This is a genomic window from Burkholderia sp. AU30198 (genome assembly GCF_020419825.1).
GTDB lineage: Bacteria > Pseudomonadota > Gammaproteobacteria > Burkholderiales > Burkholderiaceae > Burkholderia.
The window spans coordinates 223,900-281,383 of sequence record NZ_JAIZSA010000003.1 but is presented as its reverse complement, the minus strand read 5'-3'; the positions used below and the strand labels follow the sequence as shown (position 1 = coordinate 281,383).

48 protein-coding genes and 1 pseudogene (1 of these 49 cut by a window edge) are annotated in these 57,484 nt (G+C 68.8%); 31 read left to right on the top strand and 18 right to left on the bottom strand.

The window, feature by feature from the left end; all coding sequences use genetic code 11:
* Positions 1-169: 169 nt before the first annotated feature.
* A complete protein-coding gene (locus LGN19_RS10160) occupies positions 170-748 on the bottom strand; it encodes a hypothetical protein (RefSeq protein ID WP_122948986.1) in 579 nt (192 codons plus the stop codon).
* A 49-nt stretch (positions 749-797) separates the two neighbouring features.
* Entirely contained in the window at positions 798-1,262 is a 465-nt protein-coding gene (locus LGN19_RS10155; protein WP_175219453.1) for a GNAT family N-acetyltransferase, read from the bottom strand.
* A gap of 151 nt (positions 1,263-1,413) precedes the next feature.
* On the opposite strand from LGN19_RS10155, the gene LGN19_RS10150 reads away from it, so the two are divergent.
* From LGN19_RS10150 to LGN19_RS10130, 5 genes are all read left to right on the top strand, one after another.
* Complete coding sequence (locus LGN19_RS10150; RefSeq protein ID WP_122949719.1) at positions 1,414-2,052, top strand: LysE family translocator; 639 nt, start codon at positions 1,414-1,416, stop codon at positions 2,050-2,052.
* 711 nt (positions 2,053-2,763) lie between these two features.
* Positions 2,764-3,558 carry a DUF3348 domain-containing protein gene (locus LGN19_RS10145; RefSeq protein ID WP_226214385.1) on the top strand — a complete coding sequence of 265 codons (795 nt, stop codon included), beginning with the start codon at positions 2,764-2,766 and terminating at the stop codon, positions 3,556-3,558.
* A 10-nt stretch (positions 3,559-3,568) separates the two neighbouring features.
* Positions 3,569-6,616 (top strand): DUF802 domain-containing protein, encoded by a 3,048-nt coding sequence (locus tag LGN19_RS10140; protein WP_226214383.1) that lies wholly within the window; start codon positions 3,569-3,571, stop codon positions 6,614-6,616.
* A gap of 3 nt (positions 6,617-6,619) precedes the next feature.
* On the top strand, positions 6,620-7,264 hold the full coding sequence (locus tag LGN19_RS10135) for an OmpA family protein (protein WP_122948990.1): 645 nt from the start codon (positions 6,620-6,622) through the stop codon (positions 7,262-7,264).
* On the top strand, positions 7,261-7,875 hold the full coding sequence (locus LGN19_RS10130; protein WP_226214381.1) for a DUF2894 domain-containing protein: 615 nt from the start codon (positions 7,261-7,263) through the stop codon (positions 7,873-7,875). Before LGN19_RS10135 ends, LGN19_RS10130 begins: the two co-directional genes overlap by 4 nt.
* Positions 7,876-7,907: 32 nt before the next feature.
* Here the strand turns inward: LGN19_RS10130 and LGN19_RS10125 are convergent, their stop codons facing one another.
* Positions 7,908-8,480: an NADPH-dependent FMN reductase gene (locus LGN19_RS10125; RefSeq protein WP_226214379.1), complete on the bottom strand. Its 573-nt coding sequence runs from the start codon at positions 8,478-8,480 to the stop codon at positions 7,908-7,910.
* A 286-nt stretch (positions 8,481-8,766) separates the two neighbouring features.
* Here LGN19_RS10125 and LGN19_RS10120 point away from each other — a divergent pair, with 286 nt between their 5' ends.
* Entirely contained in the window at positions 8,767-9,456 is a 690-nt protein-coding gene (locus tag LGN19_RS10120) for a hypothetical protein (RefSeq protein ID WP_205185140.1), read from the top strand.
* Between the two features lie 27 nt (positions 9,457-9,483).
* Here the strand turns inward: LGN19_RS10120 and LGN19_RS10115 are convergent, their stop codons facing one another.
* Entirely contained in the window at positions 9,484-10,065 is a 582-nt protein-coding gene (locus LGN19_RS10115) for a histone acetyltransferase (protein WP_226214377.1), read from the bottom strand.
* An 897-nt stretch (positions 10,066-10,962) separates the two neighbouring features.
* Between LGN19_RS10115 and LGN19_RS39895 the strand changes: the two are divergent.
* From LGN19_RS39895 to cml, 4 genes and pseudogenes are all read left to right on the top strand, one after another.
* Positions 10,963-11,034, top strand: a pseudogene (locus LGN19_RS39895) (ESPR-type extended signal peptide-containing protein); the annotation flags it as partial.
* 22 nt (positions 11,035-11,056) lie between these two features.
* Positions 11,057-11,308, top strand: coding sequence for a hypothetical protein (locus LGN19_RS10105; RefSeq protein ID WP_226214588.1), 252 nt, complete (start codon positions 11,057-11,059; stop codon positions 11,306-11,308).
* 3 nt (positions 11,309-11,311) lie between these two features.
* Positions 11,312-11,908 (top strand): hypothetical protein, encoded by a 597-nt coding sequence (locus tag LGN19_RS10100; protein WP_226214375.1) that lies wholly within the window; start codon positions 11,312-11,314, stop codon positions 11,906-11,908.
* Positions 11,909-12,341: 433 nt separating this feature from the next.
* Complete coding sequence (cml, locus tag LGN19_RS10095) at positions 12,342-13,574, top strand: CmlA/FloR family chloramphenicol efflux MFS transporter (RefSeq protein ID WP_226214373.1); 1,233 nt, start codon at positions 12,342-12,344, stop codon at positions 13,572-13,574.
* Between the two features lie 89 nt (positions 13,575-13,663).
* On the opposite strand, the gene LGN19_RS10090 is transcribed toward cml, so the two are convergent.
* Positions 13,664-14,947: an isoprenylcysteine carboxylmethyltransferase family protein gene (locus tag LGN19_RS10090; protein ID WP_226214371.1), complete on the bottom strand. Its 1,284-nt coding sequence runs from the start codon at positions 14,945-14,947 to the stop codon at positions 13,664-13,666.
* 120 nt (positions 14,948-15,067) lie between these two features.
* A complete protein-coding gene (locus LGN19_RS10085; RefSeq protein ID WP_226214369.1) occupies positions 15,068-17,221 on the bottom strand; it encodes a collagen-like triple helix repeat-containing protein in 2,154 nt (717 codons plus the stop codon).
* Between the two features lie 356 nt (positions 17,222-17,577).
* On the opposite strand from LGN19_RS10085, the gene LGN19_RS10080 reads away from it, so the two are divergent.
* On the top strand, positions 17,578-17,976 hold the full coding sequence (locus LGN19_RS10080; RefSeq protein WP_175221680.1) for a carboxymuconolactone decarboxylase family protein: 399 nt from the start codon (positions 17,578-17,580) through the stop codon (positions 17,974-17,976).
* A gap of 57 nt (positions 17,977-18,033) precedes the next feature.
* Here LGN19_RS10080 and LGN19_RS10075 read toward each other — a convergent pair whose 3' ends face one another.
* From LGN19_RS10075 to LGN19_RS10065, 3 genes are read right to left on the bottom strand one after another with little or no spacing between them, the layout of a single operon-like run.
* Positions 18,034-19,017 (bottom strand): alpha/beta fold hydrolase, encoded by a 984-nt coding sequence (locus tag LGN19_RS10075; protein ID WP_226214367.1) that lies wholly within the window; start codon positions 19,015-19,017, stop codon positions 18,034-18,036.
* Between the two features lie 7 nt (positions 19,018-19,024).
* Positions 19,025-20,599, bottom strand: coding sequence for a flavin-containing monooxygenase (locus LGN19_RS10070; protein ID WP_226214365.1), 1,575 nt, complete (start codon positions 20,597-20,599; stop codon positions 19,025-19,027).
* The gene (locus LGN19_RS10065) at positions 20,596-21,498 is read right to left on the bottom strand and encodes an SDR family NAD(P)-dependent oxidoreductase (protein WP_226214363.1); all 903 of its coding nucleotides are present in this window, start codon (positions 21,496-21,498) and stop codon (positions 20,596-20,598) included. Before LGN19_RS10065 ends, LGN19_RS10070 begins: the two co-directional genes overlap by 4 nt.
* An 87-nt stretch (positions 21,499-21,585) precedes the next feature.
* On the opposite strand from LGN19_RS10065, the gene LGN19_RS10060 reads away from it, so the two are divergent.
* Together LGN19_RS10060 and LGN19_RS10055 are read left to right on the top strand one after the other, a co-directional pair.
* Complete coding sequence (locus LGN19_RS10060; protein ID WP_122949004.1) at positions 21,586-22,242, top strand: TetR/AcrR family transcriptional regulator; 657 nt, start codon at positions 21,586-21,588, stop codon at positions 22,240-22,242.
* Positions 22,243-22,336: 94 nt separating this feature from the next.
* Entirely contained in the window at positions 22,337-22,774 is a 438-nt protein-coding gene (locus tag LGN19_RS10055) for a hypothetical protein (RefSeq protein WP_226214361.1), read from the top strand.
* Positions 22,775-22,927: 153 nt separating this feature from the next.
* Here LGN19_RS10055 and LGN19_RS10050 read toward each other — a convergent pair whose 3' ends face one another.
* Positions 22,928-23,845 carry a LysR family transcriptional regulator gene (locus LGN19_RS10050; protein WP_226214359.1) on the bottom strand — a complete coding sequence of 306 codons (918 nt, stop codon included), beginning with the start codon at positions 23,843-23,845 and terminating at the stop codon, positions 22,928-22,930.
* Between the two features lie 126 nt (positions 23,846-23,971).
* On the opposite strand from LGN19_RS10050, the gene LGN19_RS10045 reads away from it, so the two are divergent.
* The 3 genes from LGN19_RS10045 (at position 23,972) to LGN19_RS10035 (ending at position 27,237) form a co-directional block, all read left to right on the top strand.
* Entirely contained in the window at positions 23,972-24,631 is a 660-nt protein-coding gene (locus tag LGN19_RS10045) for a glutathione S-transferase family protein (RefSeq protein ID WP_226214354.1), read from the top strand.
* A gap of 36 nt (positions 24,632-24,667) precedes the next feature.
* Positions 24,668-26,911: a pyridoxamine 5'-phosphate oxidase family protein gene (locus LGN19_RS10040; protein ID WP_226214352.1), complete on the top strand. Its 2,244-nt coding sequence runs from the start codon at positions 24,668-24,670 to the stop codon at positions 26,909-26,911.
* A 122-nt stretch (positions 26,912-27,033) separates the two neighbouring features.
* Positions 27,034-27,237 carry a DUF2970 domain-containing protein gene (locus tag LGN19_RS10035; RefSeq protein WP_043178166.1) on the top strand — a complete coding sequence of 68 codons (204 nt, stop codon included), beginning with the start codon at positions 27,034-27,036 and terminating at the stop codon, positions 27,235-27,237.
* A 49-nt stretch (positions 27,238-27,286) separates the two neighbouring features.
* Here the strand turns inward: LGN19_RS10035 and LGN19_RS10030 are convergent, their stop codons facing one another.
* Positions 27,287-28,426, bottom strand: a complete 1,140-nt coding sequence (locus tag LGN19_RS10030; RefSeq protein WP_226214350.1) for a porin — start codon at positions 28,424-28,426, stop codon at positions 27,287-27,289.
* An 83-nt stretch (positions 28,427-28,509) separates the two neighbouring features.
* On the opposite strand from LGN19_RS10030, the gene LGN19_RS10025 reads away from it, so the two are divergent.
* Positions 28,510-28,701, top strand: a complete 192-nt coding sequence (locus LGN19_RS10025) for a hypothetical protein (protein WP_226214348.1) — start codon at positions 28,510-28,512, stop codon at positions 28,699-28,701.
* A 202-nt stretch (positions 28,702-28,903) separates the two neighbouring features.
* Here LGN19_RS10025 and LGN19_RS10020 read toward each other — a convergent pair whose 3' ends face one another.
* From LGN19_RS10020 to LGN19_RS09995, 6 genes are all read right to left on the bottom strand, one after another.
* Positions 28,904-30,229, bottom strand: a complete 1,326-nt coding sequence (locus LGN19_RS10020; protein WP_226214345.1) for an NAD(P)/FAD-dependent oxidoreductase — start codon at positions 30,227-30,229, stop codon at positions 28,904-28,906.
* Positions 30,226-30,918 (bottom strand): S8 family serine peptidase, encoded by a 693-nt coding sequence (locus LGN19_RS10015; protein WP_226214337.1) that lies wholly within the window; start codon positions 30,916-30,918, stop codon positions 30,226-30,228. The genes LGN19_RS10020 and LGN19_RS10015 overlap by 4 nt, the downstream gene beginning before the upstream one ends.
* On the bottom strand, positions 30,911-32,638 hold the full coding sequence (locus tag LGN19_RS10010; protein WP_226214336.1) for an ABC transporter ATP-binding protein: 1,728 nt from the start codon (positions 32,636-32,638) through the stop codon (positions 30,911-30,913). Before LGN19_RS10010 ends, LGN19_RS10015 begins: the two co-directional genes overlap by 8 nt.
* A 49-nt stretch (positions 32,639-32,687) precedes the next feature.
* Complete coding sequence (locus tag LGN19_RS10005; protein ID WP_226214335.1) at positions 32,688-34,616, bottom strand: sigma-54-dependent Fis family transcriptional regulator; 1,929 nt, start codon at positions 34,614-34,616, stop codon at positions 32,688-32,690.
* 232 nt (positions 34,617-34,848) lie between these two features.
* Entirely contained in the window at positions 34,849-35,169 is a 321-nt protein-coding gene (locus LGN19_RS10000) for a high-potential iron-sulfur protein (protein WP_174958289.1), read from the bottom strand.
* Positions 35,170-35,286: 117 nt separating this feature from the next.
* Entirely contained in the window at positions 35,287-36,780 is a 1,494-nt protein-coding gene (locus tag LGN19_RS09995) for an aldehyde dehydrogenase family protein (protein WP_226214334.1), read from the bottom strand.
* A gap of 447 nt (positions 36,781-37,227) precedes the next feature.
* Here LGN19_RS09995 and peaA point away from each other — a divergent pair, with 447 nt between their 5' ends.
* The 13 genes from peaA (at position 37,228) to LGN19_RS09930 (ending at position 56,750) form a co-directional block, all read left to right on the top strand.
* A complete protein-coding gene (gene peaA, locus LGN19_RS09990; protein ID WP_226214333.1) occupies positions 37,228-38,835 on the top strand; it encodes a quinohemoprotein amine dehydrogenase subunit alpha in 1,608 nt (535 codons plus the stop codon).
* A gap of 71 nt (positions 38,836-38,906) precedes the next feature.
* Positions 38,907-40,337, top strand: coding sequence for a quinohemoprotein amine dehydrogenase maturation protein (gene peaB / locus LGN19_RS09985; protein WP_122949721.1), 1,431 nt, complete (start codon positions 38,907-38,909; stop codon positions 40,335-40,337).
* 1 nt (position 40,338) lies between these two features.
* On the top strand, positions 40,339-40,662 hold the full coding sequence (qhpC, locus tag LGN19_RS09980) for a quinohemoprotein amine dehydrogenase subunit gamma (RefSeq protein ID WP_014900223.1): 324 nt from the start codon (positions 40,339-40,341) through the stop codon (positions 40,660-40,662).
* 28 nt (positions 40,663-40,690) lie between these two features.
* Complete coding sequence (gene peaD, locus LGN19_RS09975; protein ID WP_175221695.1) at positions 40,691-41,809, top strand: quinohemoprotein amine dehydrogenase subunit beta; 1,119 nt, start codon at positions 40,691-40,693, stop codon at positions 41,807-41,809.
* Positions 41,810-41,854: 45 nt separating this feature from the next.
* Positions 41,855-43,573: an AMP-binding protein gene (locus LGN19_RS09970; protein WP_226214331.1), complete on the top strand. Its 1,719-nt coding sequence runs from the start codon at positions 41,855-41,857 to the stop codon at positions 43,571-43,573.
* Between the two features lie 493 nt (positions 43,574-44,066).
* Positions 44,067-46,298 (top strand): TonB-dependent siderophore receptor, encoded by a 2,232-nt coding sequence (locus tag LGN19_RS09965; RefSeq protein ID WP_226214329.1) that lies wholly within the window; start codon positions 44,067-44,069, stop codon positions 46,296-46,298.
* Between the two features lie 59 nt (positions 46,299-46,357).
* Positions 46,358-46,990, top strand: coding sequence for a nicotinamide riboside transporter PnuC (gene pnuC / locus LGN19_RS09960; RefSeq protein ID WP_124576161.1), 633 nt, complete (start codon positions 46,358-46,360; stop codon positions 46,988-46,990).
* A gap of 47 nt (positions 46,991-47,037) precedes the next feature.
* The gene (locus LGN19_RS09955; RefSeq protein WP_226214327.1) at positions 47,038-48,228 is read left to right on the top strand and encodes a phosphotransferase enzyme family protein; all 1,191 of its coding nucleotides are present in this window, start codon (positions 47,038-47,040) and stop codon (positions 48,226-48,228) included.
* A 241-nt stretch (positions 48,229-48,469) separates the two neighbouring features.
* Positions 48,470-49,792 carry a TolC family protein gene (locus LGN19_RS09950; RefSeq protein WP_226214326.1) on the top strand — a complete coding sequence of 441 codons (1,323 nt, stop codon included), beginning with the start codon at positions 48,470-48,472 and terminating at the stop codon, positions 49,790-49,792.
* 34 nt (positions 49,793-49,826) lie between these two features.
* Positions 49,827-51,302, top strand: a complete 1,476-nt coding sequence (locus LGN19_RS09945) for an efflux RND transporter periplasmic adaptor subunit (protein WP_226214324.1) — start codon at positions 49,827-49,829, stop codon at positions 51,300-51,302.
* Between the two features lie 125 nt (positions 51,303-51,427).
* Positions 51,428-54,640 carry an efflux RND transporter permease subunit gene (locus tag LGN19_RS09940; RefSeq protein WP_226214321.1) on the top strand — a complete coding sequence of 1,071 codons (3,213 nt, stop codon included), beginning with the start codon at positions 51,428-51,430 and terminating at the stop codon, positions 54,638-54,640.
* Positions 54,640-55,323, top strand: coding sequence for a heavy metal response regulator transcription factor IrlR (irlR, locus tag LGN19_RS09935; protein ID WP_226214320.1), 684 nt, complete (start codon positions 54,640-54,642; stop codon positions 55,321-55,323). The genes LGN19_RS09940 and irlR overlap by 1 nt, the downstream gene beginning before the upstream one ends.
* Positions 55,320-56,750, top strand: coding sequence for a heavy metal sensor histidine kinase (locus LGN19_RS09930; protein ID WP_226214318.1), 1,431 nt, complete (start codon positions 55,320-55,322; stop codon positions 56,748-56,750). Before irlR ends, LGN19_RS09930 begins: the two co-directional genes overlap by 4 nt.
* Before the next feature lie 79 nt (positions 56,751-56,829).
* On the opposite strand, the gene LGN19_RS09925 is transcribed toward LGN19_RS09930, so the two are convergent.
* Positions 56,830-57,117, bottom strand: a complete 288-nt coding sequence (locus LGN19_RS09925; protein WP_175221701.1) for a DUF4148 domain-containing protein — start codon at positions 57,115-57,117, stop codon at positions 56,830-56,832.
* Positions 57,118-57,258: 141 nt separating this feature from the next.
* Here LGN19_RS09925 and LGN19_RS09920 point away from each other — a divergent pair, with 141 nt between their 5' ends.
* Positions 57,259-57,484, top strand: partial view of a hypothetical protein gene (locus tag LGN19_RS09920; protein ID WP_226214316.1) — the 5' portion only. The gene runs 179 nt beyond the window's last position; 226 of the gene's 405 nt are visible here — the first part of the coding sequence; it begins with the start codon at positions 57,259-57,261; its stop codon lies beyond the right edge, outside the window.

The following is a 57,484-nucleotide window of genomic DNA, read 5'->3' as shown; positions in this document are numbered from 1 at the left end:
CGTGCGATGCCGGCGCACGGTCGCGCGACGGCGAGCGCTTATGGTAGTCCTGTTGGCGTGCGCTCGCGAGCGCGGGCAGGGCGGGAGAAGCGGGGCATGACGGCGTCTGGCCGTGCCCGCGCCGGCCGGCGTGCGATGCAACCGGTCGCAGCGCGTTGCCCCGGCCGCGTCAGTCCTTGCGTTGCCACTGACTGAACGACACCGGCCGGTGCGCGTCGGCGCGCGTGACGGTGACGTGGTCGGGCTGGTCGTCGAGCGGAAACGATTCGGTGACGATCCGGTTCGAAAACAGCCACCCGTGCGTGTGCGGGTCGTAGCGAAACGTCACGTAGTCGCTCCAGTGCTGCCCGCATGCAACGAAGTTCTGCACGGTGAAGTAGCGGCCTTTTACGGCAAAGCCGTTGTCGGCGGCATCTTCGGGATCGAACGGGTCGCACTGGCCGCCTTCGTTCGCGCGCAGCACGACCTGGTCGTTGCGCGCAACGAGCCGGAACGCGTGATCCGGTTGTTCCTCGAAGATCAGCAGCGGACGCGGCGACGGCTGCTCGCGCGTATCGACCGCCCGATGCACGACGACGAGGAAGCTGTGCCGCCCGTTGTCGAGATCCGGCCCGGCATGCGCGAGCAGCGGCTCGTAGCCGGCGGGCAACTGCGCGGCGATCGATTTCGGCAGGTCGCCCGCGCGGGCGTCGAGCGACAGCGCGGCGAGCAGCGGGAGGAGCACGAAGGGCAGGCGGGAAACGCGCATGACGGAGTGTCCGGTCGAAAGGAGGAAAGGGGGGCCGACGGCGTGGCGGTTACACATCCCGCCCGAGAAACTCGGTGCCCGGCACCGGATTGAACGCGACGGGTGGCGCGGGCGTAAAGCCGAGCGACGCATACAGTTGCCGCGCGGCGACGAACTCGGGCAGCACGTCGAGGCACATGCGCGCGTAGCCAGCCGCCTTCGCGTCGCGCAGCAGCCGTTCGACCAGTTGGCGGCCGACGTTCAGCCCGCGCGCTTCGGGGCGCACATAGACGCGCTTCATCTCGCACGTCGTGTCGTCGATCGCGCGAAACGCCGCGCAACCCACCGCGCGCTCGCCGTGCCACGCGAGCAGCAGCAGCCCGCGCGGCGCCGCGTACTGGCCGGGCAGGGCGGCGATCTCGGGCTCGTAGTCCTGGAATTCGAGGCTGACGGTGGGGCTGGCGATGTACTCCCGGAAGATCGCCTCGACGGCGCGGGCGTCGTCGGGATAGCGGGCGGCGCGGATCTCGATCATGGGTGGCGGCGCGAATGACGGGAAAGAGGGCCAGCATAGCAGCGCAAGGCGGCTTTCGGCCATGCGCGAAGCGTGCCAGAATCAGCGGCTCGACCGTCGGAAACGACACGCAGGCGTCGGCGATTCGGCGTCGCTCACCAAGGAGACTTCGATGACTGCATCGGCTGCCGTACTCGCCATCCTGGCTGCGCTGTTTCTCGGCGCAATGATTCCGGGCCCGAGCTTCGTGCTGGTTGCCCGCAATTCGATCGGGCTGTCGCGCCGCGACGGGCTCGCCACCGCGCTCGGCATGGGCATCGGCGGCATCGTGTTCGGCGGCGTCGCGCTGGCCGGGCTCTACACGCTGCTGCAGGCGGTCGAATGGCTGTACGTGGGCCTCAAGGTGGCGGGCGGCGCGTACCTGATCTACATGGCGTCGAAGATCTGGCGCGGCGCCGACCGGCCGATCGCGATGGACGATCCGCAGGCGATGGCCGGCGGCAGCGCGCGCAAGTCGTTCTGGACCGGCCTCACGACCCAGCTCAGCAACCCGAAGACGGCGATCTGGTACGGCAGTATCTTCGCGGCGCTGCTCCCGCAGCATCCGCCGGTGTGGTGCTATCTGGCGCTGCCGCCGCTCGTGTTCGGCGTCGAGTTCGGCTGGTACACGATCGTCGCGCTGTGCTTTTCCACGCGCCGGCCGCGCGAGCTTTACCTGCGCGCGAAGAAGTGGGTCGACCGCGTCGCGGCCGGCGCGATCACGCTGCTCGGGCTGCGATTGATCCTGAACGCGCCGAAAGCGGGGATCTGACCGCTTCCATTTCTGATCCGCTTCGAACGGTGGCTGGCCATTTCCGTGGCTGGCTGCCGGAGTGCCGGAGTGCCGGAGTGCCGGAGTGCCGGAGTGCCGGAGTGCCGAAGTGCCGAAGTGCCGAAGTGCCGTCGCACCGAACCGCCGAACCGCCGAACCGCCGAACCGCCGAACCGCCGAACCGCCGAGCCGCCGAACCGCCGAGCCGCCGAACCGCCGAGCCGCCGAGCCGCCGAGCCGCCGAACCGCCGAACCGCCGAACCGCCGAACCGCCGAACCGCCGAACCGCCGAACCGCCGAACCGCCGAGCCGCTGAGCCGCCGAGCCGCCGAGCCGCCGAGCCGCCGAGCCGCCGAACGGCCGAGCCGCCCGAGCCGCCCGAGCCGCCCGAGCCGCCCGAACCGCCCGAACCGCCCGAACCGCCCGAACCGCCCGAACCGCCCGAACCGCCCGAACGCGCGTCCGGCTTCCGGAAACGCCTTCCCTCGATCAAAATCAAAACTCACCTGACGACGCCACCGGCACCCCGATCCCGGTAGTTCGCCGAGCCGTCGCCGACCGCGCTCCCAACCGCCCGCCACCCCCCGCCAAGCCTTGCGCGGCGGGCGTTCGCGTGTGTCGCACGCCGCGCCGAACGGCGCCGCTTTCCCGATTCTGGCGGCCGACCTCCCGGCGACGTGTAAACTGCTGCCTTTTTTGACGGTTTGCAGCATGGTGCAAGCACCTCCGCGCCCGGCGCTGAGCGGCCCGACGCTCGTCCGGCTGCTCGCGCGCCTGGCCGATGCCGACGTCGCGGAATCCCGGCAGACGCTGTCCGACCGGCTGAGCCAGTGGCTCGGCTGGACCGACGCGATCACGCTGTCGTCCGCGCTGAGCGCGAGCCCGCCCGGCGTCGCGGCCGGCGTGCGCGGCTACGACGCGGAGCGCGACTGCGCGCGCGTGCGCCACGAGCTCGCGCAGGCGATCACGGCCACCAACCGGCCGCGTGCGCGGCGCCGGCCCGGCGATCCGCCGCCGCCGGCCGCCGACACGGCCGATTTCGCGGACTTCCGCCAGCGTTACCTGTCCCTGCAGCAGGACATGGAAACGGCGATCGGCCAGTTGCGCGGCCGCCTGCGGGTCGCGGTCGCCGCGCGCTCGTCCGGGATGGCGCGGCTCGCGACGCTCGACGCGATCATGGAGCGCGTGCTCGGCGCGCGCGAGCGCAGCCTGCTGTCGGCCATCCCCGCGCTGCTCGGTACGCGTTTCGGGCGGCTGCGCGACGCGGAGCGGCAGGCGCTGGCCGATGCCGAATCCGCCGCTGCTGCTGCTGCTGCTGCCGCCGAATCCGCAGCCGCCCCGGCCGATGACGGCACGATGGTGGCCGACGGCACGGCCGTCGCGGCGATCGTGCCCGGCACATGGCTCGATACGTTTCGCGACGAGATGCAAAGCATCCTGCTTGCCGAACTCGAAGTCCGGTTTCAAACGGTAGACGGGCTGCTCGCGGCCCTTCGCACCTGCTAATCAACACGCTATGTCCAGAATTCGCCTTGATCTCGTTGTCTTCGTCGCCGGTCTGCTCGCTGTGGGCTGGATCGGCGTCGGCTATGTCGTGTCGAACCCGCTGGCGTCGGCCGTCACGCTGCTGATCGCCGCGTGCTATGTCGCCGGCGCATGGGAATTGCTGCGCTACCGGCAGGCCACCGCGACGCTGTCGCGCGCGGTCGCCGGCCTCACCGAGCCGCCCGCGAAGCTCGACCCGTGGCTCGACACGCTGCCCCCGGGCCTGCGCAGCGCCGTGCGTGCGCGGGTCGAAGGCGCGCGTGTCGCGCTGCCGGGCCCGTCGCTCACGCCTTACCTGGTCGGCCTGCTCGTGCTGCTCGGCATGCTCGGCACGCTGCTCGGGATGGTCGTCACGCTGAAGGGCACGGGCGCCGCACTCGAAAGCGCGACCGATCTCGACGCGATCCGCGCATCGCTGATCGCGCCGGTGAAGGGCCTCGGGTTCGCGTTCGGTACGTCGATCGCCGGCGTCGCGACGTCCGCGATGCTCGGGCTGCTGTCCGCGCTCGTGCGCCGCGAGCGGATCGACGCGGCCCAGCAGCTCGACGCGAAGATCGCGACGACGTTGCGCGTGCATTCGTCCGCGCACCAGCGTGACGAATCGTTCCGGCTGCTGCAGCGCCAGGCCGACGTGATGCCGGCGCTGGTCGACCGGCTGCAGACGATGATGACGACGCTCGAGGCGCGCAGCGTCGCGCTGCACGATCGCCAGATCGAAAGCCAGCAGGCGTTTTTCGAGCGGACCGAGCGCGCGTATGCGGGCCTCGCGTCGAATGTCGGCGATGCGCTGAAGGAAAGCGCCGTCGAAAGCGCGCGCGTGGCGGGTGCCGCGCTGCAGCCGGTCGTCGCCGCGACGATGACGGGGCTCGCGCAGGAGATGGCCGCGTTGCGCGACACCGTGACGGGCGCCGTGCAGCGTCAGCTCGACGGGCTGACGGACGGCTTCGAGAAGAGCACCGGCAACGTGACGGCCGTCTGGAACCGCGCGCTCGACGAACAGCGCCGCGCGGGCGATGCCGTCGCGCAGCAACTGCAGACGACGCTCGGCCAGTTCACCGACACCTTCACGCAGCGTTCGACGGATCTGCTCGACGGCGTGGCGACGCGCCTCGAATCGACTGAAAGCCGTCTGTCGGACGCGTGGCGCGATGCGCTGTCGCGCCAGGAGCAGGTCGGCGAGACGCTGGCCGGCCAGCATGCGCGTGCGCTGGGCGAGGCCGCCGCGACGTTCGAACGCCATTCGAACGCCGCGCTTGCCGCGATGCGCGAGTCGCACGCGGGGCTGCAGACCGACCTGGCGGCGCGCGACGAACAGCGCCTCGCCGCATGGCACGACTCGCTGGCCGCGCTGGCCGCGAAGCTCGGCGACGAATGGCAGCGCGCGGGTGTACACAGTGCCGGCCGCCAGCAGGAAATCTGCGATGCGCTCGCACACACGACGCGCGATCTGACCGCGCAAGCATCGACGTTCGAACAACGCTCGAACGATCTGCTGTCGACGATCCGCGATTCGCATACGGGCCTGCAGACGCAACTGGCTGCACGCGATGAAGAGCGCCTGTCGGCATGGAACGACTCGCTGGCCGCGATGGCCACGAAGCTCGGCGACGAATGGCAGCGCGCGGGCGTGCATAGCGCGGGCCGTCAGCAGGAAATCTGCGACGCACTCGCACAAACGACGCGTGACCTCACGACGCAGGCGTCGACGTTCGAACAACGCTCGAATGATCTGCTGTCGACGATTCGCGATTCGCATACGGGCCTGCAGACGCAACTGGCTGCCCGCGACGAAGAACGCCTGTCGGCATGGAACGACTCGCTGGCCGCAATGGCCACGAAGCTCGGCGACGAATGGCAGCGTGCGGGCGTGCATAGCGCGGGCCGCCAGCAGGAAATCTGCGACGCACTGGCACAAACGACGCGTGATCTCACGACGCAGGCTTCGACGTTCGAACAACGCTCGAATGATCTGCTGTCGACGATCCGCGAGTCGCACACGGGCCTGCAGACGCAACTGGCCGCGCGCGACGCAGAACGCCTGTCCGCATGGAACGATTCGCTGGCCGCGATGGCCACGAAGCTCGGCGACGAATGGCAGCGCGCGGGTGTACACAGCGCGGGCCGCCAGCAGGAAATCTGCGACGCACTGGCACAAACGACGCGCGACCTGACCACGCAGGCGTCGACCTTCGAACAGCGCTCGAACGATCTGCTGTCGACGATCCGCGAGTCGCACGCGGGCCTGCAGACGCAACTGGCGGCGCGCGACGAACAGCGCCTCACCGCATGGAACGACTCGCTCGCCGCGATGGCCGCCGCGCTGCGCGACGAATGGGCGCACACGAGCGCGCAGGCCGCGACGCGCCAGCAGGATATCTGCGACACGCTGGCCCGCACCGCGAACGACATCACCGCGCAGGCGCAAGTTCACGCGAGCGACACGATCAACGAGATCGCGCGCCTCGTGCAGGCCGCATCGGAGGCGCCGAAGGCCGCGGCCGACGTCGTCGCCGAGCTGCGCCAGCGCCTGTCCGACAGCCTGGTGCACGACACCGCGATGCTCGAGGAACGCAGCCGCCTGCTTGCGACGCTCGAAACGCTGCTCGGCGCGGTCAACCACGCGTCGACCGAACAGCGCACCGCGATCGACGCGCTCGTCAGCACGTCGGCCGACCTGCTCGACCGCGTCGGCGCGCGTTTCAACGACACCGTCGATGCCGAAACGCGCAAGCTCGACTCGGTGGCCGCGCAAGTCACGGCAGGTGCCGTCGAAGTCGCGAGCCTCGGCGACGCATTCGGGATGGCCGTGCAGGTATTCGGCGAGTCGAACGACAAGCTGCTGACCCATCTGCAACGCATAGAGGCCGCGCTCGAGAAATCGCTCGCGCGCAGCGACGAGCAGCTCGAGTATTACGTCGCGCAGGCGCGCGAGGTGATCGACCTGAGCATGATGTCGCAGAAGCAGATCGTCGAAGACCTGCAGCAGCTCGCCGGCCGGCGGGCGAGCGTCGGAGCGTAACGCATGCACGACGAAATCGACGGCGACGCGTCCTCCGCGCCGGTGTGGCCCGCGTTCGCCGACCTGATGTCGGTGCTGCTCGGCGCGTTCGTGCTGATCCTCGTCGGCGTGATTGGCATGCAGCTGCAGCTCACGTCGAAGCTCGAGGAAGCCGTGCGTGCGCGCCAACAGGAAGCGCAGCAGCGCAAGTCGCTCGAGCAGGCGCTTGCCGGGCCGCTCGCGGCCGGCCGCGTGACGCTCGTCAACGGTCGCATCGGCATCAGCGGCAACGTGCTGTTCGCATTGAACTCCGACCAGTTGCAGCCCGCGGGCCGTGACCTGCTGAAGACGCTGGCCGCGCCGCTGGGTGCGTACCTGAAGACGCGCGACGAGATCCTGATGATCAGCGGCTTCGCCGACGACCAGCAGGTGCACGCCGGCAACCGCCAGTTCGCGGACAACTGGGAGCTGTCGGCCAAGCGCGCGTTGACGGTCACGCGTGAGCTGATCGACGCCGGCGTGCCGGCGTCGTCGGTGTTCGCGGCCGCGTTCGGCTCCGAACAGCCGGTCAGCTCGAATGCGGATGATGAAGGCCGCGCGAAGAACCGTCGCGTGGAGATTGCGCCGGTGCCGCGCAAGTCGGCCTCGAACGGAGGGAAGGCGCAGTGACCGGCGACGCGACGCACGTTCGCGCGACGCTCGACGCATGGCGCGAGCAGGGCGCCGACCGGCTCGATCCGGTGCGCTTTCACCGGGTCGACGCGCTCGAACGGCGCGCGGCCGCGCTCGAAGGTAACGCGCGTGCGTTGCTCGACGCGCGGCTGGCAACGCTGCTCGAAGGTTTCGCGGAGGTCGTAGCGCGCGCTGGTGAAGCGGCAGCCGTGAGCGACGCAACAGGTGCGCCCGCACGCGGCGCGCTGGCGGAACTCGTCGAGCGGCTCGCGCGCGATGCGCAGGCCGACCGTCGCGGGCTCGATCCCGAGCTGGTCGACTACTTCCGCACGATGTGGTCGAAAGTCCGCACGGAGCAGCAGTACCGCCAGTCGCTCGACCAGGTGCCGCGCAACGCGGGGCCGCTCAATTCGAACAGCCTCGTGCACCGGTCGCTCGCGACGATGCGCGAATTGTCGCCGGCCTATCTGCAGCAGTTCCTGTCGTATGTCGACGCACTCGCGTGGCTTGAGGATCTCGCCGGTGGCGGCGCGCAGCCCGAGAAGGAAGCGCCGCGCGCGAAGGCGGCCAAACCGGCGAAGAAGGTGACGCGCGCCAAGGCGCGGTAACGCGACGCGCGCTCACGAACGAACGCAAGTTGCTACCGGCCCGGCTCCGCCTCGTGGATCGCCGCGCGCAGCGCGTGCAATGCGTCGGCCAGCGCCGACGCGAACGGCGGATGCGCGGCGATGCCCGCCGCGTCGAGCTGGCTCCCGAGAATCGGCAGCGTGATCGACGCGGGTTCGACGATGCGCGCCGACATCACCGACAGCGTTTCCCGCAGCGCCGCGTCCGCATGCGTCGCGCGCGGTGACGCGTTCAGCACCGCGACCGGTTTGTACACGACGGCCTCGCATCCCACGATCCAGTCCAGCGCGTTCTTCATCACGCCCGTTACGCCATGCGCGTATTCCGGGCTCGCGATCAGCAGGCCGTCGGCGGCATTCACGCGGTCGATCAGGTCGCGCACCGCGGCGGGCGACGGATATTCTGCGTCGGGATTGAACAGCGGGAATTCGCCGAGACGATCGAAGCGCACGATGCGCATGCCGCGCGGCGCGACTGTCGCGGCCGCATCGAGCAGTGCGGCGTTGTACGACTGGGCGCGGAGGCTGCCGCACAGCGCGACGATGTCGAGGGGGCGGTCGGCGTCGGTTCGGGGATCGGTAGTCATCGATGAGCGTGTCGGTTGGCGCGTGACGCAGCGGTGAGCGTCGCACGGATTATCGCACCGGCGTTCGGGCAGCGTTGTGCGCGAGCGCAGGCGCTACAATCGCCAGGATCGATCCCGCACGCGTGAGAGGGCGGATGCCTGGAAACGAAATAAGACAGCTGAGGGCTCGCATGAACCCGTGTTCCGGAATGACTGCCGCAGCGCTGTCCGCTGCAATCAGGGGCGAGAGCGCGGAGCGGTGTCGCGCTGTCGCACTGCCGTTGAACGGCAAACGACGGTGAAGCCGATGCCGTTCCGAAAATGCATCGAGCATACCGACCTGCCGCCGACGGTGGCGGCAGCGATTCCGGCGGAAAGCTACCTGACCGCATACGATCGTCCCGGCACCGCGACACTGGTCATCTGGGTCGTCGATCCGTCGCTCAACCGCCAGCGCGAACGCGAGTATTCGCACGCGACCGGCGCATTCCTGACCGTCGCCGAGCGCCACGCGTTGTGTCCGCCGAACCGGACGTTCGTGATGCCGGACGGGCGCGTGACCGTCCACGTCGGTTATCGCTTCGATCCCGATACGGATGTCTGCAGCGAGACCTATGCGGCATTCGACAACGCAACGTCAGCCTTGCTCGCGCAGAGCGAGCAGATGTGTTTCTCGCCGGTGACGAGCGATCCGGAAGACGTCGTGCGCGATGCGCTGCGCAAGGCCGAGTTCCCGCGCACGTATGCCGGCTGGATCGTGCCGGAGCGCATCGGCTACTGGGTCGGCGTGCTGTACCGGCAGCGCCGTCAGGCGGGTGAATCGGGCGCGCACGAGAATGCGGCGTTCACGGCCGCGCTGGTCGCGCAGATGAAGCGCGTCGATCCGAACATCGAATGGCTGCTTCCGTCGGTGCTCGCCGAGCTCGCCCGTATGGAGATGACGGACGAGCACGTATTGCGAGCGGCGTTCAGCGAACGAACAGGCATCGCGATCTAGCCGCAGCCGTGCCCGGCGCGCAAACGCTCACATGCAGACGGCGCTGGCCATCCCCGCCACGCGCGCGAATTCCCCGATTTCCCATCCGGTGCCGAGCATCAGCCGCCGCGTGTGCAGTGCGCCATGCACGTCGTCGGCGACGGTTTCGCCGAGATAACGGAGCGCACGCCCCTCGATATCGACGAAGCCGTGCCGGTATTCCTGCGCGAGCGCCGCCCACAACTGCGCGGCGCCGACCGACTGGCGCGCGCCGCTGATCAGGCACAGGCCCGCGTCGAGCCCCCAGCGATACAGCGTCGTCGCCAGCCCCTTGCGTTGCGCGGACCCGCGCAGCCGCGTATGCGGCGCGCGCAGGTAGCGGTCGGCGCGGCGCGGGATTTCGGGCAGGCGGTTGAACACCGTATAGCCGGCCAGCTGGCGCGCGGCCGGATCTTCGACATACAGGAAGTATTCGCCGTCCGCTTCGCGGTGGCGGACGATCAGGCCGGAGCGGCCGAGCGCGACGGCCGGCAGGCCGTGCAGGCGGTGGCCCGGCTGGTGCAGGCGTGCGTAGAGCGTGTCGAGTTCATCGTCGATGTCGTGCTGGGAATGCTGTACGTCGATGCGCATGGCAAAGGTCGCCCGTCCCGGGCGGTCCGAGAAAGTGGTTCATCGCAAATGGGGAAAGGAAAGGGTGCGGCCCCCTGGCTCGGCGAAGCGAGCCGGGGCCGCGAATCAGCTGGGGATGTGCTGGAAACCGGCGGCGATCGCGGCGAGGCCCGCGATGCAGAGTGCGAACAGGATCAGGACTTTGTGGATCACGTCTCTCTCCTCATGAATGCGCGGCGCCGAAGGGCGGCATCGCGGAGACGGTGAGCGGCGGGCACGGCCCGCGCGGCCGTCGTGCGGGACGACGGTCGAAGGTCCGGGCGGCAAGCGCGCGGACGGTCAGCACCATACGCGACAGGCACGGAGCGGGCAATCGGCCTGGCGGAGAAAAGCGACGAAACGCGGGGGATTCAGGTGTTTCGCGACGATTGGTCGCAAGGGCGGATGCCGATGCGTTCGCACGCACAGGGCGTGCATTGTGACCTCACGCGCGTGTTGCTGTTGCATGTTCATGAAGTGACTGACGGGATGCCGATCGTGAGGCTGCCGCGAGTATCGAGTTATCTCAAATAGAAGGCATGTTTTTAGCAATCGCTTCCGATTGTTAAAGCGCGGTGGGAAATAGCGACGGTTTTTTGGGGCGGTACTTGACCCGGACGTGTCGAAAAATGAGGAATACGCATCAGGAAAATCGATGGCGACGTATTTCAGCGTGCGCGACTTTATCAATTCCTGACAGTGTGCCGACAGATGTTTCGATATATTTCGACGCGAGAGACTCATTAGATTCGCGACGGCCTGAGTGAAGAAATCGCGGGGAAATCCGGAAACGTCGATTCCGGCGCTGCCACCTCTTCATCACCGGTTGTGGCATTCCAAACGTATTCGCCTGGGGCGTAAAAGTGCGCCCGCCGTGCCATGAACAAGAACCCATATCGTCTGGTATTCAGCCGCGCACATGACAAGTTGATCGCGGTCGAAGAGACGGCCGGCGCGTCGGCGAAGACAAGCCGTGGAGAAACCATCCGCACGGCGCCACGCGGCGTTTGCGGTGCCGCTCGCGGCAGGCGTGGCACCACGCTGGGCGCCGGCACAGGTCGTGGGCGCCGGGGCGAATGCACCGAAGGGCGTGCAGGCTGAGAACGGTTTGCCACAGGTCAATATCAACCGGCTCGGCGATGCCTTGAATGACACCGGGCAATCGACAGAAAACCGATCACGAGGGAGATGTTTTGTTAGTTGTATTGATCAAAAGAGAGAGTGAAAAATGAAAAACAATATGATTCTGGCGGTCCTGGCGGGTTCTACCGTCTTGTTGTCGGCATGCGGCGGTGGCGGTGGCGGTGACGGCGGCGGGAGCACCGCGACGAGTAGCGACAGCGCGACGGGAACCCCTTCGCCGACCGCACCGGATCCTCAGCCTGTCACGCTCAAGTGTCCGGACGGCTACAAGTCGATCCAGCTCACCAAGAGTGCCGTTGCGAATGCGACGATGACGCTGGTCACCGACGACGGCATCGCGACGTTGACCTTCAAGACCCCGCCGGGTGGTGTGGTTCGCGACGGATTGATTTGCCTGGGCAAACCGGATCCGGTGCCTGCGGGCGTGAACGCGGACTTCGTCTACGAGATCAAGTCCTACGGTGGGTTCGACAACATGTACGACCGTACGCTGACCCTGAACTTCACCTCGAACATCATTCCCAATCCGAGCCCCGCGGTCATCGAAATGGCCGACGTTTCGGGCGGGACCGTCACCTACAAGCCGACCATCATGGGGTCGATCATTTCGACCCCGCCGACCTTCAGCTTGGCGGCGGCTGCAAACTTCACCGGCCTGTACGTCGTGCGTCTGAAGCATTAACGTCCGGCGACGCGAGCCGGGGCCGCGAATCCGCCGGGGATGGGCCGGGGATATGCGGATTTGCGGCGGCGATCGCGGCGAGGCCCGCCAGGCGGTGTGCGAACCGGATCGGGACTGTGTGGGCCACGTCCCGTTCCACCGGAATGCACGGCGCCGTATCGCACGCGGCTGGCCAGCACGATACGCGAGCTGGCCAGCCGGATCGCCACCAGCCGGCCGTGCGTGCACGGCTGGTGCCCTTCTGTCGAACCGACTACACTGCACGGTCATCGCACACCACACACCACAAGGATTCCTTCATGGGAGCCGGCCCGTCCACGGATCGCTAAGCCGCAACGACCTTCGTTAACCGGTCGTTGCGGCGATCTCCCGTCGTCCCTCGCTGACCAGGCAGATCGCCGCCAGATTCCCTTTTCTGAGCGGATGCCTTGTCATGCCTGAACAATCCACGCCCGTCTGGGCCTATTCGTTGCCGTCGGCGCTGCTGCTGATGGCGCCTTTCGATCTCCTCGCTTCGCTGGCGATGGACGTGTACCTGCCGGTGATCCCGGAGATGCCGTCCGCGCTCCGCACGTCGCCGGCCATCGTCCAGTTGACGCTGAGCGTCTACATGGTCGTCCTCGGCCTGGGCCAGTTGATCTTCGGCCCGTTGTCGGACCGCGTCGGCAGACGGCCGGTGGTGCTGGGTGGCGCGCTGTGTTTTGCGGCGGCTTCCCTGGCGCTTGCGATCGCCACCGGCGGCGGCCTGTTCGTCGCACTGCGCGTCCTGCAGGCGCTGGGCGCGTCGGCTGCCCTCGTCGCCACGTTTGCAACCGTCCGCGATGTCTACGCCGATCGCCCCGAAGGCCGCATCATCTACAGCCAGTTTGGCGCGATGCTGGCGTTCGTGCCGGCGCTCGGGCCGCTGCTCGGCGCGGCCATCGCGGTAGCCTGCGGGTGGCGAGCGATCTTTGCGACGCTCGGCGTGCTGGGTTTGCTCGCATGCGGACGCGCGTGGCCGCGCTGGCACGAGACGCGGCCGCGGACGGCGACCCGGCAGGGACCGTCCGTCGCATCGATGCTCGGCAGCCGGCCCTTTCGGGTTCACACGCTCGCGTTTGCCGCCGCGATGGGCGCGTTCTTCGTGTTCTTCTCCACCGCGCCGCGCGTGCTGGTCGGCGGTGCCGGCTATTCCCGCGTGGCGTTCAGCGTGGCCTTTGCGACCGTCGCGATCGTGATGGTCGTCGTGTCGCGCTTCGCCGGGACGTTAGTGTCGAGATGGGGCGAGGCCGGCTGCGTCGCGCGCGGGGCGCTCACGATGATGACGGGGGCGATCGTGCTGGCGGTCTGCTCGCTCCTGACGAAGCCGTCGTTCGCGACGTTCGTGATGCCGATGTGGCTGGTGGCGGTCGGCATCGTGCTGATGTCGTCGGTGTCCGCGAACGGGGCGCTGCGCGATTTCGGCGATGCCGCCGGCAAGGCGGTCGCGCTCTACTACGCGGTGCAGGGCATGATCGTCACTGGCGTGGGCACGTTCGCGACGCTGGTCTTCGATGGCACGACCGCGTGGCCGCTCGCGGCCTGCTGCTTCGGCATGGGCCTCGCGAGCTTCGTCGCGATCAACGGGCTGACGCGCGCGACCCGCCGTGAGCGTGACGGAAGCGCTCGCGGCGTCTCGTTCGACTGAGCACGCGCGCGGCGATGCGCGGCGGTTTCGGGTGGCGCGGCGCCCCGGTGAAGTCAAGGGGGCGGCCGGCCCCGCCTTGCGCCACCGCGTCAGGCCGGCGCGCGCTGCCCGAACGCCTGCCTGATCCGCGCGAACAGCCCGTGTTGCGCGATCCATTCGGCGTACGCGCGATAGTCGGGGTCGCGCATCAGGTGGCGCTCTTCCGTCTTTGCCCGCGTGTAGTAGATCAGGTTGACCGCGACGAGCCCGGCGCAGTGCATGAGCCCGACCTGCCAGCCGAGCGGCTCGACGAACGGCACCGATACCATCCAGTACGACAGGTTCTTCGTGATGTACGCCGGATGTTTGGTGAAGCGGTACGGGCCCGACGTGATGATGCCGCGGTTGGTGAGGTTCGAGAAACGCAGGCCGAACGAGATCGTGCACAGCGCGTAGGTCAGCAGCAGCAGGATGATCACCGTGCCCCAGATCACGCGCAGCGTCGGGGCCGACAGCAGCCAGTTGTCCCAGAACATCGAGCCTTCGTAGCGGATGTAGTTGTTCGAGAACAGCGACCAGAACGGCTGGTAGCACATCAGCGCGGCCACCCAGCCGAGCGTCGTCGGCTCGACGGTGCGCACGTGGCTGTCGAGGATGCGGAACGTGCACAGGTAGCCGACGGTGCCGAACATCAGGTCCATCGTGAACGACAGGTCGTACATGAACACGAAGGTCGCGAGCGTCATCGGCGCGTGCATCGCGTTCGCGAGCGACGCGCTCAGGTGATCGGCGTCCTTCGACAGGTAGACGGTCATCAGCGGCAGGAAGAACGCCTTCACGCCCCAGCCGGCCAGCATCTCGCGCACCGGCTTCCAGCTCGCGGGCTGCGCGCGGCGGAACAGGAAGCGGCCCCACAGCAGGTACGCGTCGTCGGTCTCGCGCTGGTGGCGGTCCATCCACGCGAAGTAGAACGGCGCGGCGACGATCACGTACGGCGCGAGCGAGCGCAGCAGCGACCAGAACGGCAGGTAGAACGCGCCGTGGTATTCGGGCAGCAGCCAGTAGATCGCGCCGATGCCCGCATAGATCGACGCCAGTGCGCCGAGCCGCGTCGCGACGCGCGCGATGCCGAGCGGCCGGACGGCCTGCCGCGACAGGCCCGCGCTCGGGCGCAGGTAGACACGCGAGATGAAGATTTCGTGCAGCGCGATCGTGCCGACGATCGCGAGGCTGGCGATGACCGCGCGCGTGGCTGCATCGAGCGTGGGATGGTCGCGCGTGATCCACAGCGCGCAGAGCCCGGCGGCGATGCCGAGCAGGCCGGCGCGGAGGGGCGTGGCGGAACGGGGTGGGCGGTCCTGGGCCGCGGCGATGCCGTCGAGCGTGGAATTCATGATCGGATCCTCGTACGGATGAGGGCCGGCGCCCCCGCTTGGCGGGTGACGCCGGCCGTCGGCCGGGCTTGGTATGGATGCGCGCCCGGCCATTGGCCTGTGGTTCTGATAGGTAAAGCGTTACTTCTTGGTGCCGCCGCCCAGCAGACCGCCGAGGAGGTTCGTCACCGGCGACAGCAGGTTGCCGGCGCCGCCCGCGGCCCCGCCGTTCGAGCCGCCGGTCAGGCCGCCCACCACGGTGCCGCCGCCAGCCGGCGTCGTGACCGTGCCGGCCGCGCCGGTCGGGCTGGCCGTGCCGGTGGCGCCCGCGGCGCCCGCCGGCGTCGTCAGTGCACCCGCCACCGTGCCGACCGGACCGCTCGACAGCAGGCCGCCGAGCGAGCCCGTCACGTTGCCGCCCGGCGTCGTGACCGTGCCCGTGAGGCTGGCGCCGAGCGGCGTCAGCGAGTTGACGAGGTTGGTGACCGGCGCCAGCAGGCCGCCGACACCCGAGCCACCGGTACCGCTGGTGCCACTCGTTCCGCCGGTGCCGCTCGTGCCGCTCGAACCGAGGCCGCCGAGCGCACCCGTCAGCGAGCCGAGCAGGCCCGTGACCGGTCCGAGCGGGCCGCCGCTGCTCGTGCCGCTGGTGCCGCCCGAACCGCTCGAGCTGCCGCCGCCCAGGCCGCCCGTCAGCGTGCCGAGCAGGCCCGTGACCGGGGCGAGCGGGTTGCTGCCGCCCGTGCCGCTGCTGGAGCTGCCGGCGGTGTTGCTGTTCAGGAGGCCGCCCACGGACGTCACCGTGCTGCCGAGCTGGGTCACGGATCCGCCGAGACTCGTACCGGTCGGGTTGCCGGTTGCACCGCTCACCTGCGAGCCGACGAGGCCCAGGCCGCTGCCGAGCGTGCCCAGCAGGTTGCTGAGCGGCGCGCCGAGCTGGGTCACGCTGCCGAGCGTCTGGGTGGCGCCCGGCGTCGTGACGCCGCCCGTCAGCGCGTTCGTGATCGGGTTGATCAGCGTGCCGACCTGCGTGCCGAGCTGCTGGACCGGCGCGCTGTTCAGCGCGGTGTTGAGGCCCGATGCGGTCGAGTTGACCGCGCCGCCGACCGTGTTGACGAGCCCGCCGACCAGCGTCGTCACCGGCGAGAGCGGCGCCAGCGGCCCCGTGCCGAGGCTCGTCACCGCGTTGCCGAGGTTGTTGACCGCGCCGCCGGCGCCGGTCAGCAGGCCGGTGGTCGACGTGAGCGTCGGTCCGAGCGGGTTCGCCGACACGCCGATCGAGCCGAGGCCGGCCGCGACGCCGTTGCCGAGCGACTGCACACCGTTGCCGAGGCTCGTGACCGCATTGCCGACGCTGGTCGCCGTCGTCGGGTTCGTGCCGGGAATCTGCACGCCGCCGATCTGAGCGCCGCCGTTCGCGACCGTCGTGCCGAGTGCCGTCACGAGGTTGCCGGATGTCTGGAGGACATTGCCGAGCGGGGTGACGCCGGTGCCGGAGGTGCCGGAAGTGCCCGACGTACCGGAAGTACCCGACGTGCCGGAAGTACCCGACGTGCCGGAGGTGCCCGATGTACCGGAAGTGCCCGACGTACCGGAAGTACCCGACGTACCGGAAGTGCCCGACGTGCCGGAAGTACCTGACGTACCGGAGGTGCCGGACGTGCCGGAAGTGCCTGACGTACCGGAGGTGCCGGACGTGCCGGAAGTACCTGACGTACCGGAGGTGCCGGACGTGCCGGAAGTACCTGACGTACCGGAGGTGCCAGACGTACCGGAAGTACCCGACGTGCCGGAGGTGCCCGACGTACCGGAGGTGCCCGACGTACCGGAGGTGCCCGACGTACCGGAGGTGCCCGACGTACCGGAGGTGCCCGACGTACCGGAGGTGCCCGACGTACCGGAAGTGCCCGACGTACCGGAGGTACCCGACGTACCGGAGGTGCCCGATGTACCGGAAGTGCCCGACGTACCGGAAGTACCCGACGTACCGGAAGTACCCGACGTACCGGAGGTGCCTGACGTACCGGAAGTACCCGACGTACCGGAGGTGCCCGACGTACCGGAAGTACCCGACGTACCGGAAGTACCCGAAGTACCAGAGCTACCCGAAGTACCGGAGCTCCCCGACGTCCCGCCGCCCGACGTACCTGAAGTCCCCGAGCTGCCGCCCGTCCCTGACGTGCTCGGCTTGATCGTCGGCGGGGTCGTCGGTCCATCGACCGAGCCGCAACCATAGAGTGCGAGCAGCGACGAGACGGCCATCGTTACCGTCGTCTTCTTGAAGAATTTGTGCATGTTGGCCTCGACATTGGAAGTGTGTCCAAGCCTCCACTGCAAATTCCGCGCCACGACAGCTTTCACGAAACGGTGTCGCGCTTTATTGCAGGAATCGGGGATATACGCGCGATTTAAACGGCGTAACGGTGCTTTCTCGCGATGGGTACGCACGGCGCGCCGGCACGGTGGGTGCGATGTTCCCGTAGGCCGCCGTAACGCGCGGCGCGATGTTACGTAGCGTTCGATATCGCGTGACGCGGGCAGCTTCGAACCGAGGGCCGCATCTTTGACGAAAGGCGCCGGCCCGCTGAACATGGCGCGACATCCCCGGCTGCCGACGAAGCAGCAGCCACCACTCCACACAGGACACGGACATGAGCGAACAGGACAGGGAACACGGCAAGGCGCGACGAATCGACGTGATGGGCGAGGCGTTCGTCGAACGCGCGATGCGCGACCTCGACGGGTTTTCGCGCCCGCTGCAGAACTGGCTGAACGAGCACGCGTGGGGCAGCACGTGGCAGCGGGGCGGGATCGACCTGAAGACGCGCAGCCTGTGCACGTGCGCGATGCTGGCGGCGCTCGGCCGCAGCACGGAGCTGAAGGGTCACATTCGCGGCGCGCTCAACAACGGCGCGAGCCTCGTCGAGATCCGCGAGGTGCTGCTGCACAGCGCGCTGTACGCGGGCGCGCCGGCCGCGGTCGAGGCATTCCGCAGCGCGCGGGAGGTGATATCGGAGCTCGGGCTGTCGCTGCCCGACGACGAAGCCTGATTCCGCCGCAGCGCCGGCGGCACGGCACGGAATCAGGCGCTGTTACGCGGTCGCGGCTTACGCGATGCGTGCCGCCGGCGCGGCCGCCTCGGCCGGCGTAGCGGCGACTTCGAGCAGCCAGTCGGCCGTGGCGTCCGGAATCGTGACCGGCAGCATGTGCCCGCCCTCGACGACCTTCAGCCGCACGCGCGCCGATTTTTTCGCGAGCGCTTCGCCGTGCTCGCGCCAGTTCAGGATCGGATCGGCGCGGCCGTACAGCACGTCGACCGGTAGCGCGAGGTCCGGATAGCGGCGCTCCATCGCGGGCAGGTCGACCGGTGCCGACAGCAGGTCGGTCGCGGTCGCGTAGAACACGTGCGGGCGCATCCCGAGCAGCCCGCCGCCCTTGACCGGGAAGTCGCGCGGCACGTCTTCCGGCGCGAACACCTGGCGCACGGCCTTGCGGCCGGTCAGGATCGTCAGCGGAATCGCGAAGGTCCACGACACGAAGCGGCGCACGAGCGGCGACGGCAGCATCAGCGGCTTGAACGGCGCCGGCGGCTCGCTCTGCTCGTGCGACAGCGGCGCGATCAGCGCGAGCCGGCTCACGCGATCCGCATGATTGAGGCCGACCGCGAGCGCGATGGCACCGCCGAGCGAGTGGCCGACCAGCACCGGTTTGTCGAGCTGCAGCGCGTCGATGAATGCGGCGACCGTGCGGGCCTGCGCGAACACGTTCGCCTGCGAGCTTGCGCCGCGGATCGAGCGGCCGGCGCCCGGCCGGTCGATGAGGATCACGCGATGCCGTTGCGCGAGCCGCGCGAGCGGCAGATACGCAAAATTGCGCAGTTGCCCCGCGAGCCCGTGGACGAACACGAGCGGCGGGCCGTTGCCGTATTCGACGTAGTGGATGCGGTCGCCGCCGATGTCGACGAAGCGGCCTTCGGGCGGAAACGCGCGCGTCACGCGACGGGCCACGTAACCGGTAAACAGCGCGAGCGCGGCGAGCACCGCGACGACGCCGAGCAGCACGTTCTGGATCAGATGGAGCGTATGGGTCATGTCGGCCTCAGCGGGTTTCGAGTGCGGGTTCGGCAACCGGCGTCGTGGCCGCCGGGCCGGCTTTCGCGCGGCGTTCGAACTGCATCGCCGAATCGGCGAGTCCGCTGAACTTCAGCGATGCGAGATCGAGCACGTAGTTCTGGTGGAACTTCCACGGCTTGCTGTGCCCCTGCTTCGGCAGGATGCCGGCCGCGCGCTGGATGTAGCCCGAGCTCAGGTTGACGGCCGGCACGTCGCCGAGGTCGCCGGCGCCGAGCCGCGGCACGCAGGTGTCGTAGCCGTTCGCGCGCATGTGGTTGAGCAGCCGGCACACGTAGCGCGCGATCAGCTCGGCCTTCAGCGTCCACGATGCATTCGTGTAGCCGAACGACGACGCGAGGTTCGGCACGTCGCTGTACATCATCCCCTTGTACGACACGGTCTCCGGCAGGTCGACCGCGCGACCGTCGACCGTGACGCGTGCGCCGCCAAGCATCTTCACTTTCAGCCCGGTCGCGGTGACGATCACGTCCGCGTCGAGCTGCTGGCCGCTCTTCAGCTTGAGGCCGGTCGGCGTGAAGCGCTCGATCTCGTCGGTGACGATCGATGCGCGGCCCGAGCGGATCGACTTGAACAGGTCGCCGTTCGGCACGAGGCACACGCGCTGGTCCCACGGCATGTAGCGCGGCGTCAGGTGCTTCGCGACGTCGAAGCCGGGGCCGACCTGCTTGCTGGCCGCGCGGATGATGAACTGCTTCGTCCGGTCGGGCTTGCGGCGCGACACGTTGTACAGGTACATCGTCAGCAGCACGTTCTTCACGCGCACGAGCAGGTGCGCGAGCCGCGACGGCAGCACGCGGCGCAACGCGTTCGCGATCTTGTCGCGCGCGGGCAGCGACACGATGTAGGTCGGCGAGCGCTGCAGCATCGTCACGTGCTGCGCGTCGGCCGCCATCGACGGCACCAGCGTGACGGCCGTCGCGCCGCTGCCGATCACGACCACGCGCCGGTTCGCGTACGACAGGTCCTTCGGCCAGTGCTGCGGATGCACGAGCTTGCCTTCGAACGTGTCCATGCCGGCCCAGTCGGGCAGGTAGCCGGCGTCGTAGTCGTAGTAGCCGCTGCACATGAACAGGAAGCGGCATGAGTAGACGAGCGTATCGGTCGCGCCATCGCGCGTGCGCTCGATGCGGACCGTCCAGCGCGCGCGGTTCGAGTCCCAGTCGGCGGCGACCACCTTCTGGCCGTAGCGGATCGTCTTGTCGATGCCGTACGCGCGCGCGGTGTCGCGGATGTAGTCGAGGATCGTCTGGCCGTCCGAGATCGCCTTGTCGCTGTGCCACGGGCGGAAGCTGTAGCCGAGTGTGAACATGTCGGAATCCGAACGGACGCCCGGATAGCGGAACAGGTCCCAGGTGCCGCCGATCGCATCGCGCGCCTCGACGATCGCCACGCTTGCATACGGGCAGCGCTGCTTCAGGTGATACGCGGCGCCGATGCCGGACAGGCCGGCACCGACGATCAGCACGTCGAGGTCGTAGCTGTCGCCACGGGCGCCGGGGGCGGGCGGCGCGTCGCGCCGGTCGGTCGTCGTCGAGGTCATGCGAGGTCCTTGGTCGGCGTGGTCGGGAGCGCAGCCGGGGCGTGCGCGCGTTCGAGGTTGCGTGCGCGGGCGCGGCGCACGTGGCGCAGCATCAGCCACTGGTAACCGGCGCCGAGCAGGCGTGCGATCCGGTCGAGCCGGCGCGCGTCGGCGCCGACGAGCACGCGGCGCGCATTGCGCTCGACGCCCGCGAGGATCTGCCGCGCGGCGTCGTCGGCCGTCGTCGCGTGGATCAGGCGGTTCGCCTGGCGGCGATGGGTTGCTTCGTCCTGCCCTGTGAGCGCGTGGATGCTGGTATCGACGCGGCCCGCGTCGACGATGTTCGTCGCGACGCCGCCCGGATGCACGCAGGTCGCGCTCACCGGTGCGCCGTCGAGTTCGAGCTCCATCCGCAGCGCCTCGGTGAAGCCGCGCACCGCGAACTTGGTCGCGTTGTACGCGCTTTGCGTCGGCATTGCGACGAGCCCGAACAGGCTCGACGTGTTGACGACGTGCCCGTCGCCCGACGCGCGCAGATGCGGCAGGAACGCCTGCGTGCCGTGCACGACGCCCCAGAAGTTGATGCCGACGATCCATTCGAGATCGGCGATGCGCGCGGTCTCGGCGCTGGCGGCCAGCGACACGCCCGCGTTGTTGAAGACCAGGTTGACCTTGCCGTGCTCGGTGCGCACGAAATCGGCCCACGCGAACACCGCATCGCGGTCGGACACGTCGAGCCGCCGCGTGCTCACGCGCACGCCGTGCTGCGCGCAGGCGGCCGCCGTGCCGGCGAGCCCGACGTCGTTGACGTCGCTCAGCGCGACCTCGCAGCCGCGCCGCGCGAGCTCGACCGCGAGGCTGCGGCCCATGCCCGAACCGGCGCCCGTGATCGCGGCGACCTTGCCGGAAAACCCGTTCATCCGTGCTCCTCCCGTTCCGCTTGCGCTGCGCTGGCGGCGCGTCTAATGTGGTGTTGATCGTCACCACTTTAGTTTTCGGGTGTCCTGATGTCAAATAGCGAAATGGAGAAAGCACTCGAAACGGAAAAACGGGGCCGGTCGTATGGCGGCGTGGCGCCCGAGGTGCGGGCCGCGGAGCGGCGCGACGCACTGATTCGCGCGGCGACGCGCGTGTTCGGCACGGTCGGGTTCCGCAAGGCGACCGTGCGGTCGATCTGTCAGGAAGCGAAGCTGAACGATCGCTATTTCTATGCGGCGTTCGACAGCACCGAGGATTTGCTGCGCTGCACCTACCTGCATCATGCGCAGCAGCTGCACGACGCGGTCGGGCGGGCGGTGGCCGCGCGCGGCGGCGACCTGCGCGAGAGCGTCGATGCGGGGCTCGCCGCGTTCTTCGCGTTCCTGCGCGACCCGTGCGCGGCGCGCGTGCTGTTGCTCGAGGTGATGGGCGTGAGCGCGGACACCGACATGACGTACCAGCGCATGCTGATCGACTTCGGCAAGCTGATCATGGCGATCGGCGCGCCGCGCGAAGCGGCGACGTCCGCGGAGCGCACCGAGCAGCGGCTGATCGGGCTCGCGCTCGTCGGCGCGATGACGAACGTCGGCGCGGCGTGGCTGCTCACCGACTATCGCGATCCGGAGGCGCAGATGATCGCGAGTTGCAGGAAGGTGCTGCTGGGGACGTTGCGGGAGGCAGGGTAGATTCGCGGGAACGGGGCCGGCTGCCCGCGATCAGGCATGGCCGATAATCGATAACAAGGAATCTATGCAAGCACGAAACCGATGGCTGCGTCGCATGACGTCGGCGGGGATGGCCGTTTCTGTTCTGGGGCTGACGGGCTGCGGCTGCTGGCCGTTCAGCGAGTCCACGACTTACGAAACCGTGTGGAAATCGCAGACTTTCGCGGCGAAATTCAAGAACCGGGACCAGGAAGGGGATCGATGCCGCGACGCGATCTACACGCGACACCTCAAGGACGCCATGGCGGCCTGCAAGAGTGGGGAATATGAAAAGATCCGCAACGTCATTACCGGGGAGCCCGTGAAGCTCAGCCTGGCCAAGGCGACCTGCGAGGAGGCGCAGGACGAACTGGATCATGGCCTGCCCACCGCGTTCGACCAGCGGATCTTCAATCTGAAGCCGCTGCCCGACGAGTACGACGCGTGCATGGCCGACAGCGGATTCAAGCGCGAACAGGTCGAGAAGAAGGCGTGCTACGTCAAGTTCATGTGACGGGCTTGCTGCCTGGCAAGACTGGAGTCGGACCATGGCAGCGGCGAGGCGGAACTTGCCGTCATGGATGTCGGATCATGCGACGCGCAGGACGAGAGGCTTCCTCGTCCCGCCGCGCCGTCTTCTTTGGCTATGCAGGGCGTGAACGCTTCGTCATTGGCGCCCCGCGGTCTCCCCGATCCTCGCCTTCATCGCCTCGATGAACGCCCGCACTTTCGGTGACGGCAGCCGAGTCGACGGATACACCGCGTGAATCCCGGCGGGCGCCGAGCGCCACGCGGGCAGCAGCCGCACGAGCCGGCCGGCCGCGACGTCGTCGGCGGTCGAGAAATCCGTCAGCAACCCGAAGCCGCCGCCCGCGAGCACGATCGCGCGGCACGTGGTGGCGGTGTTCGACACGACCGGCGCGACGCAGCGCACTGACGCATTGCCGCCGTTCGCGTCTTCGAGTTCGATCGTATGCGGCCGCGGCAGCGACGACAGCATCACGAACGGCAGCGCGGCGAGCGCATCCGGATCGTGCGGCCGCCCGTGGCGTGCGACGAACGCGGGGCTCGCAACCAGCCATTTCTCGTACGTGCCGAGCTGCGCCGCGCGATAGTTCGAATCGGCGAGGCGGCCGATGCGGATCGCGACGTCGAGATTGTCCGCGACGAGATCGACCACGCGGTCGTTGGCGACCAGTTCGACGTCGAGCCCCGGATGCCGGTCGCGCAACGCGACCACGGCCGGCGCGACGACCAGCGCGCCGTAGTCGATCGGCACGCTCACACGCAGCGTGCCGCGCAGCGGCCCCGCGTCGGACGACACCGCGTCGAGCGCGCTCTCGGTGGCGCGCACGATGTCGCGGCACGCGTCGTAGAACGCGCGCCCCGCGTCGGTCACGCTCAGCCGCCGCGTCGTTCGCACGAGCAGGTTCGCGCCGACCTCGGATTCGAGGCGCTGCATGTGCGTGCTGACGACCGTCTTCGCGAGGCCGAGCCGCTCGGCCGCGGCCGTCAGCGAGCCGGCATCGACCACCGCGACGAAGATCGCCAGGCGGTTCAGGTTCACGTCGCGCAGATCGGCCATGGTCGATTGTCCTATGGGAAAGGATAATGTTTCAAAGATTATCCGTCTTCTGGTGACGAACGGCGAGCGCTACGCTGCAGCTGTTCGTCGCCGATCCCCGGCGGCGCGAGATTCCGGAGAGTTTCCATGTCTGCCGCCAACAAGCCTGCTGCCGGTCGGCCCGTCGCACCGATCCGCGTCTATTCGTTCCTGCTGTCCGGGCACGCGCATCGCGTCCGGTTGTTCCTGTCGCTGCTCGGCCTGCCGTCCGAGACCGTCGACGTCGATCTCGCGGCCGGCGCACAGCGCGAACCGGCGTTCCTCGCGCTCAATCCGCTCGGGCAGGTGCCGGTGATCGACGACGGCGGCACGGTGATCGCCGATTCGAACGCCATCCTCGTGTACCTCGCGAAGCGCTACGGCGACGCGCACTGGCTGCCTGACGACCCGGAACGGGCGGCAATCGTGCAGCGCTGGCTGTCGTATGCGGCCGGGCCGATCGCATCGGGGCCGGCCGCCGCGCGGCTCGTGACCGTGTTCGGCGCGAAGCTCGACCAGGAGGCCGCCAAGCGCACTGCCGAGAAGGTGCTCGACGTGATCGACCGCGAGCTGGCCGGCAAGCCGTTCGCGGCCGGCGCGCAGCCGACGATCGCCGATATCGCCGCGTACTCGTACATCGCACACGCGCCGGAGGGCGGCGTGTCGCTGGAACCGTATCCGCACGTGCGTGCTTGGCTGGCGCGCATCGAGGCGCTGCCGGGCTTCGTCGCGATGCCGACGACGCGCGTGGGCCTGCTCGCCGCGTAACGCGCACCGAAGCCGAACCTGCTCAGGGAGAACGCGATGAATGCCCCGATTGTCCCGACTGCCGTCGTACCGGGCTGGGAACTCGACGCCGCGCCGTTTCACGCGGGCGAACTCGCCGTGCAGCAGCGCGCGGGCGTGACCGGGGCCGCAGGTTCGGCCGGCCGGCGCGGGATCCGGCGCTTCATGCCGGACCAGCACCGGACGTTTTTCGCGCAACTGCCGTTCTTCGTGCTCGGCGGCGTCGATGCGCACGGCCAGCCGTGGGCGACGCTGCGGGCCGGCGCGCCGGGCTTCGTGACGTCGCCGGATGCGCGCACGCTGCGCATCGCCGCGCACGCGTTGCCGGGCGATCCGCTGGCCGGCACGTGGCGGCCGGGCGCGCCGCTCGGCGGGCTCGGCATCGAATTCGACACGCGGCGGCGCAATCGCGTCAATGGCGTCGTGCGCGCGGTCGACGGCGATGCGCTGACGATCGCCGTCGAGCAGAGCTTCGGCAACTGCGCGAAGTACATCCAGGGCCGCAAGCCGACGTTCGTTGCACGGGAAGTCGATGCGTCCACCGGGCCCGACGTGTCGGAGGGGTTGAACGATGCCGATCGCGCGCTGCTGGCGCAGGCCGATACGTTCTTCGTCGCGAGCGCGAACACGTCGGCGGACGCCGGCGCCGCGCGGGGTGCGGACGTGTCGCATCGCGGCGGGATGCCGGGGTTCGTGCGCGTCGACGATGCGCGCACGCTGACGACGCCGGATTTCAGCGGCAACCGCTTCTTCAACACGCTCGGCAATCTGCAGCACGATCCGCGCGCGGGGCTGCTGTTCGTCGATTTCGACAACGGCGACCTGCTGTATGTGGCCGCGCGTGCCGAGATCGTGTGGGACGGGCCGCTCGTCGCGTCGTTCGACGGCGCGCAGCGGGTCGTGCGGTTCCATGTGCGGGAAGTGCGGCGCATGCGCGCGGTGCTGCCGTTCCGGTGGTCGGCGGTCGAGCGTGCGCCGCAGTTCGCGGCGATGGCGGGGGCAAGCGCCGTCGCAGGGGCGGTGGTGGTGTCGTCCACGTCCACGTCCGCATCCGCATCCGCATCCCCATCTCCATCTCCATCTCCATCTCCATCTCCATCCGAATCGGCATCGGCATCGGCATCGGGATCGACATCCGAATCGGCATCGGCATCGGCATCGGGATCGACATCCGAATCGGCATCGGCATCGGCATCGACATCGACATCGACACCGGCACCGGCACCGGCACCGGCACCGGCATGGCGGCCGCTGCGCATTGCGAAGATCGTCGACGAGGCGCGCGCGATCCGCTCGTTCCATTTCGAACCGGCGGACGGCGGCGCGTTGCCCGCCTACGAAGCCGGGCAGCACCTGACGCTGCGCGTCGCGCTGCCGGGCAGCGATTCGCCGGCGATCCGCAGCTACACGCTTTCCGATGCACCGGGCGGCGCGCATTACCGGATCACCGTGAAGCGCGAAGGGCGCGTATCGACGTGGCTGCACGATCACGCGCAAACGGGCATGACGCTCGACGCGCAGATGCCGCGCGGCCGCTTCACGTTCGACCTCGCGAGCCCGCGCCCGGCCGTGCTCGTGTCGGCCGGCATCGGCATCACGCCGATGGTCGCGATGCTGCGCCGCGCGCTGGCCGACGATCAACCGTCACGCCGCGTGGTGTTCGTGCACGGTGCGCGCGAAGCGGCTGACCGGCCGTTCGCGGCGGAGCTGGCGCGCATCGCGGCCGATGACGAGCGGTTGTCGCTTGACTGGTTCGACAGTCATCCTCACGAAGGCTCGGCAGCACATGCGGGCCGCATCGACATCGCGCAACTGAAGCGGATCCTTTCGTTCGACGATTACGATTTCTATCTGTGCGGGCCGTCGGCGTTCATGCGCGACTTGTACGACGGACTGCGCGCGCTGAACGTGCCGGACGAACGCATCCGTTTCGAAGCATTCGGGCCGTCGAGCGTGGCGCGCAGCGCGACCCGCGCGGCCGCAGCGCCGGCGGTGGCGAGCGTGCCGATCGTATTCCGGCGCACGGGCCGCGAAGCCGCGTGGACGCCCGCCGACGGCACCTTGCTCGAATTCGCGGAGGGGCAGCGCGTGGACGTTCCGTCCGAATGCCGCTCCGGGTCGTGCGGCACGTGCGCGACGCGTGTGCTGTCCGGTGTGGTCGACTACGAGCAGGCGCCCGATGCACCGGTTGAACCGGGTTGTGCGCTGCTGTGCGTCGCGCGGCCCGCACAAGGGTCGGAACCGCTCGTGCTCGACCGCTGACGCACCCTGCGACATGCCGCCGCAGATGGCCTGCTGCGCGAAAAGCACACGCAACTGCTTCTTTTTCCGGATGCCGGTCGGATCGACGATAGCGTCAACCGATAGATGAAAGGAGCGCAATCATGAAACTGCTCGGCATGATCAAACTGGTCCTGTGGAGTTTCTTCGGCGTACGCAACAGCAAGGCGCACGCAACCGATCTCGCGAACGCCAACTTCACGATGCTGCCGTTCGTGGCGATCATCCTCGCGGTGCTCGTCGGCGCGGTCATCTACGGCGTCGTGCACCTGGTCGTCGATCCGACCGTGACGATGCAGGGGTTCTGAGCGTCGCGCGTGCCGCCCGCGTTCCCGTGGCGGCACGCGGCGCACCCGTTCAGAACGTGTGATTCATCGCGACGCGCGCGACGAGCTGGTGCCCGTTCGACGACGCGCCGGGTGAACCGGGCACTAGCCCGCCGTCGAGCGGCGTGCCGGTCGCGCTGCCGCCCACCTGTTGATACGCGACCTGCGTATAGACCGATGTGCGCTTCGACAGCAGGTACTGCGCCATCGCGCCGAACTGGTTCCAGTGTAGCGAGGACTTCGCGCCGGCCCGATCGAGGCCGCCGCGCGTGTACGTGTACATGCCGCCGACGAGGAAGGCCGGCGTCACGTTGTACTTCGCGTTGACTTCAAAGTTGTCGAACGTGAGCCGCGCATTCGCGAGGCCGAGACTGCCCGCATAGATCGACGCGTCGGGCTGGCCGACGTTCACGTGCGAATAGACCGCCCCCAGCGTCGCGGGCCCGATCCCGTAGTTCACGCCGATCCCGTAGATCTTCTGGTTGCCTGCGACGAAATCCGTGTCGTCCGGCGTCAGTGCGCCGCCCGCCGTGGCGCCGGGGTTCGACATGTTTTCGTAGACGGCGGCGACCGACAGCGTCTGATAGGTGTAATTCAGGCCGACGCCGAGCATCCGGTTCTGCGCGAAGCCGCCGGCCAGGTTGCTCAGCCCATACATGACCGTGCCGGAAAAGCCGCCGAACGTGGGGCTCGTGTACTTCGCCGCGTTGTTCGCGTGGAACGACGCATCGGTGTTGTCGTTGTCGAGCGGATGCGAGAACAGGAAGCCCGCCCAGCTGCCGTTGGCGGTCAGCGGCCCGATCGTGTCGGCGACGGTATCGAACTGGCGGCCGAGCGTCAGCGTGCCGAGCCGGTCCGATTGCAGCCCGACATACGACTGGTAGCCGAACAACCGGCCGCCGTAGCCGAGCTGGCCGCTTTCGACCAGGAAGCCGCTCTCGAGGTCGAAGATCGCGCGCAGCCCGCCGCCGAGATCCTCGTTGCCCTTGATGCCCCAGCGGCTCGTCGCGAGATCGCCGCTCGCCATCTGCCATGACGACTTGCCGCCGACATTGCTCGTGTAGTTGATGCCTTCGTCGAGGATGCCGAACATCAGGACGGAGCTCTGCGCATGCGCGTTCGAAAAACCGATCAGGAATCCTGCTGAAAGGATGAAGCTTGATTTTTTCATGTGGGGTGCGGGCTCGAAAGGTGAAACGGTCGATGGTCCGGCGCGCGGCGTAAGCGGCGCGTGACCTTCGATAAGCAGATGGCATGCCATCTGCCCGCTTCAAGACCGCAATGCGCCGCCTGGGTTCCATTTCATGGGGCGTGGCCATCGAATCGGGCTTGATCGCGCGCAAATCACGTAGCAATTCGCATCGCGTGTCGCATGTTGCGTCTCAGATTGAGACGGGCGGCGATGCGGAATCGTGCGGGCGCAAAGGCGCGTGCCGCGATGCGTGAGTCGCGGGACGATGGAGTAGAGGAAGCGGAAGAGGCGGAGGAGGCGGAGGAAGCGGAGGAAGCGGAGGAAGCGGAGGAAGCGGAGGAAGCGGAGGAAGCGGAGGAGGCGGAGGAGGCGGAGGAGGCGGAAGAGGCGGAAGAGGCGGAAGAGGCGGAAGAGGCGGAAGAAGCGGAAGAAGCGGAAGAAGCAGAGGTGCGCGCGTCACGCGCGTACGAACGGATATCCCTGCGTTTCGAGCCAGTGCCGCACCAGCGCGGCCTGCGGCGGCGCGAATTCCGCCAGCACCAGCGCCACCGGCCGCTCGCGCAGCGCCGCGACGATCGGCGCGAGCGGGATGCCTTGCAGATGCCAGCTGCCGAGCGGCTGATCGGGGCTCGTGACGACGTCGGCCTCGACGATCGTGTCGCCGTCGATCACGGGCGCACGCTCGATTGCGAGCGCAGCGAAATCGGGGGCGCGATGCGACGGCGCATCGTCGGGCCACGCGCGGCGCGCGTGCCAGAACGGCCGGTCGGCCCATTGCGTGTCGAGCGCGTAGAAGTCGCGGCCGATCCGCGCGAAACGCATGAACAGCGCGGTGATGCGCCGCGTGTGAAAGCGCAGCGCGAGTGCCGCGCGTTCGGGATGCGCGAGCAGCGTATGGATGACGGCCGGCGCCTGCAACGCGGACGACAGCGACTGGAAGATGCCGTTGCCGGACAGCGGATCGACGGCCATCGCCGCGTCGCCGACGCGCAGCCAGTTCGTGCCGCCGGCGTCGCCGCACAGCGTCGCGCTGCTGGTGCGTGCGAACACGCGCGCATCGGCGCCGGCATCCACGCCTCCCGCACCGAAGAAGTCACGCGCGAGCGGCGTTTGCCGCAGCGTCGCGCACCACGCAGGTAGCGCGTCGCGTGGCGGCAGCGTCGTGGTCGCGACGTCGAGCGTCGCTTGCCAGTAGCAGCGGCCGTCAGGCAGGCGCGCCATCCACGCCCAGCCGTCCGGCAAGCTCTCGATCGCGGAAGCCGCGTTGCCGGGCGCACCTTCCCACACGTTCAGCAGGCTCAGCGTTTGCGGGCCGCGCATCGCATCGCGCGCGAGCGGCGCGAGCCGGCCGCGCGCCTCGACGACGAACGCCGCATGCAGCGTTGCCTCACCGGCCGGCGTGTCGATGCGGATCGCATGCCCGTCTCCGTCGGCTTGCACCGCGCGTACGGTCGCTTCGCGCACCGCAATGCCCGCATCGGCCAGATCGCGGCGCAGCGCCGCGTCGAACGCGCGACGGTCGATCAGGTGTTCGTGATTGAGCGTACGCGTGTCGCCGTTCCAGCGTGTCGTGCGCGCACAGGGCGGCAACGCACAGGCGGCGGCCTGCACGAGCCCGGCATGACGCAGCCCCTGCAGCACGCGATCGGATACCCCTTCGACCGCATCGAAGCGCCGCCATTCGCTGACGACCGTGACCGGATAGCCGAGCCGCGCGAGCCCGAGCGCGGTGGCGGCGCCGGCCGGCCCCGCGCCGAGCACGACGACGGATGCGCGGTTCATGATGCGTGTGTGCGTCGCTCGACGCCGATGTAGGTGGCGTCCGTGCGCAGATGAGCGAGCAGGGCAGCCGCATCGGCATCCGGGTGACCCGCGAACCAGTCCGCCGCATGGCCGCTGAGCGCCGCGCACGCGATGCTCGCGCCGGCCGGCGCACGCGGTGCGCCGCTCGACACGACCGCGCCGAAATCGGCCTGCGCGCTGTCGAGCCACGACCATTGGCCCGACATGCAGCGCGCATCGCCCGTGACGCGCACGATGCCCGGATAGCTTGCCGGAAACACCGGCGTGCCTTGCGCGGGGCTCGACGCGAAGACGGTCACGTGTTGCGCGACGGCGGCCGCGCACGCGTCGCGCAGCGTGTCGCGATCGGCGCGCACGCCGAGGCTCAGGTTGATCACGCGAACGCGTTGGCTGAGCAGCCAGTCGATGGCGTCGGCGATCTGCGCGGCGCTCGTCACGCCGCGTGCCTCGAACACCTGCGCGACGTACAACGCCGCCGCGGGTGCGGCGGCCGCGATCGTCGTGCAGATCGCGCTGCCGTGACCGATCCGGTCGGGCTCGACGGCACCGGCCCGCACCACGGAAGCCGCGTCGAACGAGAAGCGCCGCGCGGCGGCGACGCGTGCGTCCAGCGCAGGCGGATAGCCGCTGTCGACGACACCCACGCGCACGGCCCGATCGTCATGCATGCGCGACATCCCGGTGTGCGCGCCGCGCGAGTCGTCCGTCCGCGAGCTCGAAATGCAGATCGACGCCGGCGAGCGTCGACGCGCGGTGACTGACGAGGATGCGCGTGCGGTCGCCGAACAGCGTGTCGATCTGCGCGATGACCTGCCGCTCGGTCGCTTCGTCGACCGCCGACGTCGCTTCGTCGAGCACGAGGATCGCCGGCGCCTGCAGCAGTGCGCGTGCGATCGCGATCCGCTGCTTCTGGCCGCCGGACAGTTGCTGCCCGCGTTCGCCGACCGGCCCGTCGAGCCCGCCCGGCAGCGTCGCGATCAGTTCGTCGAGTTGCGCGGCGCGGGCCGCATGCACGATGTCGTCATGGGTCGCGAGCGGCGCCGCGTAGCGGATGTTGTCGGCGAGGCTGCCGCGAAACAGCACGATGTCCTGGCTGACGACCGCGACATGGCGGCGCAGCGCGTCGAGATCGACGTCGCGCAAATCGATGCCGTCGATCCGCACGCTGCCGCGCTGCGGGTCGTAGAAGCGCTGCATCAGGTCGATCAGCGTCGACTTCCCGCTGCCCGACAGCCCGGACAGCGCGACCTTGCTGCCGGCCGGCACGCGTGCGTCGGCACCGCGCAGCACCGGTTGCGCACGCTCGTCGTGCGCGAACCACACATCGACGAATTCGAGATCGCCGCGCGCGGGCAGCTCGCGTGCGGCGGCCGGCGGCTCGACGGCGACCGGCGCGCGCTGCAGCTCCATCACGCGCCCGAGGCTGACCGTCATCCGCTGCAGCGCGACGTAGAGCCCGAGCAGGCTCTTCACGGGGCCGATCGCCATCCCGAGATAGCTCGAGAACGCGATCAGCGAACCGAGCGGCCAGTCGCCGCGAATCACCCAGTAGCCGCCGACGATGAATGCGCCCGCGCGCGACAGCGACGTCAGCGTGCCGGGCACCGACTGCGTGATGAACTCGGTGACCTGCAGCTTCAGCAGGCGCTCCATGTAACGATCGCCGAGGCCGTCGAGCCGCGCCTGTTCCGCGCGCTGGCGGCCGGCGGCCTGGATGAACTTCATCGCGGGCAGCGTCTCGACGAGGAACGACGACACGTCGGCCGCGCCTTCGCGCACCGATCGCGCATCGCGCTCGACCTTGCGGCGCATCGTGCGCAGCCACAGGATCTCGAACGGAATCAGCAACAGCGCGAGCAGCGACAGCTTCCATGACAGCGTGACGAGCAGCACCAGCGTGCCGACGAGCCCGATCACGTTCGATACGGCGGAGAACAGCGCGTCGAGCGCGAAGCGCTGGATCTCGGCGACGTCGCCGTCGAGGCGCGACAGCAGGTCGCCGAGGCGGCGCTGGCCGTAGAACGACGGCGACAGCCGCTGCAGGTGCGCATAGACGGCGCTGCGCAGCGAGAACAGCACGCGGCCGGACAGCCGCGTGTGCAGGTAGCGGTTGATGCCGCCGAGCAGCGTGCCGACGAAGCCCGCGAACACCATCGCGAACGCGATCGCCACGAGCATCCGGACATCCTTGCCGATCAGCCCGCGGTCGATCAGCTCCTTCGTGAGCCACGGTTGCGCGAGCGCGAGCAGCGATGCGCAGGCCGACAGCGCGAGCAGCCCGGCGATCGCGAGCCGCTGCGGCCGCACGAAACCGTACAGCCAGCCGAGCGCGTGCGAGAGTTGCGCACGATCGTCGGTCTTCACGAAACGCAGGACGAGCTTCAGCATCGGCGCGACCGGCCCGTCACGAACGCAGCAGACGAACGCGCGCGCGGCCTCATGACTGCAACCGCTTGAGGCGACGATACAGCGTCGCGCGGCTGATGCCGAGCGTCTGCGCGGCGGCCGCGACGTTGCCGTCGTGGCGCGCGAGCGATTCGCGGATCAGGTCGTCCTCGTGGCGGCGGATCAGCCCGAACGACGCGTCCGGTGCCGGACACACGCCGTCGATGAAGCCGTCGCACAGATGGTCGAGACCGAGCACGTCGTCGTGCTCGTCGCGCACGGCGAGCGCGGTGCGCAGCACCATCTCGAGCTGGCGGATGTTGCCGGGCCAGCGATGCTGGCGGAACACGTCGGCGAGTTCGGCGTTCACGCTCACGTGCGGCGCGCCGAGCCGCGCGAGCAGCGCCGTGACGATCAGGTCGACGTCGTCGCGTTCGCGCAGCGCGGGCAGCAGCACGTTGACGCCGTGAATCCGGTAGTAGAGGTCTTCGCGGAAGGACTTGTCGCGCACCATCGTCGGCAGGTCGCGGTGCGTCGCGCAGATCACCGCGATGTCGATCGCCTGCTCGTCGCCCGCGCCGAGCGGTGCGACCTTGCGTTCCTGCAGCACGCGCAGCAGGCGCGCCTGAAGGTGCAGCGGCATGTCGCCGATCTCGTCGAGAAACAGTGTGCCGCCGTGCGCCTGCATCAGCCGGCCCGTCATCCCGCCCTTGCGGGCGCCGGTGAACGCGCCGTCGCGATAGCCGAACAGCTCCGACTCGATCAGCCCTTCCGGAATCGACGCGCAATTCACCGCGACGAACGGCTTGCCGGCGCGTGCGCTCGCATCGTGCAGCGCGCGTGCGACGACTTCCTTGCCGGTGCCCGTCTCGCCCTGCACGAGCACGGGCAGCCCGTTGTTGAGACCTTGCCGCGCCATCGTCAGCGCGCGCAGCAGGCGCGGCTGGCGCCCGGCGAGGGCCGCGAGGGCCTGCGCGCCGGCATCGTTGCGGGCGGCGGCCGGGGCCGGCCCGCGTCCGCGCAACGCCGGCACCGCGGTCGCGCGCGGCAGGCGCAGCGCCTTGCAATGGAACGCGGCGTCGACGCCTTCGACGCGCAGCATCCCGCCTTGCTCGGCGAACGCGACGAACGACGGCGTGCGCGTGACTGCCGCGCTTTCGCAGCGGCGGCCGACGAGCGCGTCGCGCGCCGTGCCGAGCAGGTCGCACGCATGCGGGCTCGCGGCGACGATGCGGCCGTCTTCCGACACGGCAAGCACGCCGCTCCAGCTCGAGCCGAGATACGCATGGCGCGGGTGGAACACGAGCACGACGTGCTCGGGGAAATAGACGTCGAACAGGCGCGTCTCGATGTGCGTGGCCGCCGCGCTCATCAGCATCGACATGTCGTCGAGCGTGAGCGGCAGTTCGCCTTCGCGGGTGAGGTCGAGCACGCCGATCGGCTTGCCGTGCGGGTCGCACAGCGGCAGCGAGCGGCACGAGAAGCGGCTCAGCCGGCCGAGGAAATGTTCGCCGCTGTCGATCGCGACCGCGCGACCTTCGACGAGCGCGGTGCCGAGCGCGTTCGTGCCGCGCAGCGATTCGCACCAGCTCGCGCCGGCGCGGATGTCGCCGATGCCGAGCGCGGCGAGCTGGCTCGCGTCGCCGTCGACCGACAGGATGGTTGCGCGCGCATCGGCCAGCAGGATCATCCCGTCGCGTCCGCAGCGCTCGGCGAGGAATTCGAGTTCGGGTGCGGCCGCGGCGAGCAGCAAGCGGTTCGCGTCATGCAGCTCGTCGAGGTTGCAGAATTCATGCAGGTTCAGCCGCGCGTCGTCGTCCCAGCGCACACCGTGATCGAGGCTGCGCCGCCACGACTGGTCGATTTCGATGCGCAGGCAACCCTGCGGCAGCACGCCGTCGGAACTGAGGCGCTCGCGAATCAGGCGGGTTGCCTGCAGCCGGTCCGGAAGTCGTTGGCCGGAAGGGAAGTAGTCTTGCACGTCGCCCCTCCTCAGGAGAATGTCGGGCCGTCCGATCCGGCGCGGCCGCACGCAAAAAGGCCCGCCGAGTCTGGCATAAGCCCGGGCATAAATCCATCCGGTCAAAAACCTAAGGCCCAGGCGGGGCGCGGCAGTGCGGGCGATTCGCGCGGGCGGGCGGACCGCAATCGACGTGCGTGACGGGGCGGCGTGCATGGTTCGAGGGCGTGCGGAAGGCTCGCGACGGCGACGCTTACGTGCGCGGGTTGTATGCGTTGCACCAGCCGCCGTTCGCGACCCGTTTTCCGGCGAACAGCGGGCACGGTGCGGCCGGATCCGCGGCCTTGCCCTGGTACAAGCTGCAGCGGCCGCAGTCCTGGCCAGGGGTATAGCGCGCGAACGCGGTGCGGTTCACGTGAGCGGCGTCGGTGCGATAGCCGAGCGCTTTCGCGGCCGGATCGGTTTCGTCGAGCAGCGCGGGCGCGGCGGAGGCGGCACGCGGCAGCGCGGCGGCCGACAGCAGGCCGGCCGCGGCGACCATAAAGGTACGGCGGGAAGCGGGGAGGCGGGGCATCGGGTGTCTCGGTGTCGTTGGAGTTGTGGAACAGCGCGGAAGAATACGAACACGGGGCACCTGCACGCCGCGCGACCGTGTCGCGCGGCGCGGGTGTCGCTCAGTTCGGCGATGCGATCACACGTTCATCAGCACCGATTTCAACTCGGTGTAATGCTCGATCGCAGCGGCGCCCATTTCGCGGCCGAAGCCCGACATCCGGTAGCCGCCGAACGGCAGCGCCGGATCGAGTGCGCTGTGGCAATTGACCCAGACCGAGCCCGAGCGGATCTTCGGGATCATCCGGTGCGCGGCCGACAGGTTGTTGGTCCAGATGCTCGCGCCGAGGCCGTAGCGCGTGTCGTTCGCGAGGCGGATTGCATCGTCGATCGTGTCGAACGGCATCGCGACCAGCACCGGCCCGAAGATTTCCTCCTGCACGAGCGGCCCTTTCTGGTCCACGTCGACGAGCACGGTCGGCTTCACGAAGAAGCCCGGGCCGTATGCTTCGCCGCCGCATGCGAGCTGCGCGCCCAGTTCGCGGCCGCGCTCGATGTAGCCGGCCACGCGTTGTTGCTGCTTCGCCGAAATCAGCGGGCCCATGTCGACGGACGGGTCGAGCGCGTTGCCGAGCTTCATGTTGCTCGCGATGCCCGCGATGTCGCCGACCACGCGATCGAAGTGCTTGCGCTGCACGTACAGGCGCGAGCCGGCGCAGCACACCTGGCCGTGATTGAAGAAGATCGCGGTGGCCGCGCCCGCGGCCGCGACGGCCGGGTCCGCATCGTCGAACACGATCGTCGGCGACTTGCCGCCGAGTTCGAGCGTCACGCGCGTCATCGATTCCATCGCGGCCTTGCCGATCAGCTTGCCGACTTCGGTCGAGCCCGTGAACGTCAGCTTGTCGACGTCCGGGTGGTGCGCGAGCGCGGCGCCCGCTTCGGCGCCGGTGCCGGTGACGACGTTGAACACGCCGGCCGGATAGCCGGCTTCCTGCCCGAGCTCCGCGAGCCGCAGCGCGGTGAGCGGCGTTTCGTCGGCGGGTTTCAGCACCATCGTGCAGCCCGTCGCGAGCGCGGGGCCGAGCTTCCAGCACGCGAGCAGCAGCGGGAAATTCCACGCGACGATCGCGCCGACCACGCCGACCGCCTCGCGCCGGATGAAGCCGTGGAACTGGCTGTCGGGCATCAGCGGCATCGACACGTCGACGGTCGCGCCTTCGATCTTGGTCGCCCAGCCGGCCATGTAGCGCAGGAAGTCGATCGCCAGCTGCACGTCCATCGCGCGCGCGATCTGCGCGCTCTTGCCGTTGTTCACGCATTCGAGTTCGGCGAACTGCTGCGCGTCGCGTTCGAGCAGATCCGCGAGACGCCACAGCAGGTTCTGCCGTTCGCGCGGCCGCATGCGGCTCCATGCGGAATCGTCGAACGCCTGGCGGGCGGCGCGCACCGCGCGATCGACGTCGGCCGCGCCGGATGCCGGCACGCGACACAGTTCGTCGCCGGTCGCGGGGTTGTGGACAGCCAGGGTGGCGCCGCTTTCGGCGCCGCGCCACGTCTCGCCGATCAGCATCGACGGCGTGCGTGCGATGAACGACTGGGTTTGCGGAAGTAACGACAACGTTGCCTGCATGGAAGCTCCTAGCTCATCGGGGTTCGGGTGTCGAGGCGAAAAGCAGCTTCCATACCAACGTTGACGCGGCGGCCCGCATGCGCGCCGCACACGCCATGCGGCGCGGGGCGCGCGGGGTGATGACCCTCGATCGCGCACCTGCCCGGCATCGCGCCGCGTTCGCTGCGCGCCGTCTCAATTTGAGAATCAGGGTGCAACGTGAGACGCGACATGCGGCACGCATGCTGCCGGCCACGACCGCCACACCGCGGCAAAGGCACGCGAATGCCGGTTTGGCGCGTCGGTTTGAATCGGGATTTTCCCGAGCGTTCGGCGGTAAAAGCGCGTGTTTTCCTTATGGCAAACCCGACGTCGGCAATTGGCACGGCCTGTGCTTGAAGAGCATGAGACAAGCGCCGTAGCGCTGCAGGCCGGACGATTCGAGACCCCACGTAAAGGAGCAGAGCCTTGTTCAAGACTTTCATTCGACGCAGCCGGCCGCCCCGCGCGGCCGCGGCCGTCGCCGCCGCCGGTGCGCTCGCGCTGGCCTCGGGCGCCGCGCAGGCCCAGGCCCAGACGCCGCGCGACGCTCACGCGATCCTGAGCCAGACATGCGCGGCCTGTCACGCGGCCGAGTCGAAGGATTCGTGGAGCCGCATCAGCCATCAGCGCAAGACGCCGGAAGGCTGGCTGATGACGATCGCGCGGATGCAGACGATGCACGGTCTCACGATCAGCGACGACGAGCGGCGCATTCTCGTGAAGTACCTGTCGGATACGCAGGGTCTCGCGCCGTCGGAGACGAAGGACTTCCGTTACGCGCCCGAGCGCCGCCTGAACACGCAGGAGACCGTCGGCAACGAGGAATTCAAGCAGATGTGCGCGCGTTGCCACTCGGCCGCGCGCCCGCTGCTGCAGCGCCGCCCGGTCGCCGAATGGGACAAGCTCGTGAACTTCCACCTCGGGCAGTGGCCGTCGATCGAGTATTCGGCGATGGGTCGCGACCGCGACTGGCTGAAGATCGCGCTCACCGACATCGCGCCGATGCTCGCGAAGGACTACCCGTACAACAGCAGCGCATGGACCGCGTGGAAGCAGCACCATCCGCCCGCGACCGCGCTCGCCGGCACGTGGAGCTTCGGCGGCCACATGCCGGGCAAGGGCGATGCGTACGGCACGATGACCGTGAAGGGCGGCACGGGTGACCGCTTCGACGTCGAGCTGAAGGGCCGCTTCGCGGACGGCAGCCCGCTCGTCGGCACCGGCACCGCGACGCTTTACACCGGCTACGAATGGCGTGCGAGCGTGAAGGTCGGCGACACGACGATGCGTCAGGTGCTGATGGCGAGCGACGGCACGCTGCGCGGCCGGATGTTCGACGATGCGCACGATGAACGCGGCCTCGACTTCAACGCGGCGAAGCTCGGCAGCGCGCAGATCGTGGCAGTGCAGCCGGCTTACGTGAAGGCCGGCGAGGAGACCGACGTGACGATCGTCGGCGCGAACCTGCAAGGCACGCCCGCATTCGGCACCGGCGTGACGGTTGCATCGGTGCTCGAGCGCACGCCGCAATACGTGCGGGTGCGCGTGAAGGCCGCCGACGGCAGCGCGGCCGGCGCGCGCCGGGTGAGCGTCGGCGCCGCGCATGCGGACGGCTTCGCGGTCTATCGCGAGATCCACGACGTGAAGGTCGAACCCGACTACGCGGTCGCGCGCATCGGCGGCAACGGCGGCTCGACACCGAAGGTCGAAGGGCGTTTCGACGCGGTGGCATGGGGTGTCGATGGCGCGGGCAAGCCGTTCCGCATCGGCGTCGTGCCCGCGCAATGGTCGGTCACCCCGTTCGACGATCAGTCGAAGGGCGATCGCGACACGCAGTTCGCCGGCACGATGCAGGCGTCGACCGGCATCTTCACGCCGGGCAACGCGGGCCCGAACCCCGCGCGCCGGATGGGCACCAACAACACGGGCAACCTGAACGTCGTCGCGACGGTGACGGACGGCGCACGCACGGTGACGGGCACCGGGCACATGATCGTCGGCGTGCAGCGCTGGAACAACCCGCCGCTGCCCTGACCGATCCGCATCCCCGCGTGCCGGGCCGCGACGCGGCCCGGTCCGAATCCGACGAACGCAAGGAGAATCCGATGAGCGCCCTGTTGAACGTGGTTGAACGCAACGTGCACGAAGTGCGCGTCGACGACGAGCGCCTGATGTTTCATGTGCCGAGCAGCTCGCTGTTCGCGGCCGATCGCGTGACGGCCGACATCATCGACGCGCTGCGCGCGAGCAGCTGCACGGCCGACGAGCTGTTCGCGCGGCTGGCCGGCCGCTCGCCGCACGGCGAACTCGCCGAGACGCTCGGCGAGCTGATGGCCCTCGAGGTCGTCAGCGACGGCTCGCCGCTCACGCCCGAGATCGCGGTGAAGCGTGTCGAGCGCACCGCGATCGACACGGTCGTGCTGAACGTGAACACCGGCTGCAACCTGAGCTGCACGTATTGCTACAAGGAAGACCTCGACACGCCGTCCGCCGGGCGGCGGATGGACATCGACACCGCGAAGGCGTCGGTCGAGATGCTGCTGAAGGAATCGCCCGACCTGCCGCGCTACACGGTCGTGTTCTTCGGCGGCGAGCCGCTCAGCAACCGCAAGCTGATCGAGTGCATGGTCGAGTATTGCGAGCTGCGCTTCGGCGCGCTCGGCAAGCAGGTCGAGTTCGTGATGACGACCAACGCGACGCTGCTGACCGAGGAGATCGTCGACTGGCTCGACGCGCATCGCTTCGGGCTGTCGGTCAGCATCGACGGGCCGCGCTCGATCCATGACCTGAACCGCCGCACGGTCGGCGGCGCGGGCACCTACGACGTCGTGCGCCGCAAGGTCGAGATGCTGCTCAAGCGCTACCGCAGCCGCCCGGTCGGCGCGCGCGTGACGCTGACGAGCGGCGTGACCGACATCGAAGGCATCTGGGATCACCTGTTCAACGAACTCGGTTTCGCGGAAGTCGGCTTCGCGCCGGTCACGTCGGGGCAGCTCGATACGTTCAACCTGCAGACCGATGAACTCGCGCAGGTGTTCGCGAACATGAAGGCGCTCGGCCGGCGCTACCTGGCCGCCGCGCTCGAGAACCGCAACATCGGCTTCTCGAACCTGCACCAGTTGATCACCGATCTGCACGAAGGGCACAAGAAGTCGCTGCCGTGCGGCGCGGGGCTCAAGATGCTCGCGGTCGATCACAAGGGCGACCTGAACCTGTGCCATCGCTTCACCGGCTCCACGCTCCCGACCTTCGGCAACGTGCATGAGGGCGTCGCGCAGGCGGAGCTCAACGACTTCCTGTCGCAACGCCTCGAGCGCAGCGGCACCGGCTGCGAAACCTGCCGGATCCGCAACCTGTGCTCGGGCGGCTGCTATCACGAGAGCTATGCGCGTTACGGCGACCCCACGCATCCGACCTACCACTACTGCGAGCTGATGCGCGACTGGATCGATTTCGGCATCGAGGTCTACAGCCGGATCATCGCCGGCAACCCGGCGTTCATCGACAACCACATCACTCCGCGCAAGGCGAACTGACATGAAACATCTGAAGCCGCTCAACAACAAGGCGAAAAAGCTCGAGGAGGCCGTGCAGCAGGATCGCCTCGAGGAAGTCGTCGCGATGACGTCCGTCGCGGGCTGCACGTCGACGACCGATCCCGGCTGGGAAACGGACGTGTTCGGCGGGGTCGCGTCGCTGTGCCAGCCGATGGAGGCCGACCTGTACGGCTGCTCCGACCCGTGCTGGTGGCCCGCGCAGGTGCCCGACATGATGAGCACCTATCCCGACTGGAACAAGCACGCGACCGATTCCGGCGCGGACTGGCGCCAGCTCGGCAGCGTGTTCCCCAAAGACAAGTGATCCACCCGGCACCGATCAAGGATTCTCCATGCGATTCACGACACCCCTGAGCCGCGCGCTCCTCGCCGCCGCGCTCGCCTCGGCCGCGTCGCTGTCGGCCGCGGCCGACGGCGCGCTGCAGGCCGGCCACGAGTACCTCGCCGTCACGAACTATCCGAACAACCTGACGGTGATCGACACGGGCACCGACAGCGTCGTCAAAACCTGCTCGCTGCCCGACGCGTTCGGCCCCGGCACGATCCAGATCAGCCCGGACCGCACGCGTGCGTACGTGCTGAACAACCATTACGGCGACCTGTACGGTGTCGATCTCGATTCGTGCAAGACCGTGTTCCATGCGGAGCTCGCGGAAGCCGGCAACGAGCGTGCGCGCGCGATGTTCTCGGTCGGGCTGAGCCCTGACGGCAAGGAGATCTACAGCGTCGTCAACCCGACGAAGCTGAATCGCGACAGCTACGAAGTGCAGTCGCCGCGCCTGCAGGTGTACCGCACCGATGGCGGGCTCGACGCGAAGCCGGTGCGCACCTTCGCGGCACCGCGCCAGACGACGATGCTGCAGGCTGCGGACGACGGCTCGCTGTTCATCGTCGGCGCGGACATCTACCGGATGAACGTGCAGACCGGAAAGTACGACGTCGCGGTGCCGCTGCGCAACTGGAAGCAGCCGCTGCACGGCCAGCCGGACGTGCTGTACGTGTGGCCGCAGCAGCGTCCGCAGCATACGTTGAACCTGCTCTATACGGCCGACCGCTTCAAGGACGAGAAGAAGGACCAGGCCGCCGCGCAGACGATGTATGGCTACGTCGACATCGACCTGAAGACGGGCAACGCGACGGTCAAGGATTTCGCGCCGGTCACCGAGGTGTATTTCACGGGCGGACTGTCGCCGAAGGATCCGAACGCGATGTACGGCGTGCTGAACCGGCTCGCGAAGTACGACGTGAAGAACGAGAAGCTGGTCGAGGCCGCGCCGCTCGATCATTCGTATTACTGCCTGTCGTTCAATCGCGAGGGCAGCAAGCTCTACCTCGCGGGCACCTTCAACACCGTCGCGGTGTATGACGCCGATACGCTGAAGAAGCTGAAGGACATTCGCGTGCCGGGCGGCGACATGGCGATCACGACCGCGCAGATGTTTACACGATGATGCACGTGCCGGCCCGCGGGCCGGCGCGGCCGATCAGGAGACACCATGACCACCGCCATCGCCACCGGCGTGCCGCTCGACGGCCTGTCGATCGTGCGGGGCCGCACCGACGTGCCGCTGTCGGATGCGACCGTCGCCACGCTGCTGCACGACACCGCGTCGCGCTTTCCGGCGCGGACGGCCGTCGTGTTCCGCGAGCAGGGCATTCGCTGGGACTGGCGCACGTTCGCGCACGAGATCGACGTCCTCGCGGCCGGCCTCGTCGCACTCGGGATCGAGCCGGGCGACCGCGTCGGCATCTGGTCGCCGAATCGCGTCGAATGGCTGCTCACCCAGTTCGCGACCGCGCGCATCGGCGCGATCCTCGTCAACATCAACCCGGCCTACCGGCTCGCGGAACTCGACTACGCGCTGAACAAGGCAGGCTGCCGCGCGCTGATCGCGGCCGAGCAGTTCAAGTCGTCGAAGTACCTGGAGATGCTGCAGGCGCTCGCGCCGGAACTCGCGCATTGCGCGCCGGGCGAACTGCATGCCGCGCGGCTGCCGGCGCTGCGCATCGTGATCCGGATGGGCGACGGCCACACGCCGGGCATGCTGCGCTATCCGGACGTCGTCGCGCGCGGCCGCGACACGCTCGATGTCGCGCGGCTCGATGCGATCGGCGCGACGCTCGCGGCCGCCGATCCGATCAACATCCAGTTCACGAGCGGCACGACCGGCAGCCCGAAGGGCGCGACGCTCACGCACCGCAACGTCGTCAACAACGCGCGCTTCATCGCGATGGCGATGCGGTTCAGCGAGCAGGACATGCTGTGCATCCCCGTGCCGCTGTATCACTGCTTCGGGATGGTGCTGGCCGTGCTCGCATGCGTGTCGACGGGCGCGGCGATGGTGTTCCCGGGCGAGGCGTTCGATCCGGTCGCGACGCTCGCGGCGGTGGCCGACGAACGCTGCACCGCGCTGCACGGCGTGCCGACGATGTTCATCGCGGAGCTCGATCACCCCGAGTTCGCGACATTCGACCTGTCGACGCTGCGCACCGGGATCATGGCCGGCTCGCCGTGCCCGATCGAGACGATGAAGCGCGTCGTGTCGCAGATGCATCTGTCGGAAATCACGATCGCATACGGGATGACGGAAACGAGCCCCGTGTCGTTCCAGAGCTCGACCGACGATCCGCTCGAAAAGCGCACGACGACGGTCGGCCGCGTGCAGCCGCACTTGGAGGTGAAGATCGTCGATCCGGACGGGCGCATCGTGCCGGTCGGCGCGACGGGCGAGCTGTGCACGAAGGGCTATTCGGTGATGCTCGGCTACTGGGACGACGAAGCGAAAACGCAGGAAACGATCGTCGACGGCTGGATGCACACCGGCGACCTCGCGACGCTCGACGCGGACGGCTACTGCAACATCGTGGGCCGGCTGAAGGACATGGTGATCCGCGGCGGCGAGAACATCTACCCGCGCGAAATCGAGGAATTCCTGTTCCGCCATCCGAAGATCCAGAGCGTGCAGGTGTTCGGCGTGCCCGACGCGAAGTACGGCGAGGAGCTGTGCGCGTGGATCGTGCTGCGCGCGGACGAGCAGATGTCGGAGGACGACGTGCGCGGGTTCTGCCAAGGGCAGATCGCGCACTACAAGATTCCGCGCTACATCCGCTTCGTCGACGAGCTGCCGATGACGGTGACGGGCAAGGTGCAGAAGTTCGTGATGCGCCAGCAGATGATCGACGCATGGGGGCTGAAAGCCGCCGATACCGCGTAGTGCCTGACGGGCGGCCGCCGTGCCGCCCGCTACGCCTGCGATGACCGCCCGCCGGGCGGCTTTCCCTGCCGCCCCGTCCGCCCGGGGTAAAATGCGCGCCACGCCGCGATGTCGCGCGCGACGGACATTCCGCCGTTCCGACGAACGGCGCACGCAAATGCCCGGCGCCCGCACCGGGGCGTTCGAAGCGTCCCCCGCATGACAAGACCGCGCGAGGCAGCCGGCTGCCCGACAGGCACCCGATCCACGGATCGGCGGCTGCGTCGGCGCCCGGCGCGTCGCCGGCTTCCGATGCCCATCCTGCGCTTTCCCGACCGAACGGCACGCATACGGCCGGATTGTCCGATTCGTCTGATGAATGGCGTGCCGGCTTGCCGACGGTGTCCGGTGGTTCGCCGGGACCGTCGCGGGTTCATGCGCGGGCACGCTTCGTAACGGCATAAAGGCATAAAGGTTTCGACAGGGTCGAGTGGCGAGTTTTCCATCCAGAACAATGACGGTGAATAGAACAACAGCGTCGCCCGCACGGCGGCGGCGCGCGAAGGTCGGGCTTGGCGTCGGTCTCGGCATCACGCTTTTCGCGGCACAGGCCGCCGCGGCGCAGGGCGACACGCCGGCGCCGGACGCCGACGCGGCCGGCAGCGCGACGCTGCCGACGATCACGGTGAGCGGCGAGCGCGGCAATGCGCTGCGCGTACGCAACGCGTCGGTCGCGGGGCTCGACGACACACCGCTGCGCGATACGCCGGCGTCGGTGAGCGTCGTCACGCGCGCGCAGCTCGACGACCAGCAGGCGAAGCGGTTGAGCGACGTCGTGCGCAACGACGCGTCGGTCGTCAACGACTATGCGCCGGTCGGCTATTTCGAAGGCTTTGCGATCCGCGGTTTTCCGGTCGATCTCGCGAGCGCGATCCGGATCGACGGGCTGACGGTGTCCGGCGAGCAGAACGTGCCGCTCGAGAACAAGGAGCGTGTCGAGATCCTGAAGGGGCTCGCGGGCATCGACAGCGGCGTCGTCGCGCCGGGCGGCGTGATCAACTTCGTGACGAAGCGCTCGGCGAACGTCGCGAGCGTGACGGGCGGCGTCGACAGCCGCGGCTCGACGTCGGCGGCCGTCGATCTCGGCCGCCGCTTCGGCCCCGACAACCAGTTCGGCTTCCGGATCAATGCCGCGAAGGAGAACATGCACTCGTACATCGACGGCACGAACGGGCGGCGCACGTTCGGCTCGATCGCCGCCGACTGGGACATCAGCCCGCGCGCGAGCCTGCAGCTCAATGCCGAATTCCAGCAGTGGATCCAGCGTTCCGCGCCCGGCTACCAGTTGCTCGGCGGCACCGTCGTGCCGTCGATCAAGACGACGTCGAAGGCGCTCGGCACGCAGCCGTGGGCGAAACCGGTGACGACCGACGCGCTGAACCTGAATGCGCGCTTCGACTACCAGTTCAACGACGACTGGAAGGCCTACATTGCCGCCGGCCGCAGCCGCACGATGATCGACGACAACAGCGCGTTCGCGTACGGCTGCTCGTACGCGGCGAGTTGCACGGCCGGCGCGACGTCGCCGTTCTTCTTCGGCGCGAACGGCGACTACGACGTATACGACTTCCGCAGCCCCGGCGAATACCGGCGCAACGACGACCTGCGCGCGGTCACGACGGGCAAGTTCGCGACGGGGCCGCTGCGGCACGAGCTGACGCTCGGCGTGAGCGTGCAGCGCCGCGTCGTGAGCATGGCTGACGCCGTGTACGAAAACGTGGGTAGCGAAAATATCTACGGGCCCGATGTGACCTTCTCGCCGTCGGATAAAACGCCCGGGCCGTCGTATCCGCGCCTCGATGCGTGGCAGTACGGCGTGTTCGGGCTCGACCGCATCAGCATCGGCGAACACTGGCAGGTGCTCGCGGGCGGCAAGGAAGTGCTGCTGCGCCAGCGCAGCTGGAGCAGCCTCGACGGCGACACGACGCATACCGACCGCTCGGTGTTCCTGCCGCAGGTGGCGCTCGTCTACAAGCCGGTGAACGTGCTGTCGCTGTACGCGTCGTACAGCAAGGCGCTGTCGCTCGGCGACCAGGCGCCGGTGCGCGCGACCAACGCGTATGCGTTCCTGCCGCCCGTCGAATCGCACCAGATCGAGGTCGGCGCGAAATACGACTGGCTCGACCGGCTGAGCCTCACGGCTGCCGTGTTCTCGATCAGCAAGCCGTTCCAGTTCGCCGACCCGGACCCATCGGGCACGAGCTACACGTTCGTGCAGCGCGGCACGCAGCGGCACCAGGGGATCGAGCTGGGCGCAGCCGGGCGCGTGACCGAGCGCCTGGGGCTGACGGCCAGCGTCGCGGCGATCCGTGCGCGTGCGTACGATTCGGGGTCGCCGGCATACGAAGGGCACCAGATCATCAACGTGCCCGCGCTGCGCGCGTCGCTGTATGCGGACTACGCAGTGCCGGGCGTCGCGGGGCTGAACGTGCTGGGCGGCGTCGAGTACAGTGCGGCCCGCAATGCGAACGAGGAGGGCACCGCGCGCGTGCCGTCGTGGTTCGTGTTCAATCTCGGTGCGCGCTATACGACGAAGATCGGCGGCCATCGCACGGTGCTGCGCGTGTCGGTGGACAACCTGTTCAACAAGTTCTACTGGCGCGACGCGGGTGAGCAGCAGGGCGATGCGTACCTGTTCCCGGGGGCGCCGCGCACCGCGCGCGTGTCGTTGACTTATGATTTCTGACCGTCCGGAACCGGCCGCATGACGCGCGGCCCCGGCAGCTAACCTGGAGAGCACAGACGATGTCCCCACTCGAAATCGCCGGCGTGATCGTCAGCGCGCTCGCGATCTGGCTGACCGCGAAGCGGCGCATGCTGTGCTGGCCGGTCGGGCTCGTGTCGGTCGCGCTGTACGGCTGGATCTTCTTCGACGCGAAGCTGTATTCGGACATGCTGCTGCAGGGCGCGTTCGCGGTGCTGCAGGTGTACGGCTGGCAACGCTGGCTCGCGCAGCGCGCTAGCGAGGCTGACGGCAGCGCGGCACCGGCCGGTGACGTGGCACCCGTCACAGGCGTGCGGCCGCTGCAGATGCTGCCCGACCTGATCGCGGCCGTCGTCGGCAGCGCGCTGCTCGGCGGCATGATGGCGCGCTGGACCGATGCGGCGCTGCCGTTCGTCGATGCGTCGCTGACCGCGTTCAGCCTCGTCGCGCAATACTGGACCGCGCGGCGCTACATTGCGTCGTGGGGGCTGTGGATCGTCGTGAACGTCGTGTACGTCGGGATGTTCGTGTTCAAGGAACTGTATCTGACGGCCGGACTCTATGCGCTGTTTATCGGGCTGGCCGTCGTCGGCTGGCGCGACTGGAGCCGCACGGCCGCGGCGCTGCGCGCGGCGGCCGGCGGTGCGCTGGCAACGGGCGGCGGCGCGCGCTGATTCACGCTCACGCGCCGATCTGAATCAACCACGGAGCAATGTCGTTCATGTCATTCCCACTCGAGCCGGACGGATCCCTGTCGCGTGACGTCGCACCGCCGCAATTCGGTGTCGACGGCGAGCAGGCCGAACGCGACTGGCCGCTGATGACGCACGACGAAGTGGCGGCGGTGCTCGCACGCATCGACGGTGCCGGCGAGCCGGCGCGGTTGACGTGGCACAGCCCGCGGCAGTTCGCGGCGGCCGTGCTGGTGCAGATGACCGACGGGCGCGGGCTGTTCGTCAAGCGTCATCACGTGAGCCTGCGCGATGTCGAGGGGCTCAAGGAGGAGCATCGCTTCATCGCGCATCTGCGCGAACGCGGGATGCCCGTGGTGGACATTCTCGCGGATCGCGACGGCGCGACAGCGTTCGCGTCCGGCGACTGGACCTACGAGGTGCACGTGCGGGCGCCCGGCGTCGACCCGTATCGCGGCGTGATGTCGTGGCAGCCGTTCACGCATCCGTCGCATGCGTATGCCGCCGGACGCGCGCTGGCCGAACTGCATCGTGCGTCGGCCGGCTACGATGCGCCGGCGCGGCCCGTGCGCACACTGCTGTCGAGCTTTCGCGTGTTGTCGTCGCCCGATCTGGCGGGCGCGCTCGAACGCTGGGTCGACGCGCAGCCGCTGCTCGTGCGCGCGCTCGGCGCACGCGACTGGCGCGGTGACGTGGCCGACGCGATCGGCCCGTATCACGCGCGTCTCGCGCCGTTGCTGCCCGCGCTGCCGCCGTTGTGGACACACGGCGACTGGCACGCGTCGAACCTGCTGTGGACCGAGGCGGGGCCCGGCGCGCAGGTGCGGACCGTGCTCGATTTCGGGCTGTCGGATCGCACCTGCGCGGTGATGGACCTCGCGCTCGCGATCGAGCGCAATACGGTCGACTGGATGGCGCCGGCCGATGCACGCCGCGTCGAGTATGCGCAGATCGACGCGCTGCTCGACGGGTATGAGTCGCTCGAACCGCTGGGCGACGAAGCCTATGCGGCGCTGGTCGCGCTGCTGCCGATCGTGCATACGGAGTTCGCACTGTCGGAAGTCGCTTATTTCGGCTGCATCATCGATGCGCCGGCAATCGTCGACATCGCGTACGACGGCTACCTGATCGGTCACGCACGCTGGTTCGGCGAACGCGACGGGCGGCAATTGCTTGATTGGCTCGTGCAGCGTCGGCGGGTGAAGCAGGGAACTTCCTGATTCGCCTGCGGGGAATCGCCGCGCACGTGTGCCGATTCCCCGTACTCCCTATCTTCCGTGCGGCCGTCGCGCAGTACGTTCATCGAATCCTCCTGATCGCCGAAGCGGGACACGACTCCCGCAGGGCGCCGCACGCGTGCGCGCGGCCGCTCCCAACATGACGGAAATATCATCTTCGCCTCATGTTCGCACTGCGGCCGGACCGTAGCATCGGTCGCAAACCGTTACCGCAGAACCGAACATGCTCAAGCTCAACCTCGCCGTGGCCGTCGTCTTCGCGATGGCCGCGACGGCTCATGCGCAGCCGTCGCTGTCGCCGGGGCCGGCCCCGGCTGCCACCGGCAGCGCCGCGCCGATCGGCGCACCGCCATCCGACGCCCTCCCTTCCACCTCGCTGACACTTGCCGATGCGCTGTCGGTTGCGGCCCGGAACAATCCGGCGCTGCGCGGCGCGCGCGCGGACGTCGATGCGTCGGCCGGCGCGCTGCTGCAGGCCGGCGCGCGTCCCAATCCCGAAGTGTCGTTCCTGCAGGAAGGCTTCCGTCGCGCCGAACGCACGTCGACCGCGCTGATCAACCAGACGATCGAACTCGGCGGCAAGCGTAGCGCGCGGCTCGACGTTGCGTCGTACGGCAGGGAAGCGGCCAATGCATCGCTCGACGAGCAGGGCGCCGTCGTGCGTGCCGACGTGATCGCCGCGTTCTACGGGCTGCTCGCCGCGCAGCGCCAGCTTCAGGTGACCGAGGAATCGGCCGCGATCGCCGCACGCTCGGCGGATCTCGCGAACCGCCGTGCGCAGGCCGGCAAGGTGTCGCCGGTCGAGGCGACGAAGGCGCACGTGGCGGCGGCCGGCGTGCAGATTGAAGTTGTGACCGCACGCGGCCGTGTCGAGGTCGCGCGCGAGAAGCTGAACGCGGTGATGGGCGAAGCACGCGACGGCGGGCTTGCCGTGCAGGGCGACCTCGAAGCCGTGCCGCCGGTCGAGTCGCTGCCCGCGCTGACCGCGCAGCTCGACGATGCGCCGCTCGCCAGGATCGCGCGCGCCGAGATGCTGCGCTCGAACGCGGCCGTGTCGCTCGAACGCGCGCGGCGCATTCCGGACGTGACGATCAGCGCGGGCGTGAAGCGCGTGACCACGGGCGGCGTGCCGGACAACCAGGCGGTGGTCGGCGTGTCGATCCCGATTCCGCTGTTCAACACGAACAAGGGCGCGCTGCTCGAGGCGACGCACAAGGCCACGCGCGCGAATGCCGATCTCGATCGCGAACGCACGCGCCTGCGGCTGGACCTCACGCAGGCATACGCGAATTTCGAAGCCGCCGCACAAGAAGCGCAGCGGCTGAAGGCCGACATCCTGCCGGCCGCGCGCCTCGCGCTCGATGCGATGTCGCGCGGCTACGAGCTCGGGAAGTTCAGCTTCCTCGACGTGCTCGACGCGCAGCGCACGCTGTTCCAGGGCCAGTCGCAATACGTGCGTGCGCTCGCCGATGCGCATACGGCCCGCGCCGACATCGGCCGGCTCGTCGGTACGCCGCTCGCGCCGCTTGCACCGGTCGCGCAATAGCGCAACGGACGCCTCTTTTACCTGAAGGATCACCATGTCACGCAACAGAATCCTGATCGTCGCGGCGGTCGTGCTCGGCAGTGCCGGAATCGTCATCGGCGCACTCGGTGTCACGCGCAACAGCGGTGGCAACGGCGTGTCCGCATCGGCGGCGTCCGCGGCTGCTTCTTCCGCCGACGCCACCGGCGAGCGCGGCGGTGTCGTGCTAAAGCGCGGCAAGCTGTCCGTCGAAATCGTGATGACGGAGAAGCCCGGCGATGCGCGCCTCATCGTCTATCCGTTCGTCGACGGCAAGCCGGCCGACAAGGGCGTGACCGTGTCCGGCACGCTGGTCCGCTACGACCGCTCGCACGAACCCTTGCGTTTCGACGCGGCCGGCCAGAAGTTCGTGTCCGCGCAGTCGATCGGCAAGCCGCACGTGTTCGATGCGACGATCGACGTGAAGGCGGGCAACGAAGCCGCGTCGTTCCCGTTCGCCCGCGCCGATGGCGCGATCGCGCTGACCGACGCGCAGCTCGCGACCTCGAAGATCGCGCTGGCGAAGGCCGGCCCCGCGCAGATCGCGACGCCGTTCCAGCTCCCGGGCGAGATCAAGTTCAACGAGGATCGCACCGCGCACGTGGTGCCGCGCGTGGCCGGCATCGTCGAGCAGGTGTCGGTGTCGCTCGGGCAGAACGTCGCGAAGGGGCAGGTACTGGCCGTGATCGCGAGCACCGATCTTGCCGACCGGCGCAGCGAGCTGCTGACGGCCGAGCGCCGGCTGTCGGGCGCACGCGCGACCTACGAGCGCGAACGCACGCTGTGGCAGGAGCGTATTTCGGCCGAGCAGGACTACCAGCAGGCGCAGGTGCAGTTGCGTGAAGCCGAGATCGCCGTGCAGAACGCGCGGCAAAAGCTGGCTGCGCTGAACGCACCGGTCGGCGCGGGTGCGCTGAACCGCTACGAACTGCGCGCGCCGTTCGCCGGCACGATCGTCGAGAAGCATGCGACGCCCGGCGAAGCGATCGCTGCCGATGCCAGCATGTTCGTGATCTCCGATCTGTCGACGGTATGGGCCGAGATGGCCGTGCCGGCGCAGCGGCTCAACGACGTGCGGGTCGGCCGCGACGCGACGGTCATCGCGACCGCGTTCGAATCGCGTTCGAGCGGCCCGATCGCGTACGTGGGTTCGCTGCTCGGCGAACAGACGCGCACCGCGCCGGCGCGCGTCGTGCTGCCGAACCCGGACGGCGTGTGGCGGCCCGGGATGTTCGTGAACGTGTCGGTCGACGCGGGCAAGCAGGGCGTGCCGCTCGCGGTCGCGAGCGACGCGCTGCAGGACGTCGACGGCGCACCGTCCGTCTTCGTGCGCTCGTCGAAGGGTTTCGTCGCCCAGGCCGTCGAGACGGGGAGGCGCGACGAACGGGCGACCGAGGTGCTGAAGGGCCTCAAGCCGGGCCAGGAATACGCGGCGTCGAACAGCTTCGTGCTGAAGGCCGAACTCGGCAAGGGGAGTGCGGAACATGAATGAGCGTTACGTGTGTGCCGTTGCACGACTCGCGGCCCGCTATGCGGCCCGCTTTCCGGATCGCCGCGTGACCGGCCGGGCGGCCCGTCCGTCGAGGGTGACCGTGCCCCGTTTCAAGGAATCCCGTCATGTTTGAACGCCTGATCCGCTTTGCGATTGCGCACCGCTGGCTCGTGATGCTGGCGATCGCGGCCGTGGCCGCGCTGGGCATGTTCAGCTACCAGAAGCTGCCGATCGACGCGGTGCCCGACATCACCAACGTGCAGGTCCAGATCAACACGTCCGCGCCCGGCTATTCGCCGCTCGAAGCCGAGCAGCGCATCACCTATCCGGTCGAGACCGTGATGGCCGGCCTGCCGGGCCTCGAGCAGACGCGCTCGATCTCGCGCTACGGGCTGTCGCAGGTCACGGTGATCTTCAAGGACGGTACCGACATCTACTTCGCACGGCAGCTCGTCAACGAGCGCATCCAGGAAGCGAAGGACAAGCTGCCGGCCGGCATCGCGCCCGCGATGGGGCCGACGTCGACGGGCCTCGGCGAGATCTACCTGTGGACCGTCGAGGCCGACGCGGCCGCGCGCAAGCCCGACGGCACGCGCTATTCGGCGGCCGACCTGCGCGAGTTGCAGGACTGGGTCATCAGGCCGCAGCTCAGGAACGTGCGCGGCGTGACCGAGGTGAACTCGATCGGCGGCTACGTGAAGGAATACCGCGTCGCGCCGAATCCGGCGAAGCTGATGTCGTACGGGCTCACGCTCGCCGACGTCGTGCGCGCGCTCGAACGCAACAACGACAACGTCGGGGCCGGCTACATCGAGAAGCGCGGCGAGCAGTATCTCGTGCGCGTGCCGGGCCAGGCGCGTACCGTCGACGATATCGCGAACATCGTGCTGACCAACGTCGGCGGCGTGCCGGTGCGGATGAAGGACGTCGGGCTGGTCGACATCGGCCGCGAGCTGCGCACCGGCGCGGCGACGTCGGACGGCGAGGAGGTCGTGCTCGGCACGGTCTTCATGCTGATGGGCGAGAACAGCCGCACGGTCGCGAAGGCCGTCGCCGCGAAGATGGACGACGTGAACCGCACGCTGCCTTCAGGCGTGAAGGCGATTCCCGTGTACGACCGCACGGTGCTCGTCGAGAAGGCCGTTGCGACGGTGAAGAAGAACCTGCTCGAAGGCGCGATCCTCGTGATCGCCGTGCTGTTCCTGTTCCTCGGCAACATGCGCGCGGCGCTGATCACCGCGCTCGTGATCCCGCTGTCGATGCTGATGACCTTCACCGGGATGGTGAACGCGAAGGTGAGCGCGAACCTGATGAGCCTCGGCGCGCTCGACTTCGGGATCATCGTCGATGGCGCGGTGGTGATCGTCGAGAACTGCGTGAGGCGGCTCGCGCATGCGCAGGCCGCCGCGGGCCGGCCGCTCACGCGCGACGAGCGTTTCGCGGAGGTGTTCGGCGCGTCGCAGGAGGCACGCCGCGCGCTGATCTTCGGGCAACTGATCATCATGGTCGTGTACCTGCCGATCTTTGCGTTGACGGGTGTCGAAGGCAAGATGTTCCACCCGATGGCCATTACCGTCGTGATGGCGCTCGCGGCCGCGATGGTGCTGACTGTCACGTTCATTCCGGCGGCTGTTGCGCTGTTCATCGGCGAGCGCGTCGAGGAGAAGGAGAACCGGCTGATGGGCTGGGCGCGGCGCGCGTACGAACCGGCGCTCGCGGCGTTCATGACGCGCCCGGCGCGCGTGATGATCGGAGCCGGCGTGATCGTTCTGGCCACGCTCGGGCTTGCCACGCGGCTCGGCAGCGAGTTCATTCCGAGCCTCAACGAGGGCGACCTCGCGGTCGCCGCGCTGCGGATTCCCGGCACGAGCCTGTCGCAGTCGGTGGAGATGCAGAAGTCGATCGAGAAGACGCTGAAGGCGCGCTTCCCCGAGATCCAGCGCGTGTTCGCGCGCACCGGCACGGCCGAGATCGCGGCCGACCCGATGCCGCCGAACTTGTCGGACGGCTACATCATGCTGAAGCCTGCCGACCAGTGGCCCGACCCGAAGAAGCCGCGCGACCAGCTCGTGCGCGAGATCGAGGAGGCGCTCGCCGAGCTGCCGGGCAACGCCTACGAGTTCTCGCAGCCGATCCAGCTGCGCTTCAACGAACTGATCTCGGGTGTGCGCAGCGACGTCGCGGTGAAGATCTTCGGCGACGACATGGCCGTGCTGAACCAGACCGGCGAGCAGATCGCGGCCGCGCTGCAGAAGGTGCCGGGTGCGTCGGAAGTGAAGGTCGAGCAGACCACCGGCCTGCCCGTGCTGACCGTCAACCTCGACCGCGACAAGCTCGCGCGCTATGGCGTGAGCGTCGCCGACCTGCAGGATACGGTGGCCGCCGCCGTCGGCGGGCAGAAGGCCGGCACGCTGTTCCAGGGTGACCGCCGCTTCGATATCGTCGTGCGGCTGCCGGACGAGCTGCGCTCGGACATCGAGGCGATCAAGCGGCTGCCGATCGCGCTGCCCGCGCCGGCGGCCGGCGCCAGCGCGCCGCTCGCGGCGGCGCCGTACGTGCCGCTCGCGGAGCTCGCGACCATCAACGTCGCGCCGGGGCCGAACCAGATCAGCCGCGAGGACGGCAAGCGGCGGGTGGTCGTCAGCGCGAACGTGCGCGGCCGCGACGTCGGCTCGTTCGTCGCCGATGCGCGCGAGCAGCTGCAGCAGGACGTGCGCGTGCCGGCCGGCTACTGGGTGTCGTGGGGCGGGCAGTTCGAGCAGTTGCAAAGCGCGAGCGAGCGCCTGAAGCTCGTCGTGCCGCTCGCGCTGTTCATGGTGTTCGTGCTGCTGTTCGTGATGTTCAACAACGTGAAGGACGGGCTGCTCGTGTTCACCGGCATTCCGTTCGCACTGAGCGGTGGCGTCGTGTCGCTGTGGCTGCGCGGGATTCCGCTGTCGATCACGGCGGCGGTCGGCTTCATCGCGCTGTCCGGCGTGGCCGTGCTCAACGGGCTTGTGATGATCTCGTTCATCCGCAACCTGCGCGACGAAGGGATGCCGCTCGAGGCCGCCGTGCGTGAAGGTGCGCTCACGCGGCTGCGGCCGGTGCTGATGACCGCGCTCGTCGCGTCGCTCGGCTTCCTGCCGATGGCGTTCGCGACCGGCACCGGCGCCGAGGTGCAGCGCCCGCTCGCGACGGTCGTGATCGGCGGTATCCTGTCGTCCACGGCGCTGACGCTGCTGGTGCTGCCCGTGCTGTACCGCGTCAGCCATGCAGTGTCGTGGCGCGCGGCGTTGCGCGGCGGCTTCGGCTCGGGCGTGCTGCGCCGGCTGGGTTTCTTCAAGGGTAATGCGTGATGCGAATTCTGATTGTCGAAGATGAACCGAAGACGGGTGCGTACCTGCGCAAGGGGCTGACCGAGGCCGGCTATGTCGTCGACTGGGTCGAGGACGGCATCACGGGCCAGCATCAGGCCGAGACCGAGGAGTACGACCTGCTCGTGCTCGACGTGATGCTGCCCGGGCAGGACGGCTGGACGCTGCTGCAGAACCTGCGGCGCAGCAAGTCGACGCCCGTGCTGTTCCTGACCGCGCGCGACGATGTCGGCGATCGCGTGAAGGGGCTCGAGCTCGGCGCCGACGACTATCTCGCGAAGCCGTTCGACTTCGTCGAGCTGACCGCGCGCATCAAGTCGATCCTGCGGCGCGGCCAGCCGCGCGATTCGAACACGCTGCGCGTGGCCGATCTCGAACTCGACCTGACGCGCCGCAAGGCCACGCGGCAGGGCGACACGATCCTGCTGACCGCGAAGGAATTCGCGCTGCTGTGGCTGCTGATGCGCCGCGAGGGCGAGATCCTGCCGCGCACGACGATCGCGTCGCAGGTCTGGGACATGAACTTCAACAGCGACACGAACGTCGTCGATTCGGCGATCCGGCGGTTGCGCTCGAAGATCGACGACGCGTACGAGCCGAAACTGATCCACACGGTGCGCGGAATGGGCTACGTGCTCGAAGCGCGCGGCGGCGCGGCCGCATGATCGCGCGCCTGCTGCCGCGTACGCTGCGCGGACGCCTGACCGCACTGATCATCCTGTCGACGTCGGTGATTCTCGCGTCGAGCGGCGTCGCGCTCTACGAGGCGCTGAGCAATCGCGTCGACACGACGGCGGCCGAGCAGATGGCCGGGATTTCCGCCGCGCTGGGCGCGCACCTCGCCGAAGCGCGCTCGACGGCCGGCGTCGCGCGCAACACCGATATCTGGATCGACCAGTTGCACGGCCATCCGAACATGGATCTCGCGATCTACGACGCCACGGGTACGCGCCTGGTCGGCACGCCCGGCTTCCGCCCGTATGGGCCGCTGATGTCGCTGGATGCAGGGCGCGTGCCGGTCGGCATCGCGCCACCCGGCGCGCGGCACCAGTATCTGGTGATGAATGTGCCGCTGGCCGGCGCGGGCGCAAGTGCGCCCGTCGTGCGCGTCGTGGTGCAGTACGACCGCAGCGCCGACGTGCTGTTGCTGCGCACGCACGCCTATACGATCGTCGTGATCGAGGTGTTCGGCGTGGTGCTCGCAGCCGCGATCGCATACGGCATCGCGGCGCTCGGGCTGAGCCCGCTGCGGCGGTTCGCGGCGCGCGCCGAGCAGATGTCGACGAGCCGGCTCGCCCGTCCGCTGCCGGCGCTCGATACGGCCGGCGAGCTGAAGGAACTCGAGCATGCGTTCAACGGCATGCTCGAGCGGCTGAATGAATCGTTCACGCGGCTGAGCCAGTTCTCGTCGAATCTCGCGCACGACATGCGCACGCCGCTCACGAACCTGCAGGCAGCCGCGCAAGTCGTGCTGTCGCAGCCGCGCAGCGCGGACGAATACCGGAACGTGATCGAGTCGAGCATCGATGAATACCAGCGGCTGTCGCGGATGATCGAGGACATGCTGTTTCTCGCGCGCTCGGAGCAGGCCGGCACGTCGATCGACGTGCGGCGATTGAATGCGGCGGAGGAGGCCGGGCGTGTGGCCGGCTACTACGAGCCGCTGGCGGAGGATGCGGGTGTGCAGGTGAAGGTCGACGGCCATGCGTGGGTCGATGCCGATCTGACGCTGTACCAGCGCGCGCTGAGCAACCTGCTGTCCAACGCGCTGAGGTACGCGCCGCGCGACAGCGTCGTGACGATCGACTGTGTGGAGCAGGGCGGCGCGACGACGATTGCCGTGTCGGATACCGGGCCCGGCATCGAGGCCCGGCATGTCGGGCGGATCTTCGAGCGCTTCTATCGCGTCGATCCGTCGCGGCACGACTCGGCGTCGGGCACCGGGCTCGGTCTCGCGATCGTCCGGTCGATCATGGACAACCACGGCGGCGAATGCGGTGTCGACAGCGACCCCGGCCGGCGCACGACGTTCTGGCTGCGCTTCCCGCGACGGCCGGCCGAGCTGAAACGGCCGGCGGCCATCAGTACCTGACACCGCCGGCGGGCCCGCCCGCGCGTTCGCCGGAAGGCGGCCGAGCGCGGCGCGCTGCCCGCGGTCGCATGGCCGAGCGTCATTGCTGCGCGGTCAGGTTGTCGTGGTTGTCGGTCTGCGGCTTCTTCTCGCCGCCATGCACCGAAATCCCGTGAAGCTCCTTGTTGCGCGCGACGAGCTCGCCGGTCGGCGGGTATTGCGTCTTGCTCGTCGGCACGACGCCGTCATGCTGCGCCTGCTTCAGTTCGTTGACGACCTGCGTGCGGGTCTTGCCCTGCGTTTGTGTTTGCGCGAACGCGGCCTGCGTGGCCATGCCGAACGACAGCGTGGCGGTGACGAACAGTGCTGCGAGTTTTGCGGTTTTCATCGAGTGCTCTCCTTGATCGGGGCCGCCGGGTGGCGAACCGTGGACCCAGTATGCGAAAACAGTCGTGCGTGATCGTGATCGCGAGATGAAAAATGCGTCAGATTGCGTGACGCGGAGAGGCGCCGTTCGGACACGACCGGCATGACGCAATCGTCATGTTCGCGTCATGGGCGCGATGAGCGGGAATCGGAACATGAAGTCTGCCGATGGCCGACATGGCCGACGGCATTCACGCCGTTCGCGACCGCGGTATCGAAAGCGGGCGGCCTTGTTCAGACTTTCCTTCCGGACCGAAAAGTGTATCGTCCCGCCATTCGCCTGACCTTGATCGCAGTCCTGATCGTCCCGTTGTTCGCGGGCTGCGCAT

Bases quoted from the DNA above. Each gene is read 5' to 3' on its own strand.
- LGN19_RS10160 (WP_122948986.1), bottom strand. From the start codon at position 748: ATGCGCGTTTCCCGCCTGCCCTTCGTGCTCCTCCCGCTGCTCGCCGCG.
- LGN19_RS10155 (WP_175219453.1), bottom strand. From the start codon at position 1,262: ATGATCGAGATCCGCGCCGCCCGCTATCCCGACGACGCCCGCGCCGTC.
- LGN19_RS10150 (WP_122949719.1), top strand. From the start codon at position 1,414: ATGACTGCATCGGCTGCCGTACTCGCCATCCTGGCTGCGCTGTTTCTC.
- LGN19_RS10145 (WP_226214385.1), top strand. From the start codon at position 2,764: ATGGTGCAAGCACCTCCGCGCCCGGCGCTGAGCGGCCCGACGCTCGTC.
- LGN19_RS10140 (WP_226214383.1), top strand. From the start codon at position 3,569: ATGTCCAGAATTCGCCTTGATCTCGTTGTCTTCGTCGCCGGTCTGCTC.
- LGN19_RS10135 (WP_122948990.1), top strand. From the start codon at position 6,620: ATGCACGACGAAATCGACGGCGACGCGTCCTCCGCGCCGGTGTGGCCC.
- LGN19_RS10125 (WP_226214379.1), bottom strand. From the start codon at position 8,480: ATGACTACCGATCCCCGAACCGACGCCGACCGCCCCCTCGACATCGTC.
- LGN19_RS10120 (WP_205185140.1), top strand. From the start codon at position 8,767: ATGCCGTTCCGAAAATGCATCGAGCATACCGACCTGCCGCCGACGGTG.
- LGN19_RS10115 (WP_226214377.1), bottom strand. From the start codon at position 10,065: ATGCGCATCGACGTACAGCATTCCCAGCACGACATCGACGATGAACTC.
- LGN19_RS10100 (WP_226214375.1), top strand. From the start codon at position 11,312: ATGAAAAACAATATGATTCTGGCGGTCCTGGCGGGTTCTACCGTCTTG.
- cml (WP_226214373.1), top strand. From the start codon at position 12,342: ATGCCTGAACAATCCACGCCCGTCTGGGCCTATTCGTTGCCGTCGGCG.
- LGN19_RS10090 (WP_226214371.1), bottom strand. From the start codon at position 14,947: ATGAATTCCACGCTCGACGGCATCGCCGCGGCCCAGGACCGCCCACCC.
- LGN19_RS10085 (WP_226214369.1), bottom strand. From the start codon at position 17,221: ATGCACAAATTCTTCAAGAAGACGACGGTAACGATGGCCGTCTCGTCG.
- LGN19_RS10080 (WP_175221680.1), top strand. From the start codon at position 17,578: ATGAGCGAACAGGACAGGGAACACGGCAAGGCGCGACGAATCGACGTG.
- LGN19_RS10075 (WP_226214367.1), bottom strand. From the start codon at position 19,017: ATGACCCATACGCTCCATCTGATCCAGAACGTGCTGCTCGGCGTCGTC.
- LGN19_RS10070 (WP_226214365.1), bottom strand. From the start codon at position 20,599: ATGACCTCGACGACGACCGACCGGCGCGACGCGCCGCCCGCCCCCGGC.
- LGN19_RS10065 (WP_226214363.1), bottom strand. From the start codon at position 21,498: ATGAACGGGTTTTCCGGCAAGGTCGCCGCGATCACGGGCGCCGGTTCG.
- LGN19_RS10060 (WP_122949004.1), top strand. From the start codon at position 21,586: ATGTCAAATAGCGAAATGGAGAAAGCACTCGAAACGGAAAAACGGGGC.
- LGN19_RS10055 (WP_226214361.1), top strand. From the start codon at position 22,337: ATGACGTCGGCGGGGATGGCCGTTTCTGTTCTGGGGCTGACGGGCTGC.
- LGN19_RS10050 (WP_226214359.1), bottom strand. From the start codon at position 23,845: ATGGCCGATCTGCGCGACGTGAACCTGAACCGCCTGGCGATCTTCGTC.
- LGN19_RS10045 (WP_226214354.1), top strand. From the start codon at position 23,972: ATGTCTGCCGCCAACAAGCCTGCTGCCGGTCGGCCCGTCGCACCGATC.
- LGN19_RS10040 (WP_226214352.1), top strand. From the start codon at position 24,668: ATGAATGCCCCGATTGTCCCGACTGCCGTCGTACCGGGCTGGGAACTC.
- LGN19_RS10035 (WP_043178166.1), top strand. From the start codon at position 27,034: ATGAAACTGCTCGGCATGATCAAACTGGTCCTGTGGAGTTTCTTCGGC.
- LGN19_RS10030 (WP_226214350.1), bottom strand. From the start codon at position 28,426: ATGAAAAAATCAAGCTTCATCCTTTCAGCAGGATTCCTGATCGGTTTT.
- LGN19_RS10025 (WP_226214348.1), top strand. From the start codon at position 28,510: ATGCCATCTGCCCGCTTCAAGACCGCAATGCGCCGCCTGGGTTCCATT.
- LGN19_RS10020 (WP_226214345.1), bottom strand. From the start codon at position 30,229: ATGAACCGCGCATCCGTCGTCGTGCTCGGCGCGGGGCCGGCCGGCGCC.
- LGN19_RS10015 (WP_226214337.1), bottom strand. From the start codon at position 30,918: ATGCATGACGATCGGGCCGTGCGCGTGGGTGTCGTCGACAGCGGCTAT.
- LGN19_RS10010 (WP_226214336.1), bottom strand. From the start codon at position 32,638: ATGCTGAAGCTCGTCCTGCGTTTCGTGAAGACCGACGATCGTGCGCAA.
- LGN19_RS10000 (WP_174958289.1), bottom strand. From the start codon at position 35,169: ATGCCCCGCCTCCCCGCTTCCCGCCGTACCTTTATGGTCGCCGCGGCC.
- LGN19_RS09995 (WP_226214334.1), bottom strand. From the start codon at position 36,780: ATGCAGGCAACGTTGTCGTTACTTCCGCAAACCCAGTCGTTCATCGCA.
- peaB (WP_122949721.1), top strand. From the start codon at position 38,907: ATGAGCGCCCTGTTGAACGTGGTTGAACGCAACGTGCACGAAGTGCGC.
- qhpC (WP_014900223.1), top strand. From the start codon at position 40,339: ATGAAACATCTGAAGCCGCTCAACAACAAGGCGAAAAAGCTCGAGGAG.
- peaD (WP_175221695.1), top strand. From the start codon at position 40,691: ATGCGATTCACGACACCCCTGAGCCGCGCGCTCCTCGCCGCCGCGCTC.
- LGN19_RS09970 (WP_226214331.1), top strand. From the start codon at position 41,855: ATGACCACCGCCATCGCCACCGGCGTGCCGCTCGACGGCCTGTCGATC.
- LGN19_RS09965 (WP_226214329.1), top strand. From the start codon at position 44,067: ATGACGGTGAATAGAACAACAGCGTCGCCCGCACGGCGGCGGCGCGCG.
- pnuC (WP_124576161.1), top strand. From the start codon at position 46,358: ATGTCCCCACTCGAAATCGCCGGCGTGATCGTCAGCGCGCTCGCGATC.
- LGN19_RS09955 (WP_226214327.1), top strand. From the start codon at position 47,038: ATGTCATTCCCACTCGAGCCGGACGGATCCCTGTCGCGTGACGTCGCA.
- LGN19_RS09950 (WP_226214326.1), top strand. From the start codon at position 48,470: ATGCTCAAGCTCAACCTCGCCGTGGCCGTCGTCTTCGCGATGGCCGCG.
- LGN19_RS09945 (WP_226214324.1), top strand. From the start codon at position 49,827: ATGTCACGCAACAGAATCCTGATCGTCGCGGCGGTCGTGCTCGGCAGT.
- LGN19_RS09940 (WP_226214321.1), top strand. From the start codon at position 51,428: ATGTTTGAACGCCTGATCCGCTTTGCGATTGCGCACCGCTGGCTCGTG.
- irlR (WP_226214320.1), top strand. From the start codon at position 54,640: ATGCGAATTCTGATTGTCGAAGATGAACCGAAGACGGGTGCGTACCTG.
- LGN19_RS09930 (WP_226214318.1), top strand. From the start codon at position 55,320: ATGATCGCGCGCCTGCTGCCGCGTACGCTGCGCGGACGCCTGACCGCA.
- LGN19_RS09925 (WP_175221701.1), bottom strand. From the start codon at position 57,117: ATGAAAACCGCAAAACTCGCAGCACTGTTCGTCACCGCCACGCTGTCG.